This is a genomic window from Bacillus sp. N3378-2at (genome assembly GCF_033412715.1).
GTDB lineage: Bacteria > Bacillota > Bacilli > Bacillales > Bacillaceae > Bacillus > Bacillus subtilis.
Window position 1 is genome coordinate 2,130,001 of record NZ_CP117986.1, and the last position, 57,671, is coordinate 2,187,671.

The window sequence follows — 57,671 nt, forward strand, 5'->3', positions numbered from 1 at the left end:
CCGTACTCCCCAGGCGGAGTGCTTAATGCGTTAGCTGCAGCACTAAGGGGCGGAAACCCCCTAACACTTAGCACTCATCGTTTACGGCGTGGACTACCAGGGTATCTAATCCTGTTCGCTCCCCACGCTTTCGCTCCTCAGCGTCAGTTACAGACCAGAGAGTCGCCTTCGCCACTGGTGTTCCTCCACATCTCTACGCATTTCACCGCTACACGTGGAATTCCACTCTCCTCTTCTGCACTCAAGTTCCCCAGTTTCCAATGACCCTCCCCGGTTGAGCCGGGGGCTTTCACATCAGACTTAAGAAACCGCCTGCGAGCCCTTTACGCCCAATAATTCCGGACAACGCTTGCCACCTACGTATTACCGCGGCTGCTGGCACGTAGTTAGCCGTGGCTTTCTGGTTAGGTACCGTCAAGGTACCGCCCTATTCGAACGGTACTTGTTCTTCCCTAACAACAGAGCTTTACGATCCGAAAACCTTCATCACTCACGCGGCGTTGCTCCGTCAGACTTTCGTCCATTGCGGAAGATTCCCTACTGCTGCCTCCCGTAGGAGTCTGGGCCGTGTCTCAGTCCCAGTGTGGCCGATCACCCTCTCAGGTCGGCTACGCATCGTCGCCTTGGTGAGCCGTTACCTCACCAACTAGCTAATGCGCCGCGGGTCCATCTGTAAGTGGTAGCCGAAGCCACCTTTTATATTTGAACCATGCGGTTCAAACAACCATCCGGTATTAGCCCCGGTTTCCCGGAGTTATCCCAGTCTTACAGGCAGGTTACCCACGTGTTACTCACCCGTCCGCCGCTAACATCAGGGAGCAAGCTCCCATCTGTCCGCTCGACTTGCATGTATTAGGCACGCCGCCAGCGTTCGTCCTGAGCCAGGATCAAACTCTCCGATAAATGGATCACAGGTTAAGTTCACCGCATCTCGCGGTGACACCTGTGTGACCTGCGTCGTGCAGGCCCTAGTTTGACTGACTACGCACATCGCTGTGCGATTTTTAAAAATGAATTAACAGGTACGTTTTGTCTTGTTTAGTTTTCAAAGATCATTCAATAATGGAGCGGGTGATGAGAATCGAACTCACGACATCAGCTTGGAAGGCTGAGGTTTTACCACTAAACTACACCCGCATGGTATCTTATATGGCGCGCCCGAGAGGAGTCGAACCCCTAACCTTTTGATCCGTAGTCAAACGCTCTATCCAATTGAGCTACGGGCGCTTATCAAGCGACTTAACTATCATACTATCATTTGATGTTGAAGTCAAGAAGTTTTTTTAAAATGTTTTTTCGAATCTTTTTCAATTCGACTTTTCTTATTATACACATTTTTAAAATCTTGTAAACACCTTAGAAAAACTTTTTTGTTTTTCGTTTTGTTTCACGCTGTTCATCAGCGACGTTTAATAATATACCATGCCTGTTTTATTTGGTCAACACTTTTTTTTTATTCTCTTCTTTCACCCCTTCTCATGTATATATTTTATCTCATCTTACAAACAATATAAGAAAATCTCTTAAGAAGAAATGAGGCGTGTTATGTATTACTACAAAGAGGAACTGATTAATATCATTAAACCGGACAGCCAGACCCGGCAGCTGCTAAGGTCCTGCAGGAGATATTAGGCGGTCATTACGGAGAAATGCGTACAATGATGCAGTTTTTTTTTCAAAGCTCTAATTTCAGAGGAAAGCAGAAACAGTACCGCGATCTGCTTCGTGGCATTTTTTTGGAGGAGATTGCCCACGTTGAACTGGTTCAAAACACAATCAATGCTTTATTAGATGAATCAGGCGGTGAAGGTGTCGGCAGTCAAGGTACAGATCAAGCGCCACTTGATGAAGCGGTTAAACATGCTAATCCTCATCATTATATTATTGGAGCGCAAAGTTCCCTTCCGGTTGATGCAGGAGGCAATCCGTGGAACGGGTCGTGGGTGTATAACCACGGAAACTTAATTACTGACCTGCTGGATAACCTGCTTCTTGAGTCGACAGGTGTGCTGCAAAAAACAAGAATTTATGAAATGAGCTCTAATCAGACATTCCGCGAAACACTTGCTTTTCTGATTGTACGCGACAATGCTCACCAGAATGCATTCGCGAAAGCGCTCGAGACATTGGGCGTTGAGTGGGCGAAGCTCCTCCCTGTGCCGAATTATGACATTAATAAATATCCTGAGTGCAGAAAGTATGTCGAATTAGGCTACCATAATGCACAGTTTAACTTTAGGTTGGATGAAACGAGAATCGATGAAATCTATCAAGGGAAATCTCCAAGCCGAAATGGCGGAGAGTTACAAGTAATAGATCCACCGGCAGGGTTTCCCGTACCAGTGCTTCCTGAAATACCAAATGAACACAGTCCTGGGTTAGGCGATATGAATGCTTAATCCAGTGGGAAGGTGCTCAAGAAACTTCTTGAGCACCTTCTTATTGTACATTACTGATTCATTCAACGATTGGCGTTAAAGAATCGCCGTTCCATATTTCTCCCTTATTGAGTGTCCAGCTGTCATGATATAAAGCCGAAGCACCCTTGTTTACAGCTGGGCTCCATTCATCATTCCATGCCAGAAAGTAAATGGTTTTAGGATATTTTTGTTTTACAGCATTGATGAACAGGCTGTAATCGAAGCTGCCGTTTGCTGTTTGCGGGCCGACTTCTGTAAAAGCAAATGGTTTATTAAGCGCTGTTAGCTGATCGTATCCATTGATCGAGTAGGCATCTTGAAAATACGCATCTAATCCGACAATATCCACGTAAGACGCGCCCGGGTAAAAATCAGTTTTAAAATCTCGGTTGGCGTCGGGAGAGTAAACCCAAATCAAATGATCAAGTCCTCTTGTGTCGGTCATATAATGATAGATTTTCTTGTAGAGCTGTTTATATAGAGAGATTCTTTCATTATCCTTTTGGTTATATGATGTAAGTCCCCACCAAAACCATTCGCCGTTCATTTCATGCAGCGGCCTGAACAGAACAGGCACACCTTGGTTCTCCAGCTCTTGAAGTCCGTCAGCAATTTTGCTGAGCATGGCATTTAGCCGTTTTCCTTCTGCTGTTGAAGAATCTAGTATTTTTTTATACTGATCGTTTGTAATCGGTGTTTTAAAATGCCCTGACTGAAAAGCAGGGTTCGCCAGGTGCAAACTGATTTGCGGAATTCCGCCATTTTTCCAATACGACATTAAATCACCGTTGCAGCTTACATCTATTGAATCTTCAATTTTAGCTGTTTCAAGCCACCCTCTGGCATAATCGCAGCCGTAAATAGCAGGCGATTGCCCGGTGGCGCTTCGGATTCTATCAGCCTCAGCCATAGAAAATGTGTCATGACTGTAACCTCCGAACGCTCCGGAAAGGACTCTGTTTTCCGTTCGGTTCGGCAGGTGCGCAAGCCAGTTCATCACTGCTTTTGTTGTCTGCTGGGCATTAGGATTCACAGGCGACACAGTATGCGCTTCAATTGGTTTTGCTAAAACAGCAGACGCAAGTAAAAATATAATGAGCAAAGAGATCGTATGTTTCTTAAACAAATGCAACTCCCCCATTCATTAAGGATGAGATATCATGAATTCACATGTTCCTTCTATTGAAAACTCGCCAAAATGCGCAGGCAAGACAAAGTGTGAGCCTGCATTGCATTCATACTGAATACCATTATTTATGATTCGTCCTGATCCGCTCAGAACACTCCCCAGCAAATAGGTTTGATGTGAAGGAAAAGCAGCTCGGCCGCTAATCTTCCATTTGTACACTGAGAAATAATCTGATTGCACATAAACAATGATCTCAGCGTTACCAACTTCTTTTACTTCCGGTGTATGCACTTTATCGATATGCGGTATCGTTATGACCGTTTTACCAAGGTCGCCATTTTCATGCAGTTTTGCATAATCATCATCAGGATGGACTTGCACGGAGAGATCCATATTGGCGTCCAGCAGCTTTACCAGCAGCGGAAACACCTTACCATCCGGAAACCCGAATATCTCTGGGTGATCTTGCCATACTTGATCTAGTGTCTTTCCTGCCAGCGGGCCGTTCTTTACAGCCGACGGGCCATGGGCATGTGCAGAAACGGCCCAGCACTCACCTGTTTTTTGTGAGGGTATTGCGTAGCCAAAGCGTCACGAAGCTTCGTCCCTCCCCATAGTCTTTCTTTAAAGACAGGCTCTAAAAATAATGGATGCGTCATGATCGCACCTCCCCGGATGCTGCCTCTGCTTGTAAGGCCTGATGCGCTAAAACTAGCGTGCCGATGATTCCGGCGTTACTGCCTAAACGTGGAGGTACAATATAATCACTTATATCATCTGACAATTCAGAAAAATCTAAGTAGTTGTTCATGATTTTCGGTACATATTGATAGATATAAGAAAACACTTGTTTCTGTTGCATGACGCCGCCGCCAAGAATGATTTTTTTAGGTGCAAGGATCAAAATATACTGAGCCAGTGCTTGGGCAATATAGTACCCTTCCAGTTCCCAGACTTGTGCTATACCTGATAAATCCGCGGCTTTTTTTCCCCAGCGCGCTTCAATGGCGGGACCGGAAGCCAAGCCTTCAAAGCAATCTCCATGATAAGGACACTTCCCTTGGTATGCGTCATCCGGGTGCCTCCGGATATAAATATGGCCCATCTCTGGGTGCGACAGCCCCTGAAGGAGCCTGCCCCCTACAATTGCGCCCGCACCGATGCCAGTACCAATCGTTATATACAGGCAGCTGTCGAGACCCTTCGCTTCACCGAAAAGGAATTCACCCAGCGCCGCAGCGTTGACATCTGTACTAAATCCGACTGGAATTTTCATTTCGTTCTTAACAGTTTGCAAAAAGGGGTAGTGTCTCCAGCCCGCTTTCGGCGTGGCCATAATGGTACCGTATGTTTGACTGGTTTTATCGTTATCAACGGGGCCAAAGGAGCCGATGCCGATCGCCTGTAATGAAAATTGGCGAAAATATTGAATCACTTTCTCTATCGTTTCATCCGGCATCTTTGTAGGGAATTCTATTCGGTCAATGATTGTTCCATCTTCTTTACCGACAGCACAAATAACCTTTGTGCCGCCTGCTTCAATACCGCCAAGCATGCAGATGGCCTCCTTGTTGTCTCCGCAATCAGCGCCGTATGTTTACAGAAGTCACAACAAACTTGTCATGCCGATGACGTGAAAAGGAATATTCAAATGGAATCCCGGTATCTAAGAAGCCCACATGTTCCACTTCAAGAATTGGATCATCCTGTTTGCAGCCCAGATGCTGCTGGTCAATATGATCAGATTTGCAGGCTCTGATTTTCCGATGCGTTCCGGCGATTTTGAGCTGCAGCACATTTGTAATATGATTGTAGATCGAATCATGAAGGACATCGTCATTAATGCCCGGTATTAAATGAGTCGGCATATATGTTTTTTCTAATACATAGGGTTCACCTTCTACAATTCGCAGCCGAACGACATAATAAACCGGTGTTTTCTGATCAATAGACAAATGGGCGGCCACTTCCTCAGTGGGAAATTGCACTTTAAACTGAATGACCTTGCTTTGGATTTTTTTATCTTTCAGCAAGTTGGTCAATCCGAGAATCTCATTGCTGACTACATGTACATGGTCATCCTGTATTGCAGATTGAATAATAAACGTGCCATGGCCGCGTTTTCTAAACAGCAGACCCTCGGCAACTAAATTATCCAAGGCTCTCTTCATCGTCATGCGGCTTGAGTTAAATTCTTTTGCAAGAGATACTTCATCAGGAATGGGCTGATCGATCGGATATACGTTATTTTTAATTCTATTTCTCATTTCATTTGCAATAATTTCGTATTTATTCATTGGCATCCTCCGGCAGCTGTTAGAGTCTGATATCACATAAGCTTTTACGGATATCATAAGTTCTTTTCCCTATTTCATCAATGTTGCGGATTTTCGTCATCTCTATTCGTTATGATGATTGCCGGAAGATCTTGACCTTTAGGAAAATCTAGAAACCGCTATGCTCAGCAACCTTTTTGAACCATTTTCCGCTCTTTTTGACGGTTCTTTCTCCGTCTTTCTCAAGATTGACTGATACAAATCCGTATCGGTTTTTATAGGCATTTGTCCAAGACCAGTTGTCCATGAACGTCCATAAGTGATAACCTTTTACGTTTGATCCTTCCTGTATGGCGCGGTGAATCCATTTGAGGTGCTCTTTTATAAATTCAATCCGGTAATCATCTTGAATGATGCCTTGTTCATCCCTGAAGCGCTCTTCACCTTCAACCCCCATACCGTTTTCAGAGATAAAACACTCGATGTTGCCGTAGTTTTCTTTTAAATTGATCAAAATATCATAAACGCCTTTTTCATAGATCTCCCAGCCTCGATGCGGATTCATTTTGCGGCCCGGCATGACGTAGGGATCAAAATACCTGTCCGGTAAAAAAGGAGCGTCGGGATTCGGAAGATGTTCTTTCGCTTTCACACGTCTCGGCTGGTAATAATTCACTCCCAACAGGTCAACCGTGTTCTTTTTGATGATGTCAAGATCTTCAGCGTTGTAATCTGGCATAAAGCCTTCATGCTTCAAAATGTCAACCAGCTCTTTGGGAAATTCGCCTTTGACAGATGGGTCTAAAAAAGATCTGTTAAAAAACGCGTCTGCGATTTCCCCGGCTTTCACATCCGCCGGATGGCTGCTTCTCGGGTATGAAGGGGTCAAATTTAAGATGATGCCGATTTTTCCGTCCTGCTTCATCTCCCTGTAAGCCTGAATGGCGCGGGCACTTGATAGCATCGTATGAAATCCAACCTGGACGGCCTCTTTAAAGTCGACCTTGTTTGGATAATGAAAATCATATAGGTATCCGCCTTCTACGGGAACGATTGGTTCATTATGCGTAAACCATTTTTTCACCCGGCCGCCAAACAAACGGAAGCAAGTTCTTGCATAGTTTTCATACGCGTCAACCGTCTCTCTATTGACCCAGCCACCGATTTTTTGAAGCGCTATCGGCATATCGAAATGAAACAAATTGACAAAAGGTTCAATTCCGTTAGCGATTAACTCATCAATGACATTGTTATAGAAATTTGCGGCTTTATCGTTGATCTCGCCCGTTCCGTTTGGTATTAATCGTGACCAGGAAATCGACATCCGGAACGAGTTGTGGCCAAGCTCCTTCATCAGCCTGATATCTTCTTTATAGTTGTCGTAAAATTGGGATGTGTCTGCGGGGCCGACATGATCAAAAAAACGATGCGGTTCTTTTTCAAACCAATAATCCCATATATTCTGGCCTTTTCCGTCTCTGTCGGCGGCACCCTCCGTTTGTGTTGCTGAAGCCGATGATCCCCACCAAAAATCCTTTGGAAAACGATATTGTTCTGTTTGTGCCAAGTCTCTCTCCCCTTATGTCACATTTTTATGCTGTTATCATTTTGCTGAGCAGCTGTCTCCTGCACAGCCTGTTCTTTTTCTTTTGCCAGATTTAATTTATCCATTGCTTTTAGGAACGGAAACCAGATCACGAAGACAATCAGCAGATTGATAAGCTGCATCACGCCCCCCATGATTGAGTTCGTCGCCATGATGCCATTAATGAACAATGGAACCGTCCACGGCACTGTCACACCAGTCGGAGGCGGAACGAGCCCGGCTGACATAGCCAGATAGGTGACGAGCGTAACAACCATCGGTGCCAGCACCCAAGGCACAATAATGATCAGATTCATGACAATCGGAAGCCCGAAGATAATCGGTTCGTTGACGTTAAAAATACCGGGAGCGAGGCCAAGTTTTGATACTTGCTTCATCTGCCTGCTTTTCATGAATATGAGAATGGTAAACACAATCGCAAGCGTCATCCCGGTTCCGCCCATCCCTACTGTATAAATCTCCATAAACGGTTTTGAAATAATATGAGGGATTTCTTTTCCCGCCGTGTAAGCAGAAAGGTTTTCTACTGCAGTGTATTCCAAATCGGGTCCATCACGGAGTTGATAATGATCTGTCCATGCAGTCCGAAAAACCAAAGAATTTGTATGAAAAACACGGCAATCAGCGTTGGAATGATACCGCTTCCAAGTCCGACAAGCGGAGCCTGAATCGCGTGATAAATAACGTCGTGCATATTTGTTTTAAAAAACAGAGTCACCATTACGTTAATCAGCAAAAATACGGTCAATGTGATAAAAGCCGGAATAAGTGCGGCGAATGATTTTGCTACAGCAGGCGGAACGCCGGCTGGCATTTTGATTGTCAGGTTTTTTTGAACGATTCTTCTGTAAATTTCACCAGAAAGAAATGCCGTAATCATCCCAAGAAACATCCCTTTTGCACCGAGACGGTCGACCGGAATAACCCCTGTAACGGCATCTCCTGTTTCCGGCTGAACGATAAATGGCGTTAAGAGCAAAAAGGAGACCAAAGCGATCGCTCCGCCAAATACAGCTTCGACCTGATAGCTTTTTGACAGGTAATAGCCTATCCCGAACACAACAAAGACAGACATAATGCCCATAGTCGCCGTGGAGGCAATGCCGAAATGAGACTGAAACGATGTAAGCATTGAGGCGTTCATGATTTTGTTTAGAAACGGCAAATTCGTTAACACGACAAAAATGGACCCGAATATCGTAAGCGGGAAAGCCAGCATAAATGCATCACGCAGCACTTGCAAATAGCGGTTATTGTTTAACCTCCCTGCAATTGGAACAAGGAATTGGCTGATTTTCTCGAACACCCTATCCACCCCGATTATTTATAGATTCTTGGTTTTAAAAATATCAAGCATCTCTTTCACTAATTCTTTCATGGATAATGTTGACATCAGATGATCCTCCGCATGCATAAGCAGCAATGAGAAAGCTTGTGCCTCTCAGCCGGATTCCTTTTGTATCATTTGAAAGTGAATGTCATGGGCCGCGGATAAATCCTGCTCAGCCTTGGCAATGAGGGCATCCGCCTCATCCTTGTTCCCTTCTTTGTAGGCGCGCAGTGATTGTATGATGCAGCTGCGGGCATTGCCACTGTGCAGGATAAGCTGAAAACTGATTTGCTCGTCTGTTAAATTCGTGATTTTCATCTGTTCCATTATTGATTCACCATTAAGGACAATGCCTGCTCATACGCTTTTTTCCCATCTGCCATTCCGTAGGCCATCATGTCAATGACTTCAACCCGAATGTTGTATTGATCCGCTTCTTTTTGGAGTTCGCTTTTCAGAAAGCTCATTTGCGGACCGATCAAAACGGCATCCGCTTTTCTCATGTCTTCTTTTGCTTTATCCTGGCCAACAGCCCAAATCTCTGCTTCCTCACCGATAGACTGTGCGTATTCCTTCATTTTTGTCACCAATAAACTGGTAGACATTCCTGAACTGCACGCGAGTAATATTTTTTTCAACTGCTATCCCCCCCTTGTGATTAAAACGCTTACACCGATTATTATAGTCATTTATTTTTAAATGTCTATACTTTTATAAAATAAATATAATCATATACTTTTCCGGTTCATCATTTTGTAAATTTTTCTATGGAAGATTCATTCATAATGTGGTACACTCATCAACGGAAACGAATCAATTAAATAGCTATTATCACTTGTATAACCTCAATAATATGGTTTGAGGGTGTCTACCAGGAACCGTAAAATCCTGATTACAAAATTTGTTTATGACATTTTTTGTAATCAGGATTTTTTTTATTTATCAAAACATTTAAGTAAAGGAGTTTGTTATGAATTTCAAAGTTTTCCTGCTTGCAGCTTCTACGATTGCAGTCGGATTGGTTGAGTTAATTGTGGGGGGAATTCTTCCTCAGATCGCAAATGATTTAGACATTTCCATTGTTTCAGCCGGACAGCTGATCAGTGTGTTTGCGCTGGGATATGCAGTATCTGGGCCGCTGCTTTTGGCATTGACTGCAAGGATTGAGCGGAAGCGCTTATATCTAATTGCTTTATTTGTTTTCTTCCTTAGCAATCTTATCGCCTACTTCAGCCCTAATTTCGCAACACTGATGGTATCTAGGGTATTGGCGGCGATGAGTACAGGGCTGATTGTTGTGCTTTCTTTAACGATTGCCCCGAAAATTGTTGCGCCTGAATACAGAGCCCGCGCAATCGGAATTATTTTTATGGGTTTCAGCTCTGCTATCGCATTAGGTGTGCCGCTCGGAATCTTAATCAGCGATTCCTTCGGGTGGCGGATTTTGTTCCTTGGCATCGGCCTGTTGGCGCTGATCTCCATGCTGATTATTTCAATCTTCTTTGAAAGAATACCGGCGGAAAAAATGATTCCTTTCCGGGAACAGCTCAAGACGATCGGTAATCTGAAAATCGCGAGTTCACACCTCGTCACGATGTTTACATTAGCTGGCCACTACACGCTTTACGCTTACTTTGCGCCGTTTTTAGAAGAGACTCTTCACCTGAGCTCTTTCTGGGTCAGCATTTGTTATTTCCTTTTCGGGATATCTGCCGTATGCGGAGGCCCTTTCGGAGGAGCGCTATCTGACCGGCTTGGTTCCTTTAAGAGCATTTTGCTGGTGACCGGTTCCTTTGCCATCATTATGTTCTTACTGCCGCTGTCTACATCGTCTATGATTTTCTTTTTGCCTGTCATGGTGATTTGGGGTCTTCTGAGCTGGAGCCTCGCCCCGGCTCAGCAAAGCTATTTAATTGAAATTGCACCTGATTCGTCTGACATTCAGCAAAGCTTTAACACATCGGCCCTCCAAGTCGGAATTGCCCTTGGCTCAGCCATTGGCGGTGTTGTTTTGGATCAAACGGGTACTGTGGTGTCAACAGCATGGTGCGGCGGGTCAATTGTGATCATCGCTGTCCTGTTTGCTTTCATTTCTTTAACAAGACCTGTTCAGACAGCAAAAAAATCCTCCTTGTAAAAGGAGGATTTTTTATGATTTAGCTGAAAGCTCATCTTCTGTGACCCATTTGTGGTTTTTCACTTTTTCGCCGCTCGTTGTCGATGTGTAGTCAACCATGTATACAGTTGTTTTTTCCGCGGAATCGATCTCGGCTGTTGCTCCTTTCATGCCTTTCATATGAGAAGCCTCTAAAATCACCTGATCTCCGGGTTGTAACGTTTTATCTCCGGCATCTTTGATTTCTTCTTGGATCACCCATTTGTGATGATCCACACGCTGTCCCCCATTAGTCGGAGTATAAGAAACAACATACGCCGTTGTATCATAGGCGCCTGTTACCGTAGCTTCAGCACCTTTCATGCCTTTCATATGAGAAGTATTGATGATTACTTGGCTGCCTACTTTGTATTTCGGATTTTTAGATTCCTGTAATCCCTCTGGAACGTCAGCTGATCCGGAATGGTCCATCTCTTCATGTGTTGAGGAGTCTGAATGATTGTCATGTGTGCTTTCTTTCGTACTGTTGTTATTGCCGCATGCTGATAAAACAAAAACTAGAGATAACATCAGAATTCCCAGTGCATATTTAGAGATTTTCATATTCATTCTCCTTTGCTTCATTTTTTTCCTGTAACTTTTGCCCGCAGACAATGAAAACATGCCCTCTCGATAATACTATACCCCCGAACGGTATGTAAATACGCTGATATTCTCATAAAGCGTTCCCGCAGTTTGTCCTATTCCCCTTTGTTTGCAAAGCCAAACATAAAAAAAGCCGCTGTCAGGCGGCAATTACTGATTTAAGATTTTTATATACACACCTTTTTTTGCTTTTTGATAAGCGGCCTCACCCATTTTCCTCACCTTTTCAGAAGCATCTGAGGATTTGATCCATTCACCATCAAAAAAAATGGATGGATCGATTAGTCGCATTTTCTTCTTTTGATGGAAATCGTACTGGATGTCATCTTCTATTACTTGTATGCCGGGATGAATGGATGTAAGCAAGCTCAGAACTTCTTCATTTTTTGATGCACGCAGGATGTTCAGTACCTCTTGGTCCGTTTTCAGCAGATCCTCTGCGGATATGACATCATGCCGCAGCGCTGCCTTCAATGCTCGCGCTAAATATTCATATCCATATACATTCACAGGATTCAAAAAGAAATCAATTACTTCCTTGTAGTACACACTGACAAACCATTCGCCAGCTTCAATACTATCTGGAAACATCCTTCCGTTTCTCACAATAAGATGATCCAAAAAGGTTTGCGCTTCGTGCAGGTTAATGTGTCCATATCGGTATATATCACGCAGCGTATAGTCTGTCCGATCAGCACACAGCTCCGGTGCGGGCTGTTCGAGCAATGTCCACCTTGAATCGTCAGATAAAAGTTCTTCAGTATGATAGCCGTGTTTTTGTAAAATGTCCGGGATTTCAGAGTGAACAATGACTTGTTGAAAGATGTTTTCATGATAGTCTTCTGCTTGATTTTCAAAGACAACGTCGACCACATGAGAAAAAGCTGTGTGTGATACGTCGTGGAGCAGACCCGCAATCTGTTCTTCTATCGTTCCTCCGAGCTTTTTGATGAGGAGCATTACGCCGATGCAGTGCTCATATCTGGTCACATTCCACTTTTGATTGACTAAAAAGCTTGCTCCGCCTTGATAGATTCCTTTTAATCTTTGCACAGGAGCGCTTTTGATAAGCTCTTCCAGCACTCCGTCTATATGGTGGTGCCCGTAAATAACATCGCTGATTTCCATGCTGTCACCTCAACATCTATTTTTTGTTATATATTGTTTATATGCAATCTTTCAATAGAGGAGTGTTACGATGATCATCATCCCAAACAATGAGATAGCGAAACATATGTTGACCGCTTTTTTTGCCAAGCATTGGGGTACACCCGAGATGGCGATTTCAAGCGGCATTTTTCGGTGTGATGAATTAGATGGATTTGCCGCAGTAAATGAAAGCGGCGAAATCATTGGCTGTATTACATACTTGATAGATGGGAAAGATTGTGAAATTATTTCATTAGATAGTATGATTCAAAATAAAGGAATCGGCACAGCTTTACTTCAGCAGGTTGAAGAGACGGCTAAACATGCACATTGTCAACGAATAAAGCTTATCACAACGAATGATAATGTACATGCGATGGCGTTTTATCAAAAGAGAGGCTATCAATTCGCCGAAGTGTTTCCGAACGCAGTTGAAAAAGCGCGCCGACTCAAGCCGGAGATTCCCGAGGTGGCTGAAAACGGCATTTTGATTCGGGATGAAATTCTATTTTCGAAGGTAATTGATTAAACGAATAGGAGTCTTTTATGTCCAGTCATTATAAATACCCTCTCATTTTCACGGCATTCCTATTAATCGCTTTCTGCTTGATCTTTTTTTCCTATCACCTGATTCATCATGTTCGTTTGGAGTATCCGAATTGGCAGGGAGAAAGCAAAGATCAGAATTGGGAAGCTGTTTTCACAAAAAATGAAGATGCACCGAATGAATACAGCGGCAAACTTTATTGGATCGGTGATACAATTGAAACAGACAACACTTATTTGGAATCACTGATTGTAAAAAAAGATGATGAAGTTCTGCTGAGTTCTAACACGGAAATTCCAATGCGTGACTATTCCGGAGGCACTTTTTCTGATGGAAGCGCAAAAGAAAAGTCTGTTTCTTTTTTAGAGCGGTTAGATGAACATGAGCTTGAAGGCCATGATATTACGATTGAAGTGAAATGGAAACAAGGTAATCATTATTCTACGAGTCAGCTTACGCTCAATGAAAAGACCTTGTTTGATGAAAAGCAGCAATAGATGATCAAAACGAAAAATAGACAAATGAAAAGGCATAACATATTTTATACAGCTCATATGCTATGCCTTTTTCTTCATTTCCGCCAAAAAGTGGAGCAGTCCGCCTTATCCAGAATATTAAACTCAATCATTTTCTCAAGTAGCGTGTAATCAACTGGACCGTTCCAAGGGATACGTATCAGCTGCTCGGTGTAATCATATCCGGCCTTCACAATATCATCCTCTACGTGCGCTATCGTTACTTTTTCAGGAGCGACAGCTAAATGCTTTTTAGAAACACTAAAGCCAATAATAAATGTACCGTGATCCGTAAACATCGGTTGGTTCCATTTTATTTCTGTATGTAAATTTGGATATTTATCTTTGATCCAAGTCAACACCTCTTCCGTTCTTTCTTGGTGGAACGGGTCATCAATCCCCGCTAAATACTCAGAAAAAACGTCCATGTTGTTCCCTCCTAAAATAAAATGATGCCACTCCATATGAACTGCTCAGACATGTACTTACACAATACCTCTTCCAACATAATACTTACAATTGTTCAAGATGTAAGCGGGTTGCTTCTATGCGACTATAGCAGATTTCAGTCCGCCTATCCACGGCCAGTATCTATTCCTCCAATTTATTTCTATAGTACTATCACTCTTTCCTTTCTCTTGATAGCAGTTCATTATTCTTGTAAATCCAATCTTTAAAATCGATTAATACTAGCTTAACAGTTTAAAAATATAATTGGGTTGTCATTGAGATTCATCTATATTTAGGAGGTTATCCAGTTGAAAAAATTCCCGAAGAAATTACTGCCTATCGCGGTTTTATCATCTATTGCGTTCAGCAGCTTAGCCAGCGGCAGTGTGCCTGAAGCCAGCGCCCAGGAAAAGAAAAAGGGGAACCAAGACGAAATTAAAAATGTTATTGTTCTGATTGGTGATGGTATGGGTGTGTCTTACACGTCCGCTTATCGATACTTAAAGGATAATAAAAAGACAAAAGTTGTGGAGCCTACGGCTTTAGATCAGTACCTTGTCGGCCAGCAAACAACTTACCCCGATGATCCTGAACAAAATGTAACGGATTCTGCAGCGGCGGCAACAGCTATGTCTGCGGGAATTAAAACATACAATAATGCCATAGCCGTTGATAACGACGGATCAGAAGCCAAAACGGTGCTTGAAGCTGCGAAAGAAAAAGGAAAAGCAACAGGACTTGTGGCCACTTCAGAAATTACACACGCCACTCCGGCCTCTTTCGGTTCACACGACCATAGCCGAAAAAATATGAACTCAATTGCGGATGATTATTTTGATGAGATGGTCAACGGCAAGCACAAAATTGATGTCCTTTTAGGCGGAGGAAAGAGCAATTTTGACCGTAAGGACCGTAATTTGATTAAAGAATTCAAAAAGGCGGGGTACAGCTATGTGGATAATCGCAAGGACATGCTGAAAAACAAAGACAGCCAAGTTCTCGGCCTATTCGCTGACGGCGGCCTGCCTAAAAAGATTGACCGGACGAAGGATGTTCCATCACTTAAAGACATGACAAACACAGCCATTAAAAAATTAAACAAGGATAAAGACGGATTCTTCCTCATGGTGGAAGGCAGCCAAATTGACTGGGCGGGCCATGACAATGATATCGTCGGCGCCATGAGCGAGATGGAAGACTTCGAACAAGCTTATAAGGCAGCTATTGATTTCGCTAAAAAAGACAAGCACACATTGGTTGTCGCAACGGCTGACCACTCAACCGGCGGATATTCCATCGGTGCGGACGGCATCTACAATTGGTTCAGTGAACCCATTAAAGCCGCAAAGCGCACACCAGACTTTATGGCAGAAAAGATCGCTGACGGCGCGGATGTTGAAAAAACGTTGAAAACATATATCGATCAAAAGAAATTGGCTTTAACAAAAGCCGAAATTCAATCTGTTGAAGAAGCGGCAAAATCGAAGGAAGTACTGGATATCGATAACGCAATCGAGAACATCTTTAATAAACGCTCTCACACTGGATGGACAACAGGCGGACATACCGGTGAAGATGTTCCCGTCTATGCATACGGTCCGTCTAGTGAGACATTTGCCGGCCAAATCGACAATACAGAAATCGCCAAAAATGTTTTCAAGGCTTTACAATACAACATTAAGATTAACGATAAGTAAAAGAATACAAGGTGTCCCGTTGCTTGTATGAAGTAACGGGATCTCTTTTTAATGGAGGAATCATCATGAGAAGAATTCTTTCAATTTTCGTTTTTGCTATCATGCTTGCGGGCTGCTCATCAAACGCCAGTACTGAAAAACAGCATGCAGGCGGGGAGAAAACAGTAAAAGCTGAGCCGCAAAGCACTTCATCCCAGAAGGACAGCACAGATGATTATCAGCCTAATTCCCAGGTAACTGATGACCGGTCATTGCATAAGGTCGGCCAAACGTTTTCAGATGATAAAGGAAAAGCTGTCTTAAAAGATATCAAACAAGTGAACAAAACCTATAAAATTGGCGACGTGGAGTTAACAGTAAAAGAAATGAAGCTGATCCACTTGCGCCCGGACTACAGCATGATTGATTACTTTCATGAGTTAACACATGATGAAGAGTTTGATTTCGTTAAGGTTTTCGTTGATATCAAGAACACCTCTACAAAAAAAGTAAATGTTGCGCCGATTGCATTGATGAAAACAAATACGGGTGAAACCTTTGATTGGAACAAAGATATTTATCTTGAAGAGTTAAACGGCGAATTGGAAGGCGGCGCCGAAAAGTCCGGAAATCTCGGCTTTATTGTGAACGCATCAAGCGGCCATGCTCATGATAAGGCCGCGGATGCTGAGAAGAAAACAAAAAAGATCGAGTGGATCGAAATCACGACAAGTGACGTCTTTGACCATAACCATAAGAAAATCAGTGATGCTCAAAAAATCAAAATCAAGTTTTAAATTAAGAACTCCCGTACAAGGTACGGGAGTTCTTTTTCTTATTTGTTTTTTTGGCGAATCAACTCATCAATCCGCTCCATCACTTCTTCCATGTCCATACATTCTTTGAAGCTTTGATTGATTTTTTTAATGCCTGCCATATACTGATCGTTGCGCAAAACCTCATCTACGGCCTGTTTTAATATTTGGGCATTGACTTCATCTTTAGAGATGACATAGCCTGCATGGAGTTCAGAGAGACGCTGCGCCACCATCGGCTGATCCTTGTCATGAGGCATGACAACCAGTGGCACGCTGAAATGAATGCCTTCGTTTACGCTGTTCATTCCGCCGTGTGTAATGAAAACATCCGATTGCTCCAGCACTTCCAGCTGAGGGACATACGGAGCAATGATAAAGTTTTCCGGCGCCTGCTTTAATTTGGTCAGGTCCGCTTTTTCTCCGGCAGCGATGACGACTTTTCCGTTAAAGCCTGAAAATGCATCAATACAAAGGTTGAAGAAATCCTCTGTATGATCCAGTACAGTCCCCATTGAAATATAAATGACACTCTCATCTTTTAGCTGTTCAATCGGGAAATCCGTTTTTTCCGCTCTCTTTGGAAAGCTTGGCCCGATAAACAGACATTCATCCCCGAAACGATCACTTTCTGGCTGAAAATAACGGCTTGTATACACTACGTTCAATTCCCCTTTATTGTTCATGAATTGAACCAGGTTTTTCGGGGCAACACCGTACGTTTCTTTCATTTTTGCCAAAAGATCTTCGCACTCTTGATCCAATTCAAGCGGCGCTCCAGACTCCGGATGCAGCGGCAGGATTTTCAGGTGCTCCTCGCCAAACAAGAAAGACGCCGATGAAGAGACTCCTGGAATATCTAAGTAATCCCTTACCAATTCCCCCGCGCCGAATTTATCATAATAAACAAAATCAAATTGAATGCTCTTAGATAAGTCTTTGACAATCTGTAAAATGTCCAATGACGTTTTGATATGGATTTTCACGAAATCAAGAATGCCATTGGGCGAACCGACATGAATAGGTGTCGTTCGCAGCAGATCCCGGTGAAGATGGACCGTTGCTCCCGCTGCTTCTAATCGTTTTTTATATTTTTCAGTGGATATATAATGGACATCATATCCCTTATCGGAAAACGCTTTTGTAATGCCTAAGGTAGGATTCACATGGCCTTCCGCAGGAAAATTCAAAATCAATACTGTCTTCATGTAGACAACTCCCTCTCAAATCGTATTCTGACTCTTTGTTTGATCAGACTACTACTAATCGTAAAATGGGAACACAACCCATGCAAGGTACAAATGAATGAACTATTCTGCTGCTCTGGACTTAATCAAAAAAAAAGACACCCAAGCTCTGGTGTCTTTTTTTACACTTTTCTGATCGTAAAAAATTTCCGCAGAAGCCATGGGCCCGGTGTAAAGCCCAGCGTTAACTGCCAAGCGCCAATAGCCTGCAATCTGTATTCGCGGACGATCTGCATCTTCCGGCTCATGCTTCTGACATCCTCAAACCATACCTCATGCGTCCGCCCCTGCTGATCACTGTACCGGAAAAACGGTGATTGATATTCGGCTGAATATTGTATCGGGGATTGGTACCTCATCGCTCTTTCGATTGCGTTTTGATTTGAAATCGCTGAAGCAACTGTGCCCGGCTGGTACGGGATGATCCAGTCGTACCCGTAGAGCGGGACTCCGATAATGATTTTTCTGCTCGGCACCTGCGCAATCGTAAACTCAATGGTTCTCCTTATTTCAGTAATCGGCGCTACAGGACCCGGCTCACTTCCGGCATGATGCCAATCATAAGCCATGATAAACATATAATTGACAACCGCTCCTATCCCCCCGTAATCGTAGCCTCTCAGCCAGGGAATATTATCGCTTGTTTTTGCCGGAACAGCTATCGTCAGCACATACCCTCCCGCCTGAAGGCGATCTCTCAGCTGGCGTAAAAACCCAGTGAAAAGATCGCGATCCGCGGCGCTCACCTGCTCAAAATCGATTGTGACACCGCCATATCCCCTTGTGGAAACTAAGTCATAAATGTTGTTGACCAGATTGGTTCTCGCTGTCGGATTGTTTAGCACTTGGTGAACAATCTCCGTACTGAAGCCTCCTGATGTAAGGTTCGTTATTGTTGCCAGCGGCGTCACCCGTCTTTGCCATGTTGTCTCAATAGCGGCCGCATCATTCAATTGGTTTGCAATGTCGCCGTTCGGTGCAATATGGTATTCGAAAATCGAAATCGAAGACGAGTATGGCGCATAATCATTGATTAATTCCCGATCGAGGTCAGGATTTCGGAGCACGTAAAAACTTAACGTTCCCGCAATGTAATTTGAGATCGAAGGAATCGTTATTTTTGCTCCCGCTTGTAAAGCATTTGGGCTGATGCCCGGATTGGCGGCTCGCAGTCGCTCTAATGGCACAAACGCTTTGGCTGCAATGGCGGTAAGCGTATCTCCAGGCTGGACTGTATATACATAAAGAGGGATAAGCAGAGCCTGCCCCGGCACGATATTCGTTTCATCTAAACCATTCACACCCCGTATTTGATCAACAGAAGCACCGTATCTTCTGCCTATCGAAAACAAAGAATCACCAGGCCCGACGATATGGATAAACATGTTTAACCCCCATTATTCGTTAGTCAAACCATCATAAAATCTTATTAACGGGGCCTCTTAGATATGTGGTGAATACATAAAAAAATACCAAGGGTTCTGCTCTCCCTTGGTACCGGATCATAGAAATCAATTCTCTTTACCTTCTTCAAGCACATGCTTCAAATGCTCACAGTCATGATTGAAATGAGCCAGCACATGTTGTTTGGCTGCTTCTTTGTTTTTCTTTTTCACTTCTTCAAATATCCTGCGGTGCTCACGCAGTATCGTTTCTGCGCGGTGGTCGCCGGTATAATTAAGAATTCTGCAAAAATGAATCAGGTCATTTACATGCTCAAGCAAATTTTTCAAATGTCTGTTATGGCTGAAATCAACCAGCAGCTCATGAAATTTTTGGTTTAAACGAATGATTTCCGTATCTTCCGTGCCGTTGCGAATGGCTTTCTCTGTTTCTTCAAGCTGTTTTTCGAGTATGGTCAGCTCTTCTTCGTCCGCTTCGTCTATGACTAATTCGACTGCCAGCTGCTCCAGCGGAATTCTGATTTTATAAATCTCATCTACATCTTTTGCCGTTAACGACGTGATCGAAAACCCATTTCGGTCATCCGCTTTTAACAAACCATCTTTCTCAAGCAATCGCATGGCTTCCCTTATCGGAGAGCGGCTGACGCCAAAGCTTTTCGCCAGCTGTGTTTCATTTATCCGTTCCCCAGGCTTAAAAGTCCCGTTGAAGATCATTTTTTTTAGCTGGTTATAAAATTGCAGGTAGTAGGGAGTCGGCTTATCTAATTTAAAATCGTCCATATATAATACCTCTTTTGAATATATTCAAGGGCTTTTCTTCATCAAAATCATATAACAGATGGTAATGGGAAGCAACAAACTGCCTTGTCAGATCCCTGAATTTGAGGTACGATATGCTTGCTGAACGACGGTCGACGGACTACTGGCAACTGAAAAAACGACGTGTTTTTCTTCGTCAATAGGACAATATACCTCCGCCAGAATAGCGCACGATTACATTTTTTACATCTTTTCAATGGAGGAAAAAATATGCTCATTATTCTTGTTATGTTTCTTCTAGGAATTATTTTAGGCTTTATTGGCGCCGGTGGAGCCGGCTTTGTCATTGCCCTTTTAACGCTTCTTTTCCATATCCCGATTCATACGGCTTTAGGCACTTCGCTTGCCGGCATGGCTTTTACAAGCTTATCAGGGGCATACAGCCACTATCGCGAGGGCAACATTCAAATGAAAATCGGCTTAATAGTCGGAGGCTTTGCTGCGGTTGGCTCATTTTTCGGCGCCAAGCTGACATCTTTTATTCCGGCTGATTTGCTTCATTATTTGACGGCTGGAATGTTATTTTTATCAGCAATTCTCATTTTAATCAGATTATTTATTTTAAAAGAGAAGGCTCAAGTGAATCAAAGCACTCTTTCAACGTATACGAGAGCGGTCATCTTAGGAATTGCAGCCGGCGTTCTTTCCGGCACATTCGGCATCGGGTCGGCACCTTTTATTCAAATCGGTTTAATGATTATGCTGAATCTGTCCATTCGCCATTCTGTCGGAACGACGATGCTTGTGATCATCCCTTTGGCTGTAGGTGGAGGCATCGGATATATTACAGAAGGTTTTGTTGATTACGTTTTGCTTGTCAAAGTTCTGGTCGGGACAATGTGCGGTGCCTATGTAGGCGCGAAATTCACCAACCTCATGCCAAAGGTGGTTTTGAAATCAGCCATCTTTTTGACTCCGGCGATTGCAGGCCTGCTGTTGTTATTCTAAATAAAACAAAAAACCTGACGTCATGTCAGGTTTTTTTTATGAATTCTGCCCTACTCGTTCTTTCGTTAATCCAAAAAACGCCAGTGAGCCGATGACAGCTGTTACAAACATGATGGCTCCCATCGGAACGGCTGTTGTCTCATTAATGCCTACAAGCGGTGACACGATTGAACCAAGGAGCAGCGGGAGCATCCCAAGCAGCGCACTTGCACTTCCGGCGCGGTGCCCCTGCTTTTCCATGGCCAGGGTAAACGTGCTGGTCAGAACCATGCCGATCGTAATCATGTAAATGAAAATGGATATGACTAATGTAGCAAGAGGACCGTGAATCATGGTCATGGTTAATAGCACAGCCGTCGCAATCATAGCCGTAATGACCGCTATACGAAGCAGGCTTTTTTCATGAATGATTCCGCCAAAGCGTCCGATGATAAAGCTGCCCGATATAATCGCCAGCCCGTTAATGCCAAAAAGAATACTAAATACCTGCGGCGACACCCCGTAGATATCCTGGTATACAAAAGGCGTACCAGACACATATGCAAAGCTTCCCCCGTGAATAAATCCGACAGTTAACGCGTACCCCATAAAGGATCGATCCTTCAGCAGGCTGCCCATCGTTTTGACGGATGTTCCGATTGAGCTTGGAATCCGTTTTTCCGGCGGAAGCGTTTCTTTTAACCTCAATGCAATCAGAAGAACTAGTAAAAATCCGATGATCATGAGGACGTGAAAAATTGTATGCCACGTTGCGAACGGCAAAAGCAAAATGGCACCGCCTGTCATAGGCGCAACCATTGGCGCCACCGCGGTAATGACCATTAACAGCGAGAAAAATTTAGAAAGCTCTCTTCCGGTAAACACATCGCGGACGATTGCGCGAGACAGCACAAGCCCTGCAGAAGCAGTGAAGCCTTGTAAAAAACGCGCAGCCACTAAAGTTGTTATATTGGGCGACAGTGCACAAAACAGAGAAGATAACGCAAATAAAAAAATACAGATTAATAGCGGTTTTCGTCTTCCCTGCGCATCGCTGACCGGCCCGACAATCAGCTGGCCGATCGTAAGTCCGACCAGACAGGCTGTTAAACTTAACTGAACAAGTGAAGCACTTGCTGATAAATCTTCCGCGATTTCAGGAAAACTTGGCAAATACATATCTATATTAAGCGGGCCCAATATAGCAAGCATACCGAGCAGAAACGCTAGTGCCAAGCGTTCTTTTCCAGTTGGATTGTGCAGCATGTTATCAAACCTTCCCTTCAACCTAGTCCCTTATATAATGGATGTCAGCTCCAACAATGGATTGAAGCTGTGAAACATTTGTATATTGTATCATAACTTTCAGCCTGTGAAAGCCGCTTGAGCATGGGCACGGCAAAGTGATATTCCGAACACCTATAAATGGGAATGTTGCAGGGAATCATCGTGACCAGCATCATCTGAAGAAGCGGCCAGCTTTTTTTGCTAAGTTCTAGCCTAGCGAATTTTATACGCTGGGAGGTTTTTCTAGAGTGCAAATAGCTTGCAAGATGAAATCAATCGTTGTATATTAATTGACGTGTCAATCATTGATATATCAATTAATAGTTTTGACAGGAAAGAAGGGATGGGTTTTGGCGTCATTTTGTTCAGAGGAAGCCGAGATTTTATATCAGCTGCAAGGCGTGAACAAGGTGATTGGCGTGAAGTTCGAGGCATGCACGGGCATCAGCCAATCTCGTTTGGAATTGCTGACATTGCTTTATCATGCAGATGAGATCAGTCAAAGCGACCTTCAAAAGAAAGTAAATATCGATAGCGCAGCCGTTACCAGACACCTGAAACAGCTGGAAGCTAAAGGCATGGTATCAAGGCGGCGCAAGCCTGAGGACAACCGCATCACCCTTGTTCGGTTAACAGACCAAGGAAGAGAGCGAATTGAGTCTTCTAAGAAGGAAAAGGAGCGTTTCATGAAGGAAATGCTCGCAAATGTAAGCGCAGAAGAACGCCGCCTGCTCATTGATGTGCTGGCGCGCATGCGAAACAATATAGATAATATTGAAGCTTAAGAGGAGTGTATCAACATGATCAAAACAAACGATTTTATGGAAATTATGAAAGGCCGCCGTTCTATCCGCAACTATGATCCGGCAGTAAAAATCAGCAAAGAAGAAATGACAGAGATCTTAGAGGAAGCAACAACTGCCCCATCTTCTGTTAACGCGCAGCCATGGCGTTTTCTTGTCATTGACAGCCCGGAAGGAAAAGAAAAGCTCGCACCGCTTGCAAGCTTTAACCAAACACAGGTCACAACATCATCTGCTGTCATCGCTGTATTTGCAGACATGAACAATGCAGACTACTTAGAAGAAATCTATTCAAAAGCCGTGGAACTTGGTTACATGCCGCAGGAGGTCAAAGACAGACAAATCGCCGCGCTGACCGCACATTTTGAAAAGCTTCCGGCACAGGTCAACCGTGAAACGATCCTGATTGATGGAGGTCTTGTTTCCATGCAGCTGATGCTGACTGCACGCGCGCATGGCTACGATACAAACCCGATCGGCGGATACGATAAAGAAAACATCGCGGAAACCTTCGGATTAGATAAAGAACGTTATGTACCGGTTATGCTACTTTCTATCGGAAAAGCAGCAGACGAAGGCTATGCTTCCTACCGTCTGCCGATTGATACAATTGCAGAATGGAAATAAAACAAAGAGCCCGGGAATGTTTTCCGGGCTCTTTGTTTTTAAGTACAGCCGCCATTTGATCGTCTGATCTTTTTTGGGTAACACGTTTGAAGTTAGTCGTTTAGCCATGAAAAAAGAGTGATGACCATTCATCACTCTTCTCTCGATTACTCTTTTCCTTTCTTCCTGCCGAACGGCCACCAGTTTCCTTCTCCAAAGGTCGCAATGATTGCCGGGATGAAGAGCGGAAGTATAACAAGGCCGTAAAGCAAGAGCCCGATGATGATAACACTTGCCACCTGCATCAGTGTATTGACACCTGAAGGCATCATCGCCGCGAACGTACCGGCCAATATAATGGCAGCTGTAATAATGACAGATCCCATTTTGCTCATTGACCTGACGACACCTTGCTCAATGCCAAGGTGCACCTCTTCCTTAAATCGATCCAGCAAGAAGATCGAATAATCTACCCCTAACGCGATCAAGATGACAAAGCTGAAGAATGGCACTGCCCAGCTGACGCCGGCGTTTCCTAAGCCGTTTACAAAAATTAATTCTGTTATGGATATCGACGTATAGTACGTCAGCAGCAATGACGCGATCATATAAATCGGCATGATCATTGAGCGGAACAAAATGGTTAACACGATAAACAGGCCTATAATCATAATCACCATTGTTCTGGAGAAGTCCGTTGTGGATAGCTCTTTTAAGTCCGCATTCATACTCGTGACCCCGCCGTATACGATCTGTGCATCCTCCAAAGGAGTGCCGTCAACTTCGTTTGCGACCGCTTTTTTAATTTGGTTTATTGTCGCAATAGCTTGTTCTGAGTACGGATTTGAATCCAGAACGACACTTAATTGAACACCTTTGCCGTCTGCAAAGGAATACTGGTCAATTGACTTCTTAAAGTCTTTGTCCTTCATTACTTGACCAGGAATGAATATGCCTGTATCTCTTACAGTTGGACTTTTGCTCATGTCCTCTAACATATCACTGGAAGCTGTAATACCGTCAGAGACTTTCGTCAGGCCCTGATTTGCGCTCCTCACGCCTTCGGACAGCTTTTTTAGGCTTTCTGTCAGCGTTCCGGCTTGTGCCTGCTGGCCTGAGAGCTGTTGGTTCGCTTGTTCAAGGCCGGTTTGAATCTGGCCAAGCTGTCCGCTGATTGCCGTAAGCTGCTGCACGGTCTGTGCGGTATTGCCGGTTTGGGAAATCTGTTTGCTCACGAGCTGCAGCTGCTGATTGATTTTGCCCAAGCCATCTGCCGCATCGCCCAGTGAACCGCCAGACCCTCCATTTGAGGCCGAGCCGGTTTGCCCTGCCATTTGATTCAGTCCGTTTTCTATATCCGTTAATCCGCTTTGGACATCGGCAATCCCTTTTACTGTCTTATTCAGCCCGTCTGAAACCGATCCTAGCTGGTTATCAATATATAAATCTTTGATTTTTTCACCAGTCGGCTGCGTAATGGTCATAACAGAGTCAACATGATCAACTTTCTCGATCGCTTTGCTGATATTTCCTAGATAAGGGATTGTATCAGCTGTTGTAAGATCTTTGTCTCCTTTTACGACAACATTGATCGGGAACGCTTTTCCTTCCCCGAATCCATCCTTAATGGCCTCGAGAGCTTTTATAGATTTATAATCGTTGCTGATTTCCGCAGTTGAGTCGAATGAAATCTGGTCATCATAGGTCAAGATGAACGGAAGCGTAATCACCACCGTTATGACAATGAACAGAAACGGACGCGCAACGGAGTGTCTGCCGAGAAACGCCCATAGTTTGTTATCACTGTGTGACAGCACTTTCTTAGAAGGCCAGAATAATTTTTCACCCAGCGTCACCATAAATAATGGCAGCAGTGTGTAGAGGATGATCATTAAGATTCCCACACCGACTGCTACCCCTACTGCGGATTGGAAAATCGCAAACTTCGCAAATCCTAAGGCGGAAAATCCGATCAATACCGCAAATCCGCTGATAAATAAGGTTTTTCCCCCTGTACGGTAAGCGATAAGCGCCGCTTCTTTTTTATCATGCCCGTTTGCCAATTCTTCACGGAACCGTGTAAGAAGCAGTATGCAGTAATCTGTTCCAATGCCGAACAGGATCGCAACTAAGAAGGTTTGCGTAAACGTCGAGATAGGAAAATCAACATTGTATACAAGGATGCCCAGTATGGATTGACTGATCAGATAAGAAAAACCGACAACCACAATCGGGATAAAAGGCGTCACAACAGATCGGAACACGATCAACAGTAAACCGATGATCAGGCAGACTGTGATCACTTCCGTTTTCTTAAGCCCTTCCTCTGAGCTGTGAGCGAAATCCTGGTTGATAAGGGAAGCTCCCGTAATATAAGCCGTCAAATCATCAGGAACGATTTGATAAATCTCGTCCGCGATTTTTTCCGCCTTTTTATCAGAACCTGTAATCGTGACAGGCATGAGAACGGTTTTCTTGTCTTTCGACATCAACTGGTCTTTGACTTCTTTTTCCGCTGACAGAGGAGATGTTACCTCTTCTACACCGTCGATCTTTTTGATTTTATCAATCATTATCCGGAGCTGATTCTCTGTTTCTTTCTTTATAGCGTTGTCTAATGTAAAGACAACACTGATCGAATTATTGTCTTCTCCCGCTTGTTTTAAAATGGCGTTTGCCCTTTCTGAAACAGCATCAGCGGGAAGCTGGGCCTGCCCCTTTTGATTGGCCAGCTCCGTTAAGTTCGGAGAAAACAAACTCAAAACGACGGTAAGTGCTAATACTATGGCTGCAATTGCCCACTTGAATTTGATGATTGCTCTCATTCGGCAGAATCTCCTCCTTTAAATTTGCTTTTTAAAATGGTGAATATCTCGATAATGGAATGTAAGTGTTCCTCATCTATATCATCAATCAGCGGTTTGAGCGCGTTAAAGATGGCAGAATCTAATTCTTCTAGTATGTGTTCACCACTGGGTGTAATGTTAATAAGCTTAGAGCGCCTATCACTTTTTTCCGGACAGTCGTCCCATTGAACCAATCCCTTTTCGAGCAGCTTTTTCAGTCTGTTAGAGATCGCGCTCTTATGTACATTTTGGTACATGGCCAGGCTGCCGGGAGAGGTTGGGCCCTTGACTTTTAAAATTTTCAACAGGTCTGCCTGTTCCCTTGAGATATGCTTGAAGACATCCTGATTGATTTCACGATGCACAAATTCTGTCCCTTCAAGCAGGACTTCCACAAACAGGTTTATCGCCTGACATAGCTTTTGTTCATTCAATATCTTCCCCTCCTCATTATAGTTTACCCCGCTAAACTTTATGTTCAATGTCAATTAGTTTATTCCTCTAAACTATATATGTCAACAAATTTTATTTTCGAGCACTCTACATAAGAACTCATGTTCGTGTATAATGGAAGCTATACACACGAAAGGGGGAATTTTAACATGTCAGATTTTGCATTCAAATTGTATGAATATAACGTCTGGGCCAATCAACAAATATTCAACCGATTAAAAGAGCTTCCAAAAGAGGTATACCATCAAGAAATTCAAAGCGTGTTTCCGTCAATATCCCATGTATTGTCTCATGTTTATCTTTCTGATCTCGGCTGGATTGAAGTGTTTTCCGGCAAAACCTTGAGCGATGCGTTGGCTTTAGCTGAACAGCTTAAAGAACAGACAGAGGCTAAAGAAATAGAGGAAATGGAAGACCTTTTTCTGAGGTTATCCGAGCGCTATATACTATTTTTACAGCAAAAAGAACAGCTCAATAAGCCACTCCAGATTCAGAATCCCTCAAGCGGAATCATGAAAACAACTGTTTCCGAACTGCTTCCCCACGTTGTCAACCACGGGACATACCACCGCGGCAATATCACAGCAATGCTGCGGCAGGCAGGCTACGCATCCGCACCGACAGATTACGGGCTCTACCTGTTTATGAAAAAAACTGAAAAAGCATAAGAAAGCGGCTCCCTAAATGGAGCCGCTTTTTTCGGGAAATAGTCCAAATCACATTAAAATTCTTTTCATCAATCCTTTTTTAGTAAAAAAGATAGAAATTTTAGTGTTATAATAATCATTAAAAATAGATTGCTGACTCAATAAACAATTTTCAATGGAGGAACACATAAAGTGACAGACGACATGACGAAAGACAATATAAATCAGCAAACGTTGCAGAGAGGCTTGAAAAACAGGCATATCCAGCTCATCGCCATCGGCGGAGCCATTGGGACAGGCTTATTTCTCGGCTCTGGCAAATCGATTCATTTTGCCGGACCTTCGATTTTATTTGCTTATATGATCACAGGGATTATTTGCTTCTTAATTATGAGATCGCTGGGTGAACTGCTGTTATCAAACTTGAACTATCACTCTTTTGTGGACTTTGTACAAGACTACCTAGGCGATATGGCAGCATTTATCACCGGCTGGACATATTGGTTCTGCTGGATTTCCATTGCGATGGCTGATCTGACAGCAGTCGGGCTCTACACTCAATATTGGCTCCCGGGTGTGCCGCAATGGGTGCCCGGCTTAATCGCTCTAATTATTTTACTGATTATGAACCTGGCGACAGTCAAGCTATTTGGAGAATTAGAATTTTGGTTTGCTTTGATTAAAGTCATTGCCATTTTGGCGTTAATCGTCATTGGCCTTGTGATGATTTTCAAAGGCTTTTCCACAAGCTCAGGAGTGTCCAGCTTCACAAATCTCTGGAGCCACGGAGGCCTGTTCCCGAATGGCATGCACGGGTTTATCCTCTCGTTCCAGATGGTTGTGTTTGCTTTTGTCGGCATTGAGCTTGTCGGGCTTACAGCCGGTGAAACAGAAAACCCTGAAAAAGTAATCCCTAAGGCGATCAACAATATTCCTGTCCGTGTGCTGCTTTTTTATATCGGGGCTCTTCTCGTGATTATGAGCATCTATCCTTGGGATGTCATCAATCCCAGCGAAAGCCCATTCGTACAAGTATTTGTCGCTGTTGGCATCGTCGGGGCTGCAAGTATTATCAACTTTGTTGTATTGACTTCCGCTGCTTCAGCATGCAACAGCGCTGTATTCAGTACAAGCCGTATGGTCTATTCCCTGGCGAAAGATCACAATGCGCCTGAGTCAATGGCGAAACTGACTCAGCGTAAAGTGCCTAGAAATGCTTTATTCTTTTCAGCTATCGTGATTTTAATCGGTGTTACGTTAAACTACATCATGCCAGAAGGCGTATTCACCCTGATCACAAGTATTTCAACCGTATGCTTTATCTACATTTGGGGGATTACGGTCATCTGCCATATGAAATACCGCAAAACAAGACCTGAATTAGCGAAAACAAACAAGTTTAAGCTTCCGCTTTATCCGTTTACAAATTACCTGATTCTTGCGTTCCTGGCGTTTGTTCTGGTTGTGCTGGCACTGGCACAGGATACTCGTGTTTCCTTATTTGTCACACCGGTTTGGTTTATTTTGCTGATTGTGATTTATAAAGTGAGAAAAGCGAAGCATCAATAACACTCGAAACTCCTGCCTCAAAAATGAGAGCAGGAGTTTTTTTGATGAAAATGACCTTTGCTTTTGAATTTGAAGGTATGCTATAGTGTTTGTAATCAAAACAAGAAGGAATGATGGGTGGACAATGATTAACTAATCTTATTTTTACCGTTTGAAATCAATATTTCAAATCAAAAAATAGGATTAGTCTGCCCATTTTCTATATATACGACACTGCTATTTATAAAAAATAGCTTATTTGATCATGCATAGGCACGGCTAATCCTTCCAACACATTTGGGAGGATTTTTTTATTCTCCCTTTAAAGCGAGGGATATGGATGAAAGAGATTGTAACATTAACAAACGTTAGCTATGAAGTAAAGGATCAAACTGTTTTTAAACATGTAAACGCCAGTGTTCAGCAAGGAGATATCATTGGGATTACCGGAAAAAACGGCGCTGGGAAATCTACGCTGCTGCACCTCATTCACACTGACTTAGCCCCTTCACAGGGACAAATCCTTCGGAAGGATATAAAACTGGCTTTGGTTGAACAGGAAACCGCGGCGTATTCCTTTGCGGATCAGACACCTGCCGAAAAGAAGTTACTGGAGAAATGGCATGTGCCTCTTCGTGATTTTCATCAGTTAAGCGGCGGTGAAAAACTGAAAGCGCGGCTGGCGAAAGGACTATCAGAGGATGCAGATCTGCTGCTGTTAGATGAACCGACAAACCACCTTGATGAAAAAAGCTTGCAATTTCTCATCCAACATCTGAAACATTATAGCGGCACTGTGATTCTCGTTTCTCACGATCGATATTTTTTAGACGAAGCCGCAACAAAAATATGGTCGCTTGAGGATCAGACGCTGATTGAATTCAAAGGGAATTACTCCGGGTATATGAAGTTCCGGGAGAAGAAAAGACTCACCCAGCAGCGTGAATATGAAAAGCAGCAAAAAATGGTTGAACGGATTGAAGCACAAATGAATGGGCTCGCTTCTTGGTCGGAAAAAGCCCACGCCCAATCGACGAAAAAGGAAGGGTTTAAAGAATATCATAGGGTAAAAGCGAAGCGTACGGATGCCCAGATTAAATCCAAGCAGAAGCGGCTTGAAAAAGAGCTGGAAAAAGCAAAGGCGGAACCCGTTACCCCAGAATATACAGTCCGCTTTTCAATCGATACAACCCACAAAACAGGAAAACGTTTTTTAGAAGTTCAGAATGTAACAAAAGCGTTTGGAGAAAGGACCCTCTTTAAAAACGCAAACTTTACGATTCAGCACGGCGAAAAGGTTGCGATCATAGGCCCCAATGGCAGCGGAAAAACGACATTACTGAACATCATTCTGGGACAGGAAACAGCAGAAGGAAGTGTATGGGTGTCGCCGTCTGCAAACATCGGCTATTTAACGCAGGAGGTGTTTGATTTGCCTTTAGAACAAACACCGGAAGAGTTATTTGAGAATGAAACATTTAAAGCAAGAGGGCACGTTCAAAATCTGATGAGACACTTAGGTTTTACAGCTGCCCAATGGACTGAACCGATCAAGCATATGAGTATGGGTGAGCGTGTAAAGATCAAGCTGATGGCATATATTCTGGAGGAAAAAGACGTGCTGATTTTAGATGAGCCGACAAACCATCTCGACCTGCCTTCACGCGAACAGCTGGAAGAAACACTGTCACAATACAGCGGCACATTGCTGGCGGTATCACATGACCGATACTTTCTCGAAAAAACAACAAACAGTAAACTCGTCATCTCAAACAACGGCATCAAAAAGCAGTTAAATGACGCCGCTCCTTCTGAAAGAAATGAGCGGGAAGAGCTTCGGTTAAAGCTTGAGACAGAAAGACAAGAAGTGCTGGGAAAGCTCAGTTTTATGACGCCAAATGATAAAGGGTATAAGGAGCTTGATCAGGCTTTCAATGAGCTTACGAAACGAATAAAAGAGCTGGATCATCAAGACAAAAATGACTGAGGGAGAAAGTTCAAGCGGCATTGCAAAGGACAACAGCTGTTGTCCTTTTTCTTTATATTTTCAAGCCTTCCCATGACCTTAATGTTTCTAATGATGACTTATAGTACCCTGCCACTGCTTCCAGATAGGCATCTTGTGTTTGGGTAACGTAAGCGACTTTTCAGCATAGCTGTTTCCGCATACGTATATTGGTCAAGGCATAGCCCATCTTCTGATAAAGATAGACGGCTGTCTCGTTGTGTGCAAATACATGTAGAGCCAGCCTTTCCGCACCAAGCTCTCTTGCTCTTTCATCAAGCGTTTGAAGCGCCAATTGAGCAAGTCCTTTTCCGCGAAAGGCTTCATACAATCCAAAGGAATAGATAAACGCTTCCTTTTGCGGATGAAACGGATCAGCATACAGCCAGAGCCAGCCCATTCTTTCCCCTTGGTCATTTGTGATGTTCCAAAAATAATGATTGCTGCTGTCTCGCCCATTCGGAACCATGTTCTCATATGCCTGCTCCGATTTCTCAAGCGCCTCTTTTTCCGTCCAAGTTCCTGACGTTATGTTTTGTTTCGCATAATTTTGCACGGACATCCCGCGAAAGGCTTCGAACTCTTCCTCAGTCATGTCTTCCAAAGTGAATGCCATCCTGTATTCCTCCTTTATAAAAAAAGCCCAGCTGACACCGGACGAATAACGCAGAAATGGAGCTCTATTTTACTGATTCAGTTAATTCCTGGACTTTCTATTATTCGATAAGAAAAGGAGATTTCCTGCAAATGGGCTTGTTCTTAAACATTAGTGAAAAGCTTACGTGTAACTCCCCAGGATGATCATGATAGAAACAATCAAACAAATCATCGCTGGTATCGCCATGATGACCGATTGTCTTGCTCGAAACATATGCGCATGAATGGCTCCCGCCATGAGAACGACAAACAGAACACCTGCTCCAATTGCTGCATACCGATTCCAAATTCCCGCTGTCATAGCAAGTGCCCCGGCTATTTCAAGAATGCCAGTAACAGTCAGAAACCATAATGGATATTGATAATGCCGCCAATGCTCAACTTGAAAGGGAACGCGGCTTACCTTTATGATGCCTCCCGCAAGCATAAAAACTGCCAAACTGACTTTCATAATAATAGATATCATCTTACGTCATTCCCTTTCGGAAGCATCCCGTATATTAAAAGATTCACAACCTCTGCTGCGAGGCTTGCCGGATCTTTGATTCCGGTTAACAAAAATGAATCGGTTAAATGTTCAATCATGCCGATCAAACACTCAGCGACAGTTTCCATATCCAGCTCAGAGTGAAAATAGCCAAGCCGCTGTTCTGCTTTTAAGTTCTCTTTCAAAACCATCGCCAAGTCTTTTTTCATTTGTTTTGCTTCCGGGTTGAGAAAAAAGCCGATCTTGGTTAAATCCTTGTCCTCAGCTAAAAATTGAAAAACAGTCTCTACAGCTAGCAGTACCCGTTTTGACACATCCTCCGTGTTTAATCCGTTTTCCAGAAGAAGTGACTCTGTCAGCTTTCTGACCCGAGAGTGAAAATCGGTTATTAACTCGGCAAAGATGGCTTCTTTGCTTTGAAAGTACAGGTAAAATGAAGGCTGCGTGAACCCAGCTTTTTTCACAATTTCACTTACCTTCGCGTCATGGAATCCCCGAATCGAAAATTCATTAGCGGCAGCTTTGAGTAACCGTTTCCGGCTTTCTTCTCCTTTACGTCCTTTTTTACTTTTCAACGAGGACCACCCCCAAAAATAATACTCGCTAGTAATGTTACTAACGAGTATTATTTCATGGCATTAGCTTCATTGTCAATGATTTCAAACTGATCCTGTTTGCCAGCTTCCTTTATTAAAAGGTCTCATGCATTTCGAATAACTGAATCAATTCATTGATTCCTATATCAATGGCTTTTCATTCACTGATAATTGAGCATCACTCCGGGGCCAGATAGAGTTTTGCCCGTAAATGCAAGGAACAATTGGGTGCAGCGGCGCATAATGTACTGTACAGAAAGATGGAAGGGTGTGATGGGATGCCGTCTACAGTAATCAACCTATATTATTTGAAGATCAACAGTATTTCGGGCAATGGTTCAATTACAATAGGCGAAGCTGCTTATAACAGCCCTACCAACAATCAAAAATCTCAAGGGACCAACTCTTCTTTCGGTGATACCTCACCTACAGAATCGGTTATGGAAAACTTCTTAAACGATCCTGATGTAAATGATCAGACATCTATCGGCAACTCTGATACATCCAACGTTAATGCTCCTCCGATTGCACCACCGCCAATTTTAGATTAAAGGGGTTTCGTCTATGCCATATCAAATTAACATCGCAAATATTAAGATCAACGGCGTCACGCAAAACGGAAATATAGATGTCGGCCCGACTGTGCACAACAGCCATACTGCGAACAGCAAATATTTTGGAGCAAACTTTTCCTTAGGGGATCTTTCGCCTACGTCTTCACTTTTGAACACTGGAAATATTGATTCAGACGTTAGTGACCAAGACCAAATCGGAAACCCTTCTGCACCGATCGCAAATCAAATTTAAGGAGAATTTCATATGGATTTCGAAAAAATTCGAAAGTGGCTTGAGATTACGAATGAATATAAACAAAGTGACTTTTGGACAAATGTGCTCAAATATAAAGCCCCAGAACATTTTTTTGATTCCGAAGCTTCTACGTTTGTTTACGACTTTTATCAAGATGAAGAATATAATTTTATCATTGTGGAAATGCCCGGTGTGTATGAGGAAGAATTAACGATCCGTTTACTATCTAAAACCCAGCTGTTGATCAAAGGGACGATCACGCCTGTTTTTCCTGCCGAAATGGAAGTGATGCGTGAACGGTATTACGGAGAAATTGAGCGAATCATTCAGCTTCCCGAAGCCGCTGAATCTCATTTGTTACAGATTCAGCTGTTAAACGGGCTTCTGCACATTTCGTACCCAAGACAAATTGAAACCATTGCGTTCAATAAGGGGCTTTAAGATTGATTGTTCCTTCATTCCTTATCCATAGGGACTGATATATGGTCTTTATATTGATCCACATAAATATCTCCATTACCCAGCAGCACTGCGTACACGGTCTCTTTCACCTTTATGTCTCTTTTTCGCAATTCCTCCAAAAGCCAGGATTCCGTCAAACGATTCTGCTTTAAATTATTCTCAATGATTTCTCCGTCCATAATAAGCTCTATCGGAAGCCTGTGTTCTTGGTTTACCGCAATCATTAAATCCTGTTTGGTCACATGCCGGAATTGCGGTTTTCTTAACACAGTCAGCTGACCATTCGTTTCAAGAATGGCAAAAAGAACTTCTTCGATATTAAATATTTCTTTTTCCCGTAATTGCTGATTTAAATAATCAAGTGTGTAACGCATTTTCCTCATATTTGATTCAAGTATCTTCCCGTTTTGAATCAGCACTGTAGGATCTCCGGCAAAAAATTTCCTCAGCTTCCTGTTCTTTATCGACAGGAACGAAATTAGAAAAATGGTTAGCACAAAAATACTAAACGAAATGGCCATATTATGCGGTTTTATTGAAGTATTGTAAGCTAATCCGGCAGCAATCGCCCCTAGTGTGATCGCCGCAATAAAATCAAAAATCGTCATTTGAGAGATTGTCTGTTTGCCTAAAATTCGTTCTGCGATTAACAGCAAGCCAAAGCTGGCAACCGTTCTAATGACAACTTCAAGTTCAATCATGCTATGGCGCTCCCCGCTTCCCAGATTGTTTTGGCTAAAAACTCCTGCTGCTATCATTGTTTGGCTTAATATATCCATCTATACCAAAAATATTGTTCGGTTCAGGACAGAATGAACCGACTGCCTTTCGGATATATTAAATTGCGATTGGCCGGAAGAAAAGCCAATCCCATGACAAATCTAATTCATCATTGGTCAGGTGATAGCATGAATTTCACTTGGGAATCTCTAGTTCTCATTGTAGCCGGAGTCATTTTGCTGAGAATTTCAGGAATCGGAACTATTATCGTTCAGCCAATCATCGAGTACAGCCTCTTCAAAAATTGCGGCGGCAATTTTCACAATCACACTCATCGTTATAGAATGGATCCAAATGAGATCGAACTTCATTGAAAAGATGTTGACCGGAGAAGCAAAAGTTGTTATTGAAAACGGACAGCTTCATATCGAAAACTTAAAGAAGATGAGACTTACAGTTGATCAGCTTGAAATGCAGCTACGGCTTCACGGCGTTACGGGTATACAAGATGTCAAAATTGCGACATTAGAGGCAAACGGGCAATTAGGAATTGAATTGACTGATGACGCCAAGCCTTTAACAGTCAGGGATCTGAAAAAACTCATTCACCCCGATTTCATAAATAAGGACGGACAAGCCCAGTCTGGCAATCAGAATATTTTTGATGAAGTTGGCAAAAAAAATAAAAAAAACGTCCCTAAAAAGCTGCATTAACAAAAGGCGCTTGTGGCATTTTGCAGGTTTTTGTCTCTTACTGAAAGTTTTTGCCGTTTTGTTTAAGCAACTGCTGCTCACACACCATATTGTATAAACAGTCATAACGGAGAGGAGAGATGAATGATGAAATTCCCAGTTTATATTCATTCGATATCCGGGAACAGCGTTTTTAATAACGGATTTGCAGTTTCCATCAGCCCGTTCTCTGTGTCTAAAACAACAGAGGGTTCCGGTGGGAGTAATACAGGTTTGGTTTTTGAATCCAATACTTTAAGCCAAACAAGCTCCGCCAATCAAGCCCTACATGTTACAAATGCGGTCCAAGAGCTGCTTTCCAAGCTTTTAGCGTAAAAATAAGAAATTAACACTTCATGAGGTGCCGTATGGCTTTTCCAATTATTCACACAAACTTTTGGGATACTGTGATAGCTGTTCCAATCATCATATTGATAACCCAAATCCTCAAAATATTATTGAAAATCCCCAAAACTTTTGTACCGTCAGTTGCCTTAATAACAGGCCTTGTCATTTCTGTTTTCATAAGCCATCGACACAGCCTCTTTTCTGGCGTATTTATGGGCTGGTTTTATGGCTACGCTGCTATAGGCTCCTACTCATCATTAAAAACGACCATCTTATCCTTTAGGCAAACGAAAAACGATACATCAAATTCATAGATGACATATCACGATCTGCCGCCTCTTTATCAGGCGGCTTTATTTCTGCTGATAGGTTGATCATCTTCAAAAGAGACTCATTCACGCTATTATTTTTACCATTATGTTGATGCAATGATATAAAAACGCAATATCATAGAAGTAAATAGACTGCCAGCGTCCTCTATGACGGCTACTTCTGAGTGAAAGGAGTTTTTGAAGCATGCGATCTCAAATCAACATTTCAAATCTCACGATAAATGGAATGACACAAAACGCCAATACAGATATCGGACAAAACTTGCAAAACAGCCATACTGCGAACAGCAAAAATTACGGAGTGAATTTCACATTAGGAGATTACTCTCCTTCTCATTCAATTATTATTTCAGCAAGTTGTGATAATGATACAAGTGATCAAGGGCAGGTTGATAACCCTTCTTCGCCTAGTGAAGAATAAAAAAAGAACTCATTTGAGTTCTCAGGCTGTCGAGAAAATCTCGACAGCCTTTATTTTTCTTTAAAATATCCATTCTTCTGTAATAAAATAAAAGAAAGACTTAAAAGGACGGTGTCTTTCTCATGTTCCACACAAGAAACTCTTCTCAAAACACAGCCGAATTTGTTCTGCTTGACCAACTCGTTGAAGAGGATCACCTGCTTCGGAAAATTGATAAACACATAGACTTCTCTTTCATCATTGAAAAGGTGAAACCTTACTACAGTGAAAACAAAGGCCGCCCCTCACTTGATCCGCTTATTTTATTTAAAATGATGTTTATCGGATACCTCTATGGTATCCGTTCAGAAAGACAGCTTGAAAAAGAAATTTACTACAATATGGCGTACAGATGGTTTCTCGGATTGAACATAAACGACCCGGTTCCACACCACTCCACCATCAGCTGGAACAGACGCACACGCTTTAAAGATACAACCATCTTCCAAGACATTTTTGATGAGATCGTTCTTCAGGCCATCAATCATGACATGGTGGGCGGACGAGTCCTATTCACCGACTCCACACACCTTAAAGCCAATGCCAACAAGCATAAATACACAAGAAAAACAATTGCGCAGGATACCCAAAACTATATCAAGGATTTAAATGAAGCCATTCAAGAGGATCGGGAGGAACACGGAAAAAAACCATTAACAGCCAAAGAGGAGGTGAAAGCTGAAAAAGAGATCCGCCACAGTACAACCGATCCGGAAAGTGGCTATCTGTATCGTGAAAACAAACCAGAAGGTTTTTTCTATTTAGATCACCGCACAACAGATATGAAATACAACATTATCACCGATGCCTACGTCACACCTGGAAATGTCCATGATTCTGTGCCTTATCTTGACCGATTAGACCACCAAATCGCACGATTTGGTTTTCAAGTAGAAGCCGTCGCCCTTGATTCCGGATATTTAACGACTCCGATCTGTAAAGGATTATCTGACCGCCAAATCTTTGGTGTCATCGCACATAGACGTTATCACCCTATCCGAGGCTTGTTTCCAAAATGGAAATTTCATTATGACAGTGAACAAGACAGATACATTTGTCCAAATCACCAAACACTTACATACTCAACAACTGACCGAAAAGGCTACCGGTCATATAAATCAAATCCTGAAATATGTTCCTCATGCCCACTGCTTGAAAACTGTACAAAATCAAAGAATCGGCAGAAAGTGATTACTCGACATGTATGGGAAGATCATAAAGAAAAGGTCAGACAAAATCGCTTGTCTGTTTCAGGAAAAAACCTCTACAAAAAAAGAAAAGAAAAAATAGAGCGAAGCTTTGCAGATTCAAAACAGCTGCATGGGCTTCGCTATTGCAGGTTGAGGGGAAAACGAAATGTGAGTGAACAAGTTCTCCTCACAGCCGCATGCCAGAACATGAAGAAGATTGCCACATACCTAGCCAAGCAGGGCTAGGCATGTGGGAGCGCTTTTTCTGCATCTGAAACCTGATGAATATCTAAAGAAACTGTATAAAACAAAAAAGCTTGTAGAAAAAACGTCGTTTTCTCTACAAGCTGAGAACTCATTTGAGTTCTTTTTTTGCCTTATTTCTTTATTCACCTTCATATAATCGATAAACCCTTTTCAGCTTTTGTTCAAGCTGTTTAAAATGAACAAAACGGGCTTCTCTTAGAAACTCAGTCCCATCAATGAACAAAAGAAGCATAGGAACGGTGAAAACTGAAAATCTGCCAGCGACCTCTGCTACATCGTCAGCATTGATATGCCCCAATTTGATGTTTGGAAACTGATCCAATACTATTCTGAGCTGGGGCAGGACTGCGTGACATACTGTACAGGCAGGCCTTGATATATAAATAAAACTGAATTTGTGCTGTTTGATAAAATTATCTATAGAATCTAATGAATGTAATTCTGTCATCTCTTTCATCCATTTACTCCTTCAAATAGGTCTGTCTTTTATAACCAAGCTCATCAATACGTATCATTCACTATACTGATTTATATTTATGATATCCGCTTTTTTACTTTGCAGAGTACCTGCAAGCTTGCCGAAAATGTCAAAATAAAAGAACAGTTACTGACAAGCAGCAACTGTTCTTACATACTTTCGTATTAAAAATGCAAAGCGTAAGCTCCTGAACCGATGAGTGCAACCCCTATGGAAACTGCAATGAGCACCAGGTTATATTCAAAACCTCCGGCGCCATTCGCAAAACCTTTCGCTCCATGGACTTTTACGATAGCACCTAACATGATGATCGTTATGATAGCAGCTCCAAGCGGGAGGAATACGCCTAAAATAAATAGAATTCCGCTTACTAACTCCCCAAGACCTGATAGAGCGGCCGCAACGTTTCCTGGTTTCACCCCAATTGATTCGAACCATTGTCCGGTTCCTTTAATCCCGTATCCGCCAAACCAGCCGAATAATTTTTGTGTGCCATAAAACAAAAACACTACACCAATCATTATACGAATAAGCAACAGTCCTGCATCTTCCATTTGTATCTCTCCTCATCTTTGATTTTATCTGATTCTTTGCTGACAGTATCCAGCAATCATCAATTGAATATATGTTTCTTTATTTTTTATGTGTCAAATCAATCTAACTCTCTTACTTCAAACGGCAGCAGCCCTTGTTCAATTTGTGTGCGATGCGGTTCATATTGTACAGGCAGCATCAGTTTTTCGCCCATTGTATCCTGTGTTTCATCATGTGCAAAGCCAGGGGGATCAGTTGCGATTTCAAACAGGATTTCCCCATGTTCCCTGAAGTAAATGGCATTAAAGTAGTTTCTATCCCGAACAGGAGTTACACCATATCCATGGGAAGCAATATATCTTTGCCAATCTAACTGATCTTCATCATCGTTAGCCCGCCAAGCGATGTGATGCACCGTTCCGGCCCCCATTTGCCCGCGGCCAATAGGCGTTAACTTAAGGTCAATCACATTTCCGATATCACCGGCGGAACGATAACGAACGAAGTCTCCTTCTTTGCCGACTCGTTCCAGCCCCATGATGTTTTCTAAAAGCTCAGCGGTTTTGTCAGGCTGCGCTGATAATAGGGTTGCACCCCCAAAACCTTTAATGGCAACATCGGGCGTTACATCTCCGAAAGTCCACGTATTAGCCTCTCCTTCTTCTCTTTCCACGATTTCTAAGTGCAGTCCATGAGGATCATCAAATTCTACATATTGTTCCCCAAAGCGCTCGATTTTGGTGTAGGGAACGTTGAACTTTTCTAGTCTCTTTTCCCAAAATGCCATAGCCCCTTTCGGCACGACATACGAAGTCACGCCAACTTGACCGTCTCCAATGACGCCTTGGCGGGCTCCGGCCCACGGAAAGAAGGTAATGATTGTTCCCGGCTTCCCGCCTTCATTCCCAAAATAAAGATGATACGTACCTGGGTCATCAAAATTGACAGTTTGCTTGACCAAACGAAGCCCAAGCACTCCTGCGTAGAAATCTGTGTTCTCTTGAGGGTGACCGACAATCGCTGTAATATGATGAATTCCCATCGTTTTTTTCGCCATTTTTATCCGCTCCTTTTACATATACTCAACAAACTCATTCACAGGCTTCCGGTAGCCGCGCGGTCTTCTGCTCTCTGTTTTTTCTTTTCCAATCGTAATCATCATGACAACCTCAAATTGGTCGTCTATGTTCAAAATCCGTTTTACGGCTTCCGCATCAAAGCCGATCATCGGGCAGGTATCCCAGCCTTTTTCCTTAGCACTCAGCATAAACATCATCGCAGAAAGTGAAGCATTCCTTATCGCCTCATCTCTCTTAAATTGTTCTCCCCTGTTTTCATAAAACGAAACGGTGTCTTGCACCATGTGGTCATACTCTTGCTTATTTAATATCCCCAATACCTTTAAACCTTCATAGATATCAGCCGCTTGTTGATATGCCTGCTTATCCCCTAATACCAAGAGAACCGCAGAAGAGCTAACCACTTTATATTGTCCATTTGCGGCCTGCTTCAGCTTTTCCTTTACGTCCTGGTCAAGAACCGCCACATATTTTGTATGCTGCAAATTAAAAGCCGATGGCGCCAATGCAACCAAATCAAACATCTCATTGAGGTCTTCTTTTGTGATTGGATGACCTGAAAGAAAATTGCTTGCAGATCGTCTTTCATTGACTAACTGTATAAATTCAGCCATTACGATACACTCCCTTTTATCTCGAATTCGAGATATTTTATTATAAAAAATCCATATTGAATATTGTGTAAAAGAAATGACAACGGATTGAACACTTAGAGATGCGCTTGATCGCTGATCTTTCCGACCAAATATCTCAAATTAAAATATCTTGAATATGAGATAATAGTAAAATACAGATCTTCTCATGTCAATAGGTTTTTGAAAATTAGGTGGAAATTTTTCACTGACGGCAGCATTTTAATAGCGAATCATCACTGTTGTTACATAAGAACTCATTTGTTTGCTGTATGACCTTTTTAGCATAGCTCCAACTTTTTTTCTGTCACCTTATTTATTAGTAAACAGGAAACAACGTTGCTATAGACCCACTCGAAATTGAATTGGTATGATAAACAAAGTGATTACACAGGAAAGGATACGGAGAGCGTATATAGAGCACTCCTATTTTTTTGTGCAGTTTTATAGGAGGAAAAAATGGCAAGTGAAAGAGAACAAATAAGCAGAAAAGTTGCTTTGATAGCATTGATCGCCAATCTCATCTTAATGGCAGGAAAGGTCTTTTTTGGGCTGGTAGGCGATAGTGAAGCCGTGTTTGCAGACGGAATACATTCCGCGGCAGATGTCGTTGCTTCGATTGCAGTCTTGGCAGTGATCGGAATTTCCAATAAACCGCCCGATCAAGACCATCCTTTTGGTCACGGAAAAGCTGAAGTCATTAGTGAGGCGATTGTAGGAATTATCTTAGTGATCGTATCCGTTTATATCCTCATAGAAGCGATTCTGTCCTTTGTTAAAGGGCCAAGCGTTCCCCAATACAGCGCATTGTTTGCGGCTCTGATTTCGTACGTGGCTAAGGAAATCTTATATCGTTATTCTATAAAGCAAGGGGAAAAATGGAACAGCAAAGCGATTATAGCGATTGCGTACGATCATAAAGGCGATATCGTTGCCTCTCTTGCCGCTTTTATCGGCGTCCTGTTGGCTATCATCGGGAACACCCGCGGATGGCCCTATCTGTTGTACGCCGATGCCATTGCCAGTGCAATCGTTGCTTACCTCATTTTTAAGATTTCAATGGAATTAATCAGGCCGTCTGTTGATGTGCTCATGGAAAAGAGTGTTGATCCCGAGCTGATAGAGGAATATAAAGCTGTTATTTTTCAATGTGATCAAGTAAAACGAATTGATAGAATCCGCGCGCGAGAACATGGCCACTATAAATTGCTTGATGTCCGTTTATCTTTGGATCATGATTTGACAATTAAGCAGGGACACGACATCGCCCGCGAAATTCGAAATGAAATCAAAAGACAGTTTTCAGATGTAGAAGAAGTGCTCATCCATGTAAATCCTTATTTCGAAGAATGAAAAGCTCCTTTTTAGAAGGAGTTTTTTCTTTTTGCTGCAAACTTTACCTTTAGAACTCGCCCGTACTATATAATGTGGATGTATATAATCATAGGGACAGAAAGGTTGTTAGAATGAAGGAATTTTTTTCGATTGGAGAAGTGTCAAAGTTATTCAATGTGAAAATCTCTGCTCTTCGGTATTATGATGAAATCGGCCTTTTGAAACCGGAATATAAAGATGAGCAAACGAACTATAGGTATTATTCTACCCAACAGTTTGAGCGGCTTGATACCATCAAGTATTTGAGGGCCCTAGGCCTGCCAATCAATAAGCTTCTTGATTTTTATAACTCTCAAAATACAAACACTCTTCTTCATTTACTAAAAAGCCAGCAGGCTGAAATTGATCGCAAAAAGAAAGAATTGGAACGCATCGAACGAAAGATCTCCCGACGCATCACACATATAGAAGATGCCGTTAACATGCCGTTACATCAAATTTCAAAAATCAAACTTCCCGCAATGCGTGTGGCTTACTTGCAGCATGAATATGTTCTCGGCCATGATATCGAACATTCGTTAGCTGAATTGAGAACCCACCTGAATGTAAACGAAGATATATTCATAGGCAAGATCGGTTTATCCATTTCTGCAGCAAATGTGAAAGCAAAACAGTTTGACAAATATTCCAGTATATTTATGATTCTTGAAGATGAAAATGAAAAAACTTCTTCAGAAATCATCTTTCCTTCAAGAGAATATCTGCAAATTAGGTTTAAAGGGTCACATCCAGAAGCCGAACCATACTACAAAAAATTACTGGCATATATGAAAGAACATCATTATGAGGTAGCAGGGGACTCAATTGAAATCACACTCATTGATTATGGCATTACGAATAACCTAGATAATTACGTGACTGAAATCCTGCTGCCCATTAAATAATCTCATGAATATGTTTTTATCTCCCTTGACTCTCTACTAACTAGAGGGTTTATTTTTTATGCAGAAATGATTTTTGGAGGAGAAAGCTTATGTTTGGAACGATTTTTAACACAGTGATGATCATTGCAGGAAGCATAATCGGGGGGATATTCAAAAAAGGCATTAAAGATGAATACCAGGATATTTTGATGCAGGCAATGGGATTCGCTGCGGTCGCATTGGGGATCAACGCCATTACACAGCATTTGCCTGATAGTAAATATCCCATTCTATTCATCGTGAGTTTAGCCATTGGAGGTTTGCTAGGCCAGATCATCAATTTAGAATTACGATTCAACAAGCTGGTGAACAAATTTTCTAAAAGCAATTTAGCAGAGGGCTTATCAACTGCGGTCTTATTATTTTGTATAGGTTCGCTGTCAATATTAGGCCCTGTTGAAGCCGCTCTGCATGGAGATTATACATACCTTCTGACAAACGGGATGTTAGATGGGATCACCTCCATTGTGCTCGCTTCAACTTTTGGTTTTGGAATAGCGGCTGCCGCCATTGTATTATTTGTCTGGCAGGGCTCCATCTATTTATTTGCTAAAGTAATGGAGAGCGCAATCAATACAGACCTTATTAATGAAATCACAATTGTGGGAGGCATACTCATCCTCAGTTCAGGTCTAAGCATTCTTGGAATCAAGAAGTTCAAAACATTGAATTTGCTGCCTTCCCTCTTGATCCCTCCTGTTGTGATTTTTGTGATTCATGCATTTGGATTGCGGCTTTAATGAAGCGGCTCCACAAAGGAGGTTAATATTCTGTTATATTGATTTTCAATAATCTGTTCCAATCGTTTTATTTCCTTTTCATCTTGGATTTGACGTCTAATAACAACTGTATTATATTGTAAATAAAGTCTGTTATATCAAAATCAGATTCCCCATCACGAAACGGCACATTCATTTAAATAAAATTGGGAGGGGCATTTGTATGTCAAACCATTCATCTAGTATTCCCGAATTAAGTGACAACGGTATCCGCTATTATCAAACTTATAATGAAAGCCTTAGTCTTTGGCCGGTCCGTTGTAAATCATTCTATATATCTACTCGTTTTGGTCAAACACATGTGATTGCAAGCGGCCCAGAGGATGCCCCGCCGCTTGTATTACTCCACGGAGCATTATTCAGCTCGACGATGTGGTATCCCAACATCGCCGATTGGAGCAGTAAATACAGAACTTATGCAGTTGATATCATAGGTGATAAAAACAAGAGTATTCCTGAGAATGTAAGCGGTACAAGAACGGATTACGCCAATTGGCTTCTTGATGTGTTTGACAATCTGGGGATCGAAAAGTCCCACATGATCGGACTTTCGCTTGGCGGTCTCCATACGATGAATTTCCTTTTACGTATGCCTGAGAGAGTAAAAAGCGCAGCTATACTGAGTCCGGCAGAAACGTTTTTGCCATTTCATCACGATTTCTACAAATACGCTCTTGGCCTTACAGCGTCAAATGGAGTTGAAACATTCTTAAATTGGATGATGAATGATCAGAATGTGCTGCACCCGATTTTTGTGAAGCAGTTTCAAGCAGGGGTAATATGGCAGGATGGAGCAAGAAATCCAAATCCTAAAGCCGACGGATTTCCGTATGTTTTTACCGATGAGGAATTACGTTCAGCAAGAGTTCCTATCCTATTATTACTTGGTGAACATGAAGTCATCTATGATCCCCACTCAGCCCTGCACCGAGCCTCTTCATTCGTTCCAGATATTGAGGCGGAAGTCATTAAAAATGCCGGACATGTTTTATCGATGGAACAACCCGCTTACGTAAATGAACGTGTAATGCGTTTTTTCAATGCAGAAACAGGCATTTCACGGTAAGGGCTTATAAGATAGTGATTTGCATTCATAAAGTCCTGCAATATACTTCTAGCCGGGCATTTCAAAAAATAGAGTCCCTCTTATGGACTCTATTTTTCTTGGACAAAACCCGCAGCTGGTTTTGTGTGCTTGTTTCTTTAGGTTTCTTATATGATCAGTTGTAAAATCCTTTATTTTCAAGAAGGATTCTCAAGAACCTTGGCATCAAGTAGTGAATGCAAAGTCAAAAAATCATGTCACTTCTCCTGGATGCCTGCTAGTATGATGCAGCTTCTGCCAATATGAAACAAAGTTCCATCCATATCGAAAATGAGTGATTGCGCCATAAGTGTCTCCTTTTAACTGCCGACTCCATCTTCCAAATACTAACATGAGCAAAAAAGCAGATCATTAAAGATCTGCTTTTTCTATTACACACTGATTTGTTTCTTTTGTTCATGATCTATTTCTGGCTGTATTTCCTTTGTCAGTTGATGCCCTTCTATATCCACGTTCGGAATAATCTTGTCTAACCATTTCGGCAAATACCAGGCTGCATTCCCCATCAGCTTCATGACACTTGGAATCAGTGTCATTCTTACAATAAAGGCATCAAAGAGCACACCAAAGGAAAGTGCTAATCCGTTGGCTTTAATAGAAGCTTCGCCTGCAAAGATAAATCCTGCAAAAACGAAGATCATGATCAAGCCGGCTGCTGTAACAACAGGACCACTGTGTTTTAATCCAGCCTGAATGGCTTGTACTGGATTCTTTGTTTTTACATATTCTTCACGCATTCTGCTGACAAGGAATACTTGATAATCCATGGCTAACCCGAACAGAATCCCAATCGATAAAATCGGCAGGAACGCGAGTATCGGCCCTTTTTCAGGTATTTTGAAAAAGTCGATGAGATTCCCGTCTTGCAAGACAAATACACAAATCCCAAGAGTGGCTGTCATCGTCAACATGAAACCTGCAACAGCAACAAGCGGCACAAGCAGCGAACGGAAAACGATGGTCAGCAATACAAACGCAAAGCCCACAATAAGTACAGCAAACACCGGTATCGCATCATTGAGGCGATCTGAAATGTCAATATTCACTGCAGTCGATCCAGTAACAAGCAAATCTACTCCGTTTTTATCTGATAAACTGCGTACATCGTGTACCAAATCTTTCGTTGTGACATCATTTGGACCTGTTTCTGGAACGACCGTAATGATGGCAAAGTTCCCTTCTTTATTAGGCATTGCAGGGGTGACACTTGCTACATGGTCTAAGCCCTTTATTTCTTTCACTGCATCTGCGAAAGCCTCCGCCTTATTTTCTGTAGCATTTGTGGCATCCGCTACGATTGTTAATTGGCCATTAAATCCTTCTCCAAAGCCTTCGGCAAGCAAGGCATATGCCCGGCGATCCGGATTATCCTTAGCTTTCATCCCAGCATCAGGCAAGCCCAGTTCCAAATGCATAGATGGGATACTAATGACGATCAAAATCAGAATGCTGCATACACTTAGAATGATAGGATTTTTGGTGACAAAGCGTCCCCAGACATTTGTTTCAGTGCTTTGTTTTTCTATTTTCTTGTTTGATTTCGGAATCATCCGCTTCCCTGCAATCGATAAGACCGCAGGCACAAGTGTGATGGAAGCCAAAACAGCCATCAGTACACTAAGCCCTGCTGTCAGCCCCATCGCAGACATAAAAGGAATGTTAACGACAGTTAATCCGCAAAGTGCAACGATAACAGTAAGTCCGGCAAAAACGACTGCGCTTCCCGCTGTTCCCACGGCTCTCGCAATTGATTCATTCTTTTGTATGCCTTCGCCTAAAAACTGGCGGTGTTTCGTAAAAATAAATAAAGCATAATCAATACCAACAGCAAGGCCAATCATTCCGGCTAATGAAAGACTGACGGAAGCAATATCAAATACTTGTGTCCCAATCAAAACCAGTCCAATACTTACACCTAAACCAATCAGTGCAGTTAAAATCGGCAAACCTGCTATTAATAAAGAACCCAATGTAATGGCTAAAACGACAAAAGCCAAGATAATGCCGACAATTTCAGAGACACTGCCTATCTCCATCTCGGCTCCCGGTACATCTCCGCTTAGCTCAGTTTGCAATCCTTCATCATCAACCAGTTTCAAACTGTCTTTTAAGTGTTTGATAGAATAATCCTTTATATCATCTGCTGATGATTTATACTTGATATCAGCATAGGCAACTGTGCCATCTTTCGCGATTGTCCCTGTCACAAAAGGACTTGCAATCGAGTCAACAGAATCATCTTTACTGATTTCTTTGAGCGTATCTTCTATTGCTTTTTTTGCTGGCTTCCCAGTAAGTTTCTCCCCATCACCAGCACCGAAAATAACCCGTATGCTCCCTTTATCAGGACCGTGAGGAAATTCTTTTTGAATCACATCCATCGCTTTTTCCGAAGGTGTGTCAGGTATGGACATATCCTCAGAAAAACTTGGTTTCAAGGTGACTGCAAGGCCTATCGCAGCAACTAACACAACGATCCACGCACATATTGCTTTTATGCGATTGCGAGCAACCCATCCTCCTAATGTATATAACATTTTTGACATGATAATCTCCTTTCAACACATTGCTTGATCACATTCTTTCTCATTGTAGTTGACAATGAAATAAAAAAAACGTACATTCGGGCATGTACGTTTGGGCAATTTTCAAATATGCAGTTTAGTTGTCTATTGTCAGAATACCTTTTTGCATGGCAATCGTTACTGCCTCAGTTCTTGAATTCGCGCCTAATTTATTGTAAATGGACGTTAATCTGGACTTTACTGTTCGCTCAGAGACGTCCAAATCAAAGGCAATCGCTTTGCTTTTAAGACCTTTAGCAATTGCTTTTAGAACAATGACTTCCTTTTCCGTCAGCTGCGTCTCACTGCGCTGCTTTTTCATCCGCTCAAATTGGATTTCTTGCAGACGTTTGAGGATATCAGGCTGCAACAGCACATTTCCTCTGATCGCTGCATCCATTGTGTGAAAAAGGGTTTCTGAACTCGTATCCTTTAACAGATATCCTTTCGCTCCTAATTCAATCCCTTCGATCATTAAGTGATCTTCATTATATGTAGTCAAAATAATGATGGGGGTATCGTGTTTTTCTTTTATTTGTTTAATGGCCTCTAACCCGCTCATCTCCGGCATATACAAATCCATCAGAATGATATCCGGTTCTAATTCATCTGCAAGACGGACTGCGACTTTTCCATTTTCCGCCTCTCCTATAATGGTGTATTGATCATTCGTTTCAATTAAAAGCTTCAGACCTTCCCTCACGACAAGATGGTCATCAACGATTAAAACCTTATTCATCTTGCATCTCTCCCTGAATTGGTACAGTGATCTCAATTTGTGTTCCTTTCAATTTTGCACTCTTGATATTGAATTGGCCATTTATTGCCCTGACGCGTTCTTGTATGCCAAGAAGCCCATAATGTCCTCTCTTTTTCTTTCCTTTTTCAACATTAAATCCCTTGCCGTTATCCTTAACTGTTAAATGGAGCCTTCCCTTTTCATCATCCCAAATGGATATCCAGATTGTTTTCGCCTCAGCATGCTTTGCCGCATTCGTCATGCATTCTCCAATGATGTAATAACAGTTTTCAGCTGTACGCACATCCAGCACCTGATGCAATCTGTAATCTAATAAACAAGCCATGCCTGTCGACTCTATAAAATGATCCATTAGCGAGGTAATTCTTTCTTTTAAAACACCGATTTCTTCTGATTTTCTGCGGAGATCGTCAATAGCTGAACGTGCATCAGCTAATGTGCTTTTCACTCTTTTCATCGATTGTTGTATGATTTCCTTCGCTCTCTCTGTGTTGCCTTTGGCGAGATGAACATGAATCGCATCCAGCTGCATATTTAAACTGACAAGACCTTGAGCAAGCGTATCGTGTAAATCTCGGGCCATCCGCTGTCTTTCGTTCTGCAGCGTCAGCTGTTCTACCTGCTGATGAGCCAGCTCCAGCCTTTCAAGAGTCAATTGAGCTTTTATTTTTTCATCGACTTGGGCAAAAAATGTTGCGGCATAAGTGATGATGACAATCATGATTGGCCCAGCAATAACAATAAAATGCAAAACTTCACCTTTATGAAGGTGATACGCCGAATTTATGACCAGCAGCAGCAATAGATAAAGAATGAGAAAAGTCCTTCTTCTGTCTGCCATTCCTAAAATCTGTCCAATTAAAAATGCATAAAGGCCGATAATGACAAGTATAAAGAAGCCAGTCATGAGATTAGCAAGTGCAAAGGTGATCAAACCTTGTACCACGAAATACAGAATCACTCTTTTCTTAACCCAGCGATATGAGTGCCAATGAAGCAAAGCAAAAATGGCGATTAATATGGTAAACGCATAAAGCAATAAAATGGACCAGCCCCCAGAAACAAATTGCAGCACGATAGAGGCTATATAGATCATAAGAATAAAAGCCAGGCCCGGCACTCTGAGTGCAAGCATGTTTAATGCCCGCCTATCATGTGAGTAATATTTATCTTTAAAAGGATTCCTTATAAGCAAACCTTATCCACTTCCTTTACCTGTTTCACCGAATAGAGACTCATGAAAATCGAACCCATATTTCAACTTGCAAACATACATGTATCCAATCATTTTATAGGAAGAGAAGGAACACAACAATATCAGGTGCAGGGAAACATTAGAGTTTCCAACAAGTGATCATTGCCCAAACGTACATGAACGTTCTGCCTCTATGTACGTTTTATCTTTTCAAATTTACCTTTAAAATCATAAGGAACTTACTATTCATTGAAGGAATGATCATCATTGAAATCGATTGATCTCACAATTTTATCATTAAAGAGAAAAGGAATCCGGACCGAAAAGGTATTAAAAAATCAGAACCCTGATCGATTAAGCCATATGACAGACAAAAATGCGCAACCAAAAAGCAAGGAAAAAGAGGATTGAACATGTATTGGTTTCTAGGTGCTTTATTATATTTTCTGATCGGTACTTATATATTCATTAGAGTCACTAGAGACAGCCAATCAGGCTCATGGATACTGCTTGCATTAGCAGCTCCACTCATCATTGCTGGCTACCCTTATTTTTATTCAAAGAAGCTTCTTTCCAAAAGACGCTGAAACAGCTGTCATTCAAACCGCACATTGGTAAAATGATCAATACCGGGATACAATCTAGGTATTCTATGGAAAGGAGTCTTGCCTTATGAGTCAAAGAGTGTCCTACTATGAGATTGCACCTGAAGGTATGAAAATCATGATGGATATGGAGAAATACACGAAACAATCCTCAATTAACCGAACGACGAGAGAACTAATCAAAATCAGAGTCTCTCAAATGAACGGCTGTGCCTACTGCATAGATATGCATACGTCCGATGCCCGCAAAATGGGGGAAACTGAACAGCGAATTTACTGTTTACATGCTTGGAATGAATGTGATTTTTACTCACCTGAAGAGAAAGCGGCTCTCGAACTATCTGAACACATCACGCTCATTCCATCTAAAAGGGTTCCTGATGAGCTATATCATCGGGTGCGGGAACATTATGATGAAAAACAATATGTTGACCTTGTTCTCATCATTAATCAAATAAACAGTTGGAACCGCATCTCTATTGCAATGGGGAATCGAGCTGCTTCAAAATAAGAAGAAGGAGTAAGATTAGAACAAATCTTACTCCTCCCTAGATTTCGTACCGCATCATCTGATGTTTCCGTTTCAACATCCTAAATCTTCACGTTTAGGTGCTTTTCAAACGCGATTTTCCCGCTTTGTGTAATCCTAATCGCTCTCGTTTTAGGCATACGAACGATCCACTCTTCTTCTAACATGCGCACCAATAGGGCGTTTCCTAATGCTCCTGCAATATGATGCTGCCGTTCACTCCAATCCAAACAGCAGCGGGCAAAGGCTCTCCTCTTATTCCGTTGTTGCTCTTCATTGATGCCTAACTTTGAAAAGAATAAAGCACCCTCTGAAGTCACCTCAAAGTTTAAATCAACTTTTTTTAACATCCCCTGCTCAACTAATGAATGTGCCATTTGCACGCCCACATAACCTGCCAAATGATCATAACAGGTACGGGCGAAATGCAAGTCCTTTTTCTCTTTTGACTCTTTTAAAGATTTGACTTTTGCTTTAGGCGCAATATGAAGCAATTGTTCGATCACATTTGCAGCATCTGAGTCAGACAATCTGTAATACCGATGTCTCCCATGCTTCTCTACGCTAATCAGCTTTGCTTCAAGCAATTTATTCAGGTGAAAACTGGCGGTTTGAGGTTTAATGTTAGCGAGATATGCAAGCTCTCCCGCAGGGTGTATCCTGCCATCCATCAGACTGAGAAGAATGGAAGAACGCGAGGGATCTGATAGCAACGAAGAGATTTTTGCAATATTAGGATTCATGATTTTCCTCCTTACATTCATATTTCGATGATAGTTGAAATGTTAATCCTTTACAATATAAATGTAAGCGTGACAAGGAGGAAAAAACGTTGGACATCAAAAAACAAGACACTCGTCAATTTAAGGAAATCAAACCCAAGATCATGTATTATGGTACCTCGACATTTCTTCTAACCACATTGAATGAGGATGGAACCACTAATATTAGTCCTATGTCTTCTTCTTGGGCTCTTGGACATTATATAATCCTTGGAGTAGGACTGGGAGGAAAAGCCATCGACAATTTGGAAAGACACAAAGAGTGTGTCATAAACTTGCCTGGCCCGGAATTATGGGAAAACATTGAAAGAATTTCATCTTATAGCGGAAAAAAGAGTATACCGCCTTTAAAGAAGCAGCTCGGATTTACATATAAAAAAGAAAAATACGAGGCAGCAGGGTTAACGCCTTTACAATCAAAAACAGTATCACCAACACGAATTAAAGAATGCCCTATCCAAATCGAAGCCGAAGTGAAACACATTCGGCTTCCAGAATATGAATCGTCATTCGCAATTGTAGAGACGCAGGCACTGCATTTTCATGCCGAGGAAAGTATCATTCTGGACGAAAACCATATCAACCCTTCCAAATGGAGCCCGCTTATCTATAATTTCAGACATTATTTTGGTTTAGGAAGAGAAGTCGGAAAGACTTTTCGTTCAGAGACATGATCTTTTTAAGACCAAGCTAAGACTTGGTCTATTTTTATAATAGATAAAAGCACACGTCATTGTCATGCTGTCATCATGATATAATTGAAAAAATTGTAATGACAGGAGCGTGCGGCCTCGATGGAATTATCTTTTCTACCTAAAAACACATTCATAGACCCTAATGGACATAATACAAATGAAGTAAAAAGCTTAGTCGATCAATTAGCCGGATTAGTTATTGAACATTCGAGTCATGCTGCAAAGAGAGACACACTGCCTGCTGTGGAGTCTTTTGATTATAGTGATATACCCGAAACTGGTATAGAAATTGAAAATATCTTGGTAAACCTGCAGGGTATCATCAAAAACTCAATGAATCCTCAAAACCCAAGATATATGGGCCATATGGATTCAATCCCCACTCTCATTTCATGCTTGGGTGACTTCATAAGCAGTTCCCTTAATAACAATATGCTAAGCCTTGAGATGTCCCCTGTTTTTTCAAAAGTGGAAGCACAGTTACTCAAAACCATTGCCCGTATGTTTGGATATGATGATAAGTCAGGAGGAGTGATGACAAGCGGCGGAAGTCTCGCTAATCTGCATGCACTTACAGTAGCAAGAAATCATCAATTAAATATGAAAAAGACAGGTATCTTCGGACTTTCTGGACAGCCTGTCATCTTTGTTTCGGACGTCAGCCATACCTCCCTGCACAAAGCAGCTATGATCCTAGGTTTAGGTACCTCCAGTATCATTCCGGTAAAAAGCAACAATCTGGCCCGCATGGATATTCATGATTTAGAAATAAAAATTCATCGTGCAAAGAGTGAAGGCCACATTCCATTTGCTGTTGTCGCAACTGCCGGAACAACTGTGACAGGAAGCATAGATCCAATTTTGCCAATTGCCAGAATCACAAAGGAAAACGGACTGTGGCTGCATGTAGATGCAGCATATGGCGGCGCTTTAATTTTTTCTGAAAAATATCGTGATAAACTGAGTGGTATCGAAATGGCTGATTCCATTACTTTTAATCCGCAAAAGTGGATGTACATCACAAAGACCTGTGCAATGACTCTTTTTAAAAATCGTGAAATACTTGAAACTGATTTCCGTATATCTGCCCCTTATATGAATGAAACTGATTTTATTAATCTGGGTGAATTAGGTGTTCAAGGCACGCGGCATGCTGATATTTTAAAATTATATTTATCACTTCAACACGTTGGAACAAAAGGATACAACCAGTTGATAAATAAAAGTTTCGCACTAAACGAAGAATGTATAGAACAAGTGAAACAGCGGCCTTTTCTTGAGCTTTATTGTGAGCCAGATACAAACATCTGCTGTTTCCGAGGTATACCGCATGACATTGAAAAGGATCAATGGGATAACTGGAACCTGGAACTGCAGCAGTTCTTATTGAAAGAAGAAAATATCTTCTTGTCATTGCCGGAATGGAAAGGAAACCGCTGGCTGCGTGCTGTGTTCCTCAATCCATTTATAACAGGTTCGCTTATAAAACAAATGTTCAGAAAAATAGATCAATTTTATGATCAATATAAACAAATTGTTTAATAAAACTCACCAGATCAAGCCAACATTAGCTTGATCTTTTTTTAGGAAATATCCTTGTGAATAAATACTACCTGCTTGCCAATTCTTTTATCATTAAACCCAACTCATAAATCCCCTTTTGAAGGTCTTCAAGAGATGCATAAGCATATGATAAGCGAATATAATTCCCTTTTTCCTGAGCATAGATACTGCCGAGATTGAGCAGAATCCCTTTTGATAAGGCTTTAGTATAAAGTAATTTCATTGATATGGAAGGCAATATTTTTATCCAGACAAAAAACCCTCCTTTTGGGATATTCCATGTCGCCACATCTTTCAAATGAGTTTCTATAGCACTCAAGGCCAATTCTCTTCTCACCTTTAATTGCTGCCTAACCTTTTCTACATGCTGCTGGTAGTGGCCGGAAGTAAACCACTCTGCCGCTACTCTTTGGGATAGCGAACTGGATCCGTAATCTGTTTGCATTTTAATGTCAGATAAACGTTCAATCACCGGTTCCGGCCCGACGATCCATCCAATCCTCAAACCTGGGCTTAATGTTTTCGATAAACTTCCTATGTACAGTACGTGTCCATTTTTATCAATTGTTTTAATAGGATATGGCGGAATTTCATCGATCCATAACTCACGATAAATGTCATCTTCAATAATAGGAAGCTGTGTATTCTCACTTACTGCCAGGATCTCTTCACGCCGCTTTTTAGACATAAGAATACCAGTCGGATTGTGAAAACATGGATTTGTATATAAGATAGCCCTTCCCCGCTCTCCTCTTGTTAAATGAACATTTTCAGGCAAAAGTCCTTCATTATCCATAGGAAGTCCAGTCAGCTTCATACCAGCTGATTGAAATACGTGTAATGAATAAAGGTAGGAGGGCTGATCAAGATAAACGGTTGATCCTCTTTGTAACAGCCCCATTGATATCAGCTGCAAGGCTTGCAACGCTCCTGAGACAATCAGAATGGAAGAAGATGAGACGTTGATTCCAATGGTTTTTAAATAGTTGCTTAATGCCTCCCTCAAAGGTAAGTAACCTTTTGGTTCTTCATAACCGAATGCCTCCATGTGATGAGATACCTTCCCCATCATCTCTTTCATAACAGCCAAAGGAAAAATCTCAGGTGAAAGCTCACCTTTGCTGAGCTGTATCAGATCCGGATTGGATTCCGATTGATTGATCTCTTGAACGATTTTTCGGCTTGGCATCTGAATGCCAGAGGTGACATATTGATCCCAATCGGGAGCAGAATTCTTAGCCATCAGTGTCCATGTGTTGTTGATAACAACTGTGCCTTTCCCCATTGTGCCTTCTATTAGCCCATCGGCCATCAATTCCTCTAACGCTGTAATCACTGTGCTCCGATTTACCTGAAAATCTTTTGCAAGCGTGCGCTGGCTTGGAATCTTGCTTCCAATCGGCCACTCTCCATTTCCTATTTTCTCTTTAATAAAATGAACGATTTGTCTGTACTTAGGGAGCTTTTTCATCTTTTTTTCTTCTGGAAAGCTCATAGAATCGGTCTCCTTAAAATAAATTGGTTGGGTCAAAATCCGTTTAACTGGTTGAAGCCATATCACCAAATCTTTATTAATATAAAAACACATTAAATAACTGGTTGGTTTTTGTAAAGAGGAGTGGGAAATATGCAAAAGAAAACAGTTCAATTGATCACCTCAAACAGTCTGATGATCTGTTTATGGGCATCTGCTTTTCCGGGAATTCGCGCAGGACTAGAAGGGTACACACCAGAACACCTTGCTTTATTTCGTTTGTTAATCGGCTCGATGGCATTATTGCTTTTTGCTGTTTTGACTCAGATGCGCCTACCCGACTTGAAAGACATTCCTGCCATTTTTCTTTTAGGGTTTTTAGGTTTTGCACTCTATCACATTTTGCTGAACATCGGTGAAAAAACAGTTAGTGCCGGAGTTGCAAGCTTACTCGTTACTACGGCACCTATCTTCTCAGCCATGCTATCCCGCCTGTTTTATAAAGAGCATTTTGGATTTACGAAATGGCTTGGCTCTATGATCAGTTTATTGGGTGTATTATTGATTGCATTTGGGGCGGGAGACTTTACATATTCAATGAGCGGTATCTTGGTCATCCTGCTGGCAGCATTTTCGGAGAGTATTTATTTCGTTTTTCAAGCCCGCTATATAAAAAAATATGGTTTTATTCCATTCGTTACATTCACCATTTGGGGCGGAACAATACCTATGCTTGTGTTTCTGCCAGGCTTAGGCGAAGAGATGATGAACGCTTCAATAAGCGCAACTTTGTCTATCGTGTACTTAGGATTATTGCCGACGGTTATTCCTTACTTCGCACTAGCATATGTCACTGCGCTCATCGGCGCTTCAGAAGCAACTCTTTCTCTTTATGTAACACCGGCTTTAGCCTTGGTCATTTCATGGGTATGGATAGGCGAAATACCTGCATTTCTTTCTCTGCTGGGCGGAGTGGTTACAGTCAGCGGAGTATGTTTTACCTACCTAAAAGTAAATAAAATGAATAAGATTTTCAACACCCATTTTTCTGCTAAAAGGGTTAAAAAACTCTAAAACAAAAAAGATACCAACATCGGTTGGTATCCCTTTTTAAGGTTCTTTCATTAAGATTAGCCAGAGTAGTAAATAGTGTATTCCGTTATCGGCTTAAACCCTAGTTTAGCTGCTAATGCAATGGACGAATTGTTGCAGATATCACAATCCCAGCTAGGAACAATCCCATTTTCCATACAAAACGCTATAAACTTATTTGCTACGCAATAAGCTAACCCCAGTCCTCTATATTCCTCAAGTGTATAGATATCCATTTCCGCTCGATTATGCCCTAAAAATATAGAGGTACACTCACTTACTACATGATTGCCATGTAATACGGCAAATCCAAAACCTTTTGAAGCAAACTGTGAGACAGAATCCCAATACTCCTCATAATACGCGCTGTTAAACGCTGTGCTGTGTGAAATGATGTCTTCGTCTATTCTTTTCAATACAAGACCCTTTGGCAGTTGCAAAGTCTTTTTGGGATATTTTGGTTGATAAGAAAATGCAGCTCTTCTCATTTGGTTTAAGTCATCTTTCAGTATGGGTTTCAGTACGCTATCCCATGTATCACTGGAAGAAAACAAGGTAAATCGTTTTGATGATTTCACTTGTTCTTCATAATATCCTGCAATGAAATCATGAAAATCCCGATTCCCTTGGTCTCCCGCAATAAAATAAATGCCTGATTCAGTTCCTATAAAAAACGATTTAGGAAAGGTTTGATCATCTGCATAAACAGCTCCCGGAATGGTTTGGTCTAATATTGAATAGACAAATGTGGGACAATATTTGTCATCAAACATTGTTTTTAAGCTACTATACTTTTCTTTTGTTAATTCCTGCAAAACAGACAACTCCTTTAAAACACCGTCTTCTTCTTGATTCTGTTCACAAAATCAATTTTCCTCTGTCACCAGCTAAATAACTTCCCTGTTACGAATCTCAGACAAATAAAAACAGGTGTCTGCACTCAGCCCGCAGACACCTGTTGAACAACACATTGCATTATATAACCCAAGAAAACGCTGAGTATATCGATTCTTTATTTCCCAGTTACAGCAAACTGTTTTAAACGGTCACCAATTTCAGCACGGACCCTTTGGAAACACTTCTTCTGTTCCGTGTGCTTTTGCCGGATCTCAAATTTATCCGATGTTTGATTTGAAATATCAATCCCTGCTTCTTTCA

At 42.0% G+C, this 57,671-nt stretch carries 56 protein-coding genes, 2 tRNA genes, 1 rRNA gene, 6 pseudogenes and 1 riboswitch (2 of these 66 only partly in view); of the genes and pseudogenes, 30 read left to right on the forward strand and 35 right to left on the reverse strand.

What is annotated here, in order from left to right; all coding sequences use genetic code 11:
* The 3 genes from PUN35_RS11510 to PUN35_RS11520 all read right to left on the reverse strand — a co-directional run.
* Positions 1-903 (reverse strand): 16S ribosomal RNA (locus PUN35_RS11510) (it extends 647 nt beyond the left edge of the window).
* Positions 904-1,063: 160 nt separating this feature from the next.
* Positions 1,064-1,137 (reverse strand) — tRNA-Gly (locus PUN35_RS11515).
* 13 nt (positions 1,138-1,150) lie between these two features.
* Positions 1,151-1,227 (reverse strand) — tRNA-Arg (locus tag PUN35_RS11520).
* A gap of 318 nt (positions 1,228-1,545) precedes the next feature.
* Between PUN35_RS11520 and PUN35_RS11525 the strand changes: the two are divergent.
* Positions 1,546-2,399 (forward strand): annotated as a pseudogene (locus PUN35_RS11525) (manganese catalase family protein).
* 58 nt (positions 2,400-2,457) lie between these two features.
* On the opposite strand, the gene gmuG reads toward PUN35_RS11525, so the two are convergent.
* The 8 genes and pseudogenes from gmuG to PUN35_RS11565 all read right to left on the reverse strand — a co-directional run bounded on the left by gmuG (position 2,458) and on the right by PUN35_RS11565 (position 9,399).
* Complete coding sequence (gene gmuG, locus PUN35_RS11530; protein WP_014479019.1) at positions 2,458-3,546, reverse strand: mannan endo-1,4-beta-mannosidase; 1,089 nt, start codon at positions 3,544-3,546, stop codon at positions 2,458-2,460.
* An 18-nt stretch (positions 3,547-3,564) separates the two neighbouring features.
* A pseudogene (gene manA / locus PUN35_RS11535) lies at positions 3,565-4,208 on the reverse strand (mannose-6-phosphate isomerase, class I).
* Complete coding sequence (gene gmuE, locus PUN35_RS11540) at positions 4,205-5,104, reverse strand: ROK family protein (protein ID WP_014479017.1); 900 nt, start codon at positions 5,102-5,104, stop codon at positions 4,205-4,207. Before gmuE ends, manA begins: the two are co-directional and overlap by 4 nt.
* A gap of 28 nt (positions 5,105-5,132) precedes the next feature.
* Complete coding sequence (gene gmuR, locus PUN35_RS11545) at positions 5,133-5,846, reverse strand: transcriptional regulator GmuR (RefSeq protein WP_014479016.1); 714 nt, start codon at positions 5,844-5,846, stop codon at positions 5,133-5,135.
* A gap of 148 nt (positions 5,847-5,994) precedes the next feature.
* The gene (gene gmuD / locus PUN35_RS11550) at positions 5,995-7,392 is read right to left on the reverse strand and encodes a 6-phospho-beta-glucosidase GmuD (protein WP_014479015.1); all 1,398 of its coding nucleotides are present in this window, start codon (positions 7,390-7,392) and stop codon (positions 5,995-5,997) included.
* Positions 7,393-7,409: 17 nt separating this feature from the next.
* A pseudogene (celB, locus tag PUN35_RS11555) lies at positions 7,410-8,737 on the reverse strand (PTS cellobiose transporter subunit IIC).
* 18 nt (positions 8,738-8,755) lie between these two features.
* Positions 8,756-9,088: pseudogene (locus tag PUN35_RS11560) on the reverse strand (PTS lactose/cellobiose transporter subunit IIA).
* Positions 9,088-9,399 (reverse strand): PTS sugar transporter subunit IIB, encoded by a 312-nt coding sequence (locus PUN35_RS11565; RefSeq protein ID WP_014475989.1) that lies wholly within the window; start codon positions 9,397-9,399, stop codon positions 9,088-9,090. The pseudogene PUN35_RS11560 and the gene PUN35_RS11565 overlap by 1 nt, the downstream one beginning before the upstream one ends.
* A gap of 177 nt (positions 9,400-9,576) precedes the next feature.
* Positions 9,577-9,676: riboswitch (purine riboswitch) on the forward strand.
* Positions 9,677-9,731: 55 nt separating this feature from the next.
* Between PUN35_RS11565 and pbuE the strand changes: the two genes are divergently transcribed.
* Positions 9,732-10,898 (forward strand): purine transporter PbuE, encoded by a 1,167-nt coding sequence (gene pbuE, locus PUN35_RS11570; RefSeq protein WP_014479010.1) that lies wholly within the window; start codon positions 9,732-9,734, stop codon positions 10,896-10,898.
* Positions 10,899-10,910: 12 nt separating this feature from the next.
* On the opposite strand, the gene PUN35_RS11575 is transcribed toward pbuE, so the two are convergent.
* Entirely contained in the window at positions 10,911-11,531 is a 621-nt protein-coding gene (locus PUN35_RS11575) for a YdhK family protein (RefSeq protein WP_072592624.1), read from the reverse strand.
* A 141-nt stretch (positions 11,532-11,672) separates the two neighbouring features.
* Positions 11,673-12,650 carry an HD domain-containing protein gene (locus tag PUN35_RS11580; protein ID WP_014479008.1) on the reverse strand — a complete coding sequence of 326 codons (978 nt, stop codon included), beginning with the start codon at positions 12,648-12,650 and terminating at the stop codon, positions 11,673-11,675.
* Between the two features lie 70 nt (positions 12,651-12,720).
* Here PUN35_RS11580 and PUN35_RS11585 point away from each other — a divergent pair, with 70 nt between their 5' ends.
* Positions 12,721-13,200, forward strand: coding sequence for a GNAT family N-acetyltransferase (locus PUN35_RS11585; protein WP_014479007.1), 480 nt, complete (start codon positions 12,721-12,723; stop codon positions 13,198-13,200).
* A gap of 17 nt (positions 13,201-13,217) precedes the next feature.
* Positions 13,218-13,715 (forward strand): YdhH/YoaO family protein, encoded by a 498-nt coding sequence (locus PUN35_RS11590; RefSeq protein WP_014479006.1) that lies wholly within the window; start codon positions 13,218-13,220, stop codon positions 13,713-13,715.
* A gap of 74 nt (positions 13,716-13,789) precedes the next feature.
* On the opposite strand, the gene fra is transcribed toward PUN35_RS11590, so the two are convergent.
* On the reverse strand, positions 13,790-14,161 hold the full coding sequence (gene fra, locus PUN35_RS11595) for an iron chaperone frataxin (protein ID WP_014479005.1): 372 nt from the start codon (positions 14,159-14,161) through the stop codon (positions 13,790-13,792).
* A 330-nt stretch (positions 14,162-14,491) separates the two neighbouring features.
* Between fra and phoB the strand changes: the two genes are divergently transcribed.
* Both phoB and PUN35_RS11605 read left to right on the forward strand, forming a co-directional pair.
* Positions 14,492-15,880, forward strand: coding sequence for an alkaline phosphatase family protein (gene phoB / locus PUN35_RS11600; protein ID WP_014479004.1), 1,389 nt, complete (start codon positions 14,492-14,494; stop codon positions 15,878-15,880).
* A gap of 65 nt (positions 15,881-15,945) precedes the next feature.
* Positions 15,946-16,656 carry a membrane lipoprotein lipid attachment site-containing protein gene (locus tag PUN35_RS11605; RefSeq protein WP_033882275.1) on the forward strand — a complete coding sequence of 237 codons (711 nt, stop codon included), beginning with the start codon at positions 15,946-15,948 and terminating at the stop codon, positions 16,654-16,656.
* A gap of 38 nt (positions 16,657-16,694) precedes the next feature.
* On the opposite strand, the gene PUN35_RS11610 is transcribed toward PUN35_RS11605, so the two are convergent.
* The 3 genes from PUN35_RS11610 to PUN35_RS11620 all read right to left on the reverse strand — a co-directional run bounded on the left by PUN35_RS11610 (position 16,695) and on the right by PUN35_RS11620 (position 20,107).
* On the reverse strand, positions 16,695-17,882 hold the full coding sequence (locus PUN35_RS11610) for a macrolide family glycosyltransferase (RefSeq protein ID WP_014479002.1): 1,188 nt from the start codon (positions 17,880-17,882) through the stop codon (positions 16,695-16,697).
* A gap of 161 nt (positions 17,883-18,043) precedes the next feature.
* Positions 18,044-19,306: a glycoside hydrolase family 18 protein gene (locus tag PUN35_RS11615; RefSeq protein WP_014479001.1), complete on the reverse strand. Its 1,263-nt coding sequence runs from the start codon at positions 19,304-19,306 to the stop codon at positions 18,044-18,046.
* Positions 19,307-19,432: 126 nt separating this feature from the next.
* Positions 19,433-20,107, reverse strand: coding sequence for a GntR family transcriptional regulator (locus PUN35_RS11620; RefSeq protein ID WP_014479000.1), 675 nt, complete (start codon positions 20,105-20,107; stop codon positions 19,433-19,435).
* A gap of 249 nt (positions 20,108-20,356) precedes the next feature.
* On the opposite strand from PUN35_RS11620, the gene PUN35_RS11625 reads away from it, so the two are divergent.
* Positions 20,357-21,094, forward strand: coding sequence for a sulfite exporter TauE/SafE family protein (locus PUN35_RS11625; RefSeq protein ID WP_003234130.1), 738 nt, complete (start codon positions 20,357-20,359; stop codon positions 21,092-21,094).
* 36 nt (positions 21,095-21,130) lie between these two features.
* On the opposite strand, the gene PUN35_RS11630 is transcribed toward PUN35_RS11625, so the two are convergent.
* Complete coding sequence (locus PUN35_RS11630) at positions 21,131-22,339, reverse strand: MFS transporter (RefSeq protein WP_014475975.1); 1,209 nt, start codon at positions 22,337-22,339, stop codon at positions 21,131-21,133.
* Between the two features lie 311 nt (positions 22,340-22,650).
* Between PUN35_RS11630 and PUN35_RS11635 the strand changes: the two genes are divergently transcribed.
* On the forward strand, positions 22,651-23,145 hold the full coding sequence (locus PUN35_RS11635) for a MarR family transcriptional regulator (RefSeq protein WP_072557150.1): 495 nt from the start codon (positions 22,651-22,653) through the stop codon (positions 23,143-23,145).
* Between the two features lie 15 nt (positions 23,146-23,160).
* Positions 23,161-23,790: a nitroreductase family protein gene (locus tag PUN35_RS11640; protein ID WP_003234135.1), complete on the forward strand. Its 630-nt coding sequence runs from the start codon at positions 23,161-23,163 to the stop codon at positions 23,788-23,790.
* A 146-nt stretch (positions 23,791-23,936) separates the two neighbouring features.
* Here the strand turns inward: PUN35_RS11640 and PUN35_RS11645 are convergent, their stop codons facing one another.
* Both PUN35_RS11645 and PUN35_RS11650 read right to left on the reverse strand, forming a co-directional pair.
* Entirely contained in the window at positions 23,937-26,594 is a 2,658-nt protein-coding gene (locus PUN35_RS11645) for an MMPL family transporter (protein ID WP_014478998.1), read from the reverse strand.
* The gene (locus tag PUN35_RS11650; RefSeq protein WP_003242874.1) at positions 26,591-27,049 is read right to left on the reverse strand and encodes a MarR family transcriptional regulator; all 459 of its coding nucleotides are present in this window, start codon (positions 27,047-27,049) and stop codon (positions 26,591-26,593) included. The genes PUN35_RS11645 and PUN35_RS11650 overlap by 4 nt, the downstream gene beginning before the upstream one ends.
* A gap of 168 nt (positions 27,050-27,217) precedes the next feature.
* On the opposite strand from PUN35_RS11650, the gene dinB reads away from it, so the two are divergent.
* The 3 genes from dinB to vmlR all read left to right on the forward strand — a co-directional run bounded on the left by dinB (position 27,218) and on the right by vmlR (position 31,250).
* Positions 27,218-27,736, forward strand: a complete 519-nt coding sequence (gene dinB, locus PUN35_RS11655) for a damage-inducible protein DinB (RefSeq protein WP_014478997.1) — start codon at positions 27,218-27,220, stop codon at positions 27,734-27,736.
* 171 nt (positions 27,737-27,907) lie between these two features.
* Positions 27,908-29,284 (forward strand): amino acid permease, encoded by a 1,377-nt coding sequence (locus tag PUN35_RS11660; RefSeq protein ID WP_014475969.1) that lies wholly within the window; start codon positions 27,908-27,910, stop codon positions 29,282-29,284.
* Positions 29,285-29,603: 319 nt separating this feature from the next.
* The gene (gene vmlR / locus PUN35_RS11665; protein WP_014478996.1) at positions 29,604-31,250 is read left to right on the forward strand and encodes an ABC-F type ribosomal protection protein VmlR; all 1,647 of its coding nucleotides are present in this window, start codon (positions 29,604-29,606) and stop codon (positions 31,248-31,250) included.
* Positions 31,251-31,410: 160 nt separating this feature from the next.
* Here vmlR and PUN35_RS11670 read toward each other — a convergent pair whose 3' ends face one another.
* The 3 genes from PUN35_RS11670 to PUN35_RS11680 all read right to left on the reverse strand — a co-directional run bounded on the left by PUN35_RS11670 (position 31,411) and on the right by PUN35_RS11680 (position 32,987).
* Positions 31,411-31,884 carry a GNAT family N-acetyltransferase gene (locus PUN35_RS11670; protein WP_014478995.1) on the reverse strand — a complete coding sequence of 158 codons (474 nt, stop codon included), beginning with the start codon at positions 31,882-31,884 and terminating at the stop codon, positions 31,411-31,413.
* A gap of 162 nt (positions 31,885-32,046) precedes the next feature.
* Positions 32,047-32,391, reverse strand: coding sequence for a DoxX family protein (locus PUN35_RS11675; RefSeq protein ID WP_033882278.1), 345 nt, complete (start codon positions 32,389-32,391; stop codon positions 32,047-32,049).
* On the reverse strand, positions 32,388-32,987 hold the full coding sequence (locus PUN35_RS11680; RefSeq protein ID WP_014478993.1) for a TetR/AcrR family transcriptional regulator: 600 nt from the start codon (positions 32,985-32,987) through the stop codon (positions 32,388-32,390). Before PUN35_RS11680 ends, PUN35_RS11675 begins: the two co-directional genes overlap by 4 nt.
* A gap of 299 nt (positions 32,988-33,286) precedes the next feature.
* On the opposite strand from PUN35_RS11680, the gene PUN35_RS11685 reads away from it, so the two are divergent.
* From PUN35_RS11685 to cotP, 3 genes are read left to right on the forward strand one after another with little or no spacing between them, the layout of a single operon-like run.
* The gene (locus PUN35_RS11685; protein WP_003243854.1) at positions 33,287-33,559 is read left to right on the forward strand and encodes a spore germination protein; all 273 of its coding nucleotides are present in this window, start codon (positions 33,287-33,289) and stop codon (positions 33,557-33,559) included.
* Positions 33,560-33,572: 13 nt separating this feature from the next.
* Positions 33,573-33,815 carry a spore germination protein gene (locus PUN35_RS11690; protein ID WP_014478992.1) on the forward strand — a complete coding sequence of 81 codons (243 nt, stop codon included), beginning with the start codon at positions 33,573-33,575 and terminating at the stop codon, positions 33,813-33,815.
* A gap of 12 nt (positions 33,816-33,827) precedes the next feature.
* Positions 33,828-34,259: a spore coat protein CotP gene (gene cotP, locus PUN35_RS11695; protein ID WP_014478991.1), complete on the forward strand. Its 432-nt coding sequence runs from the start codon at positions 33,828-33,830 to the stop codon at positions 34,257-34,259.
* 14 nt (positions 34,260-34,273) lie between these two features.
* On the opposite strand, the gene PUN35_RS11700 is transcribed toward cotP, so the two are convergent.
* Positions 34,274-34,981, reverse strand: coding sequence for a DUF421 domain-containing protein (locus PUN35_RS11700; protein ID WP_014478990.1), 708 nt, complete (start codon positions 34,979-34,981; stop codon positions 34,274-34,276).
* Positions 34,982-35,188: 207 nt separating this feature from the next.
* On the opposite strand from PUN35_RS11700, the pseudogene PUN35_RS11705 reads away from it, so the two are divergent.
* The 5 genes and pseudogenes from PUN35_RS11705 (at position 35,189) to PUN35_RS11725 (ending at position 38,308) form a co-directional block, all read left to right on the forward strand.
* A pseudogene (locus tag PUN35_RS11705) lies at positions 35,189-35,714 on the forward strand (DUF421 domain-containing protein).
* Between the two features lie 123 nt (positions 35,715-35,837).
* Positions 35,838-36,068, forward strand: coding sequence for a spore germination protein (locus PUN35_RS11710; RefSeq protein ID WP_014478987.1), 231 nt, complete (start codon positions 35,838-35,840; stop codon positions 36,066-36,068).
* A 32-nt stretch (positions 36,069-36,100) separates the two neighbouring features.
* On the forward strand, positions 36,101-36,394 hold the full coding sequence (locus tag PUN35_RS11715) for a hypothetical protein (RefSeq protein WP_072592585.1): 294 nt from the start codon (positions 36,101-36,103) through the stop codon (positions 36,392-36,394).
* A gap of 202 nt (positions 36,395-36,596) precedes the next feature.
* The gene (locus PUN35_RS11720; RefSeq protein WP_003244342.1) at positions 36,597-36,833 is read left to right on the forward strand and encodes a spore germination protein; all 237 of its coding nucleotides are present in this window, start codon (positions 36,597-36,599) and stop codon (positions 36,831-36,833) included.
* A 122-nt stretch (positions 36,834-36,955) separates the two neighbouring features.
* The gene (locus tag PUN35_RS11725) at positions 36,956-38,308 is read left to right on the forward strand and encodes an IS1182 family transposase (protein WP_014478984.1); all 1,353 of its coding nucleotides are present in this window, start codon (positions 36,956-36,958) and stop codon (positions 38,306-38,308) included.
* Positions 38,309-38,447: 139 nt separating this feature from the next.
* Here the strand turns inward: PUN35_RS11725 and PUN35_RS11730 are convergent, their stop codons facing one another.
* The 4 genes from PUN35_RS11730 to PUN35_RS11745 all read right to left on the reverse strand — a co-directional run bounded on the left by PUN35_RS11730 (position 38,448) and on the right by PUN35_RS11745 (position 41,034).
* Positions 38,448-38,786 carry a thioredoxin family protein gene (locus tag PUN35_RS11730; protein WP_014478982.1) on the reverse strand — a complete coding sequence of 113 codons (339 nt, stop codon included), beginning with the start codon at positions 38,784-38,786 and terminating at the stop codon, positions 38,448-38,450.
* Positions 38,787-38,971: 185 nt separating this feature from the next.
* Entirely contained in the window at positions 38,972-39,361 is a 390-nt protein-coding gene (locus tag PUN35_RS11735; protein ID WP_003234169.1) for a DoxX family protein, read from the reverse strand.
* A gap of 98 nt (positions 39,362-39,459) precedes the next feature.
* Positions 39,460-40,398 (reverse strand): ring-cleaving dioxygenase, encoded by a 939-nt coding sequence (locus PUN35_RS11740; RefSeq protein ID WP_014478981.1) that lies wholly within the window; start codon positions 40,396-40,398, stop codon positions 39,460-39,462.
* A 15-nt stretch (positions 40,399-40,413) separates the two neighbouring features.
* Positions 40,414-41,034, reverse strand: a complete 621-nt coding sequence (locus tag PUN35_RS11745) for a nitroreductase family protein (RefSeq protein WP_014478980.1) — start codon at positions 41,032-41,034, stop codon at positions 40,414-40,416.
* Between the two features lie 477 nt (positions 41,035-41,511).
* On the opposite strand from PUN35_RS11745, the gene mneP reads away from it, so the two are divergent.
* The 4 genes from mneP to PUN35_RS11765 all read left to right on the forward strand — a co-directional run bounded on the left by mneP (position 41,512) and on the right by PUN35_RS11765 (position 45,215).
* On the forward strand, positions 41,512-42,405 hold the full coding sequence (gene mneP / locus PUN35_RS11750) for a manganese transporter MneP (protein WP_014478979.1): 894 nt from the start codon (positions 41,512-41,514) through the stop codon (positions 42,403-42,405).
* A gap of 113 nt (positions 42,406-42,518) precedes the next feature.
* Positions 42,519-43,331, forward strand: a complete 813-nt coding sequence (locus tag PUN35_RS11755; protein WP_003234177.1) for a MerR family transcriptional regulator — start codon at positions 42,519-42,521, stop codon at positions 43,329-43,331.
* A gap of 89 nt (positions 43,332-43,420) precedes the next feature.
* Complete coding sequence (locus PUN35_RS11760) at positions 43,421-44,110, forward strand: DUF554 domain-containing protein (protein ID WP_019712443.1); 690 nt, start codon at positions 43,421-43,423, stop codon at positions 44,108-44,110.
* Between the two features lie 202 nt (positions 44,111-44,312).
* Positions 44,313-45,215: a carboxylesterase gene (locus PUN35_RS11765; protein WP_014478976.1), complete on the forward strand. Its 903-nt coding sequence runs from the start codon at positions 44,313-44,315 to the stop codon at positions 45,213-45,215.
* 410 nt (positions 45,216-45,625) lie between these two features.
* Here PUN35_RS11765 and PUN35_RS11770 read toward each other — a convergent pair whose 3' ends face one another.
* The 3 genes from PUN35_RS11770 to ydfH all read right to left on the reverse strand — a co-directional run bounded on the left by PUN35_RS11770 (position 45,626) and on the right by ydfH (position 49,773).
* On the reverse strand, positions 45,626-47,800 hold the full coding sequence (locus PUN35_RS11770) for an MMPL family transporter (RefSeq protein ID WP_033881069.1): 2,175 nt from the start codon (positions 47,798-47,800) through the stop codon (positions 45,626-45,628).
* A gap of 115 nt (positions 47,801-47,915) precedes the next feature.
* Entirely contained in the window at positions 47,916-48,557 is a 642-nt protein-coding gene (ydfI, locus tag PUN35_RS11775; RefSeq protein ID WP_014478974.1) for a two-component system response regulator YdfI, read from the reverse strand.
* Positions 48,550-49,773, reverse strand: coding sequence for a two-component system sensor histidine kinase YdfH (gene ydfH / locus PUN35_RS11780; protein WP_033881070.1), 1,224 nt, complete (start codon positions 49,771-49,773; stop codon positions 48,550-48,552). Before ydfH ends, ydfI begins: the two co-directional genes overlap by 8 nt.
* Positions 49,774-50,040: 267 nt before the next feature.
* Here ydfH and PUN35_RS11785 point away from each other — a divergent pair, with 267 nt between their 5' ends.
* The 3 genes from PUN35_RS11785 (at position 50,041) to PUN35_RS11795 (ending at position 50,889) form a co-directional block, all read left to right on the forward strand.
* The gene (locus PUN35_RS11785; protein ID WP_014478971.1) at positions 50,041-50,184 is read left to right on the forward strand and encodes a hypothetical protein; all 144 of its coding nucleotides are present in this window, start codon (positions 50,041-50,043) and stop codon (positions 50,182-50,184) included.
* Complete coding sequence (locus tag PUN35_RS11790; protein WP_010886421.1) at positions 50,181-50,360, forward strand: hypothetical protein; 180 nt, start codon at positions 50,181-50,183, stop codon at positions 50,358-50,360. Before PUN35_RS11785 ends, PUN35_RS11790 begins: the two co-directional genes overlap by 4 nt.
* Before the next feature lie 85 nt (positions 50,361-50,445).
* Positions 50,446-50,889: a carboxymuconolactone decarboxylase family protein gene (locus tag PUN35_RS11795; RefSeq protein ID WP_014478970.1), complete on the forward strand. Its 444-nt coding sequence runs from the start codon at positions 50,446-50,448 to the stop codon at positions 50,887-50,889.
* An 80-nt stretch (positions 50,890-50,969) separates the two neighbouring features.
* On the opposite strand, the gene PUN35_RS11800 is transcribed toward PUN35_RS11795, so the two are convergent.
* On the reverse strand, positions 50,970-51,650 hold the full coding sequence (locus PUN35_RS11800; RefSeq protein ID WP_014478969.1) for an ArsR/SmtB family transcription factor: 681 nt from the start codon (positions 51,648-51,650) through the stop codon (positions 50,970-50,972).
* An 89-nt stretch (positions 51,651-51,739) separates the two neighbouring features.
* Here PUN35_RS11800 and PUN35_RS11805 point away from each other — a divergent pair, with 89 nt between their 5' ends.
* Positions 51,740-52,363, forward strand: a complete 624-nt coding sequence (locus tag PUN35_RS11805; protein ID WP_014478968.1) for a flavin reductase family protein — start codon at positions 51,740-51,742, stop codon at positions 52,361-52,363.
* A gap of 120 nt (positions 52,364-52,483) precedes the next feature.
* Positions 52,484-53,926, forward strand: a complete 1,443-nt coding sequence (locus tag PUN35_RS11810) for a pyridoxal phosphate-dependent decarboxylase family protein (RefSeq protein ID WP_014478967.1) — start codon at positions 52,484-52,486, stop codon at positions 53,924-53,926.
* 67 nt (positions 53,927-53,993) lie between these two features.
* Here the strand turns inward: PUN35_RS11810 and PUN35_RS11815 are convergent, their stop codons facing one another.
* Positions 53,994-55,442, reverse strand: a complete 1,449-nt coding sequence (locus tag PUN35_RS11815) for an aminotransferase-like domain-containing protein (protein ID WP_014478966.1) — start codon at positions 55,440-55,442, stop codon at positions 53,994-53,996.
* A 132-nt stretch (positions 55,443-55,574) separates the two neighbouring features.
* On the opposite strand from PUN35_RS11815, the gene PUN35_RS11820 reads away from it, so the two are divergent.
* The gene (locus PUN35_RS11820; RefSeq protein ID WP_014478965.1) at positions 55,575-56,495 is read left to right on the forward strand and encodes a DMT family transporter; all 921 of its coding nucleotides are present in this window, start codon (positions 55,575-55,577) and stop codon (positions 56,493-56,495) included.
* Between the two features lie 56 nt (positions 56,496-56,551).
* On the opposite strand, the gene PUN35_RS11825 is transcribed toward PUN35_RS11820, so the two are convergent.
* Complete coding sequence (locus PUN35_RS11825) at positions 56,552-57,337, reverse strand: GNAT family N-acetyltransferase (RefSeq protein WP_072592584.1); 786 nt, start codon at positions 57,335-57,337, stop codon at positions 56,552-56,554.
* A gap of 188 nt (positions 57,338-57,525) precedes the next feature.
* Positions 57,526-57,671 (reverse strand): annotated as a pseudogene (locus PUN35_RS11830) (hypothetical protein); it runs 99 nt beyond the window's last position.

Excerpts from the sequence above, each read along its gene's own strand:
- PUN35_RS11675 (WP_033882278.1), bottom strand. The coding sequence starts at position 32,391 with ATGATATCTATTATTATGAAAGTCAGTTTGGCAGTTTTTATGCTTGCG.
- PUN35_RS11815 (WP_014478966.1), bottom strand. The coding sequence starts at position 55,442 with ATGAGCTTTCCAGAAGAAAAAAAGATGAAAAAGCTCCCTAAGTACAGA.
- PUN35_RS11795 (WP_014478970.1), top strand. The coding sequence starts at position 50,446 with ATGAGTCAAAGAGTGTCCTACTATGAGATTGCACCTGAAGGTATGAAA.
- PUN35_RS11640 (WP_003234135.1), top strand. The coding sequence starts at position 23,161 with ATGATCAAAACAAACGATTTTATGGAAATTATGAAAGGCCGCCGTTCT.
- PUN35_RS11710 (WP_014478987.1), top strand. The coding sequence starts at position 35,838 with ATGATGAAATTCCCAGTTTATATTCATTCGATATCCGGGAACAGCGTT.
- PUN35_RS11735 (WP_003234169.1), bottom strand. The coding sequence starts at position 39,361 with ATGGAAGATGCAGGACTGTTGCTTATTCGTATAATGATTGGTGTAGTG.
- cotP (WP_014478991.1), top strand. The coding sequence starts at position 33,828 with ATGGATTTCGAAAAAATTCGAAAGTGGCTTGAGATTACGAATGAATAT.
- PUN35_RS11740 (WP_014478981.1), bottom strand. The coding sequence starts at position 40,398 with ATGGCGAAAAAAACGATGGGAATTCATCATATTACAGCGATTGTCGGT.
- PUN35_RS11685 (WP_003243854.1), top strand. The coding sequence starts at position 33,287 with ATGCCGTCTACAGTAATCAACCTATATTATTTGAAGATCAACAGTATT.
- PUN35_RS11700 (WP_014478990.1), bottom strand. The coding sequence starts at position 34,981 with ATGATTGAACTTGAAGTTGTCATTAGAACGGTTGCCAGCTTTGGCTTG.
- PUN35_RS11625 (WP_003234130.1), top strand. The coding sequence starts at position 20,357 with ATGCTCATTATTCTTGTTATGTTTCTTCTAGGAATTATTTTAGGCTTT.
- PUN35_RS11590 (WP_014479006.1), top strand. The coding sequence starts at position 13,218 with ATGTCCAGTCATTATAAATACCCTCTCATTTTCACGGCATTCCTATTA.
- PUN35_RS11620 (WP_014479000.1), bottom strand. The coding sequence starts at position 20,107 with ATGGACGATTTTAAATTAGATAAGCCGACTCCCTACTACCTGCAATTT.
- PUN35_RS11755 (WP_003234177.1), top strand. The coding sequence starts at position 42,519 with ATGAAGGAATTTTTTTCGATTGGAGAAGTGTCAAAGTTATTCAATGTG.
- PUN35_RS11715 (WP_072592585.1), top strand. The coding sequence starts at position 36,101 with ATGGCTTTTCCAATTATTCACACAAACTTTTGGGATACTGTGATAGCT.
- PUN35_RS11820 (WP_014478965.1), top strand. The coding sequence starts at position 55,575 with ATGCAAAAGAAAACAGTTCAATTGATCACCTCAAACAGTCTGATGATC.
- vmlR (WP_014478996.1), top strand. The coding sequence starts at position 29,604 with ATGAAAGAGATTGTAACATTAACAAACGTTAGCTATGAAGTAAAGGAT.
- PUN35_RS11770 (WP_033881069.1), bottom strand. The coding sequence starts at position 47,800 with ATGTCAAAAATGTTATATACATTAGGAGGATGGGTTGCTCGCAATCGC.
- gmuE (WP_014479017.1), bottom strand. The coding sequence starts at position 5,104 with ATGCTTGGCGGTATTGAAGCAGGCGGCACAAAGGTTATTTGTGCTGTC.
- mneP (WP_014478979.1), top strand. The coding sequence starts at position 41,512 with ATGGCAAGTGAAAGAGAACAAATAAGCAGAAAAGTTGCTTTGATAGCA.
- PUN35_RS11645 (WP_014478998.1), bottom strand. The coding sequence starts at position 26,594 with ATGAGAGCAATCATCAAATTCAAGTGGGCAATTGCAGCCATAGTATTA.
- PUN35_RS11605 (WP_033882275.1), top strand. The coding sequence starts at position 15,946 with ATGAGAAGAATTCTTTCAATTTTCGTTTTTGCTATCATGCTTGCGGGC.
- PUN35_RS11760 (WP_019712443.1), top strand. The coding sequence starts at position 43,421 with ATGTTTGGAACGATTTTTAACACAGTGATGATCATTGCAGGAAGCATA.
- PUN35_RS11670 (WP_014478995.1), bottom strand. The coding sequence starts at position 31,884 with ATGGCATTCACTTTGGAAGACATGACTGAGGAAGAGTTCGAAGCCTTT.
- PUN35_RS11765 (WP_014478976.1), top strand. The coding sequence starts at position 44,313 with ATGTCAAACCATTCATCTAGTATTCCCGAATTAAGTGACAACGGTATC.
- PUN35_RS11720 (WP_003244342.1), top strand. The coding sequence starts at position 36,597 with ATGCGATCTCAAATCAACATTTCAAATCTCACGATAAATGGAATGACA.
- PUN35_RS11730 (WP_014478982.1), bottom strand. The coding sequence starts at position 38,786 with ATGAAAGAGATGACAGAATTACATTCATTAGATTCTATAGATAATTTT.
- PUN35_RS11580 (WP_014479008.1), bottom strand. The coding sequence starts at position 12,650 with ATGGAAATCAGCGATGTTATTTACGGGCACCACCATATAGACGGAGTG.
- PUN35_RS11690 (WP_014478992.1), top strand. The coding sequence starts at position 33,573 with ATGCCATATCAAATTAACATCGCAAATATTAAGATCAACGGCGTCACG.
- fra (WP_014479005.1), bottom strand. The coding sequence starts at position 14,161 with ATGGACGTTTTTTCTGAGTATTTAGCGGGGATTGATGACCCGTTCCAC.
- PUN35_RS11745 (WP_014478980.1), bottom strand. The coding sequence starts at position 41,034 with ATGGCTGAATTTATACAGTTAGTCAATGAAAGACGATCTGCAAGCAAT.
- PUN35_RS11725 (WP_014478984.1), top strand. The coding sequence starts at position 36,956 with ATGTTCCACACAAGAAACTCTTCTCAAAACACAGCCGAATTTGTTCTG.
- ydfI (WP_014478974.1), bottom strand. The coding sequence starts at position 48,557 with ATGAATAAGGTTTTAATCGTTGATGACCATCTTGTCGTGAGGGAAGGT.
- gmuR (WP_014479016.1), bottom strand. The coding sequence starts at position 5,846 with ATGAATAAATACGAAATTATTGCAAATGAAATGAGAAATAGAATTAAA.
- PUN35_RS11800 (WP_014478969.1), bottom strand. The coding sequence starts at position 51,650 with ATGAATCCTAATATTGCAAAAATCTCTTCGTTGCTATCAGATCCCTCG.
- PUN35_RS11615 (WP_014479001.1), bottom strand. The coding sequence starts at position 19,306 with ATGTTTATCCATATCGTCGGGCCTGGTGATTCTTTGTTTTCGATAGGC.
- PUN35_RS11585 (WP_014479007.1), top strand. The coding sequence starts at position 12,721 with ATGATCATCATCCCAAACAATGAGATAGCGAAACATATGTTGACCGCT.
- PUN35_RS11810 (WP_014478967.1), top strand. The coding sequence starts at position 52,484 with ATGGAATTATCTTTTCTACCTAAAAACACATTCATAGACCCTAATGGA.
- pbuE (WP_014479010.1), top strand. The coding sequence starts at position 9,732 with ATGAATTTCAAAGTTTTCCTGCTTGCAGCTTCTACGATTGCAGTCGGA.
- PUN35_RS11610 (WP_014479002.1), bottom strand. The coding sequence starts at position 17,882 with ATGAAGACAGTATTGATTTTGAATTTTCCTGCGGAAGGCCATGTGAAT.
- dinB (WP_014478997.1), top strand. The coding sequence starts at position 27,218 with ATGTCAGATTTTGCATTCAAATTGTATGAATATAACGTCTGGGCCAAT.
- PUN35_RS11630 (WP_014475975.1), bottom strand. The coding sequence starts at position 22,339 with ATGCTGCACAATCCAACTGGAAAAGAACGCTTGGCACTAGCGTTTCTG.